Annotated in this window: 42 protein-coding genes and 2 other annotated features (1 of these 44 only partly in view); of the genes, 3 read left to right on the top strand and 39 right to left on the bottom strand. The window is 37.4% G+C overall.

The window, feature by feature from the left end; translation table 11 throughout:
• Nucleotides 1-37: 37 nt before the first annotated feature.
• The 24 genes from pheA to ACM6HU_RS23960 form a co-directional block, all read right to left on the bottom strand.
• On the bottom strand, nucleotides 38-889 hold the full coding sequence (pheA, locus tag ACM6HU_RS24075; RefSeq protein ID WP_016116472.1) for a prephenate dehydratase: 852 nt from the start codon (nucleotides 887-889) through the stop codon (nucleotides 38-40).
• Between the two features lie 96 nt (nucleotides 890-985).
• Complete coding sequence (locus tag ACM6HU_RS24070; RefSeq protein ID WP_016116473.1) at nucleotides 986-2,899, bottom strand: ABC transporter permease; 1,914 nt, start codon at nucleotides 2,897-2,899, stop codon at nucleotides 986-988.
• A gap of 49 nt (nucleotides 2,900-2,948) precedes the next feature.
• Nucleotides 2,949-4,862 carry an ABC transporter permease gene (locus ACM6HU_RS24065; RefSeq protein ID WP_016116474.1) on the bottom strand — a complete coding sequence of 638 codons (1,914 nt, stop codon included), beginning with the start codon at nucleotides 4,860-4,862 and terminating at the stop codon, nucleotides 2,949-2,951.
• On the bottom strand, nucleotides 4,837-5,613 hold the full coding sequence (locus ACM6HU_RS24060) for an ABC transporter ATP-binding protein (RefSeq protein ID WP_016116475.1): 777 nt from the start codon (nucleotides 5,611-5,613) through the stop codon (nucleotides 4,837-4,839). Before ACM6HU_RS24060 ends, ACM6HU_RS24065 begins: the two co-directional genes overlap by 26 nt.
• Nucleotides 5,614-5,707: 94 nt before the next feature.
• Nucleotides 5,708-6,790 carry a HAMP domain-containing histidine kinase gene (locus tag ACM6HU_RS24055; protein ID WP_016116476.1) on the bottom strand — a complete coding sequence of 361 codons (1,083 nt, stop codon included), beginning with the start codon at nucleotides 6,788-6,790 and terminating at the stop codon, nucleotides 5,708-5,710.
• Complete coding sequence (locus ACM6HU_RS24050; RefSeq protein ID WP_275857698.1) at nucleotides 6,780-7,487, bottom strand: response regulator transcription factor; 708 nt, start codon at nucleotides 7,485-7,487, stop codon at nucleotides 6,780-6,782. The genes ACM6HU_RS24055 and ACM6HU_RS24050 overlap by 11 nt, the downstream gene beginning before the upstream one ends.
• Before the next feature lie 509 nt (nucleotides 7,488-7,996).
• Nucleotides 7,997-9,283, bottom strand: coding sequence for a GTPase ObgE (obgE, locus tag ACM6HU_RS24045; RefSeq protein ID WP_003200852.1), 1,287 nt, complete (start codon nucleotides 9,281-9,283; stop codon nucleotides 7,997-7,999).
• Nucleotides 9,283-9,831, bottom strand: a complete 549-nt coding sequence (locus ACM6HU_RS24040) for a sporulation initiation phosphotransferase B (RefSeq protein WP_016116478.1) — start codon at nucleotides 9,829-9,831, stop codon at nucleotides 9,283-9,285. The genes obgE and ACM6HU_RS24040 overlap by 1 nt, the downstream gene beginning before the upstream one ends.
• Before the next feature lie 64 nt (nucleotides 9,832-9,895).
• A complete protein-coding gene (gene rpmA / locus ACM6HU_RS24035) occupies nucleotides 9,896-10,186 on the bottom strand; it encodes a 50S ribosomal protein L27 (RefSeq protein ID WP_000944957.1) in 291 nt (96 codons plus the stop codon).
• Between the two features lie 3 nt (nucleotides 10,187-10,189).
• Entirely contained in the window at nucleotides 10,190-10,534 is a 345-nt protein-coding gene (locus ACM6HU_RS24030) for a ribosomal-processing cysteine protease Prp (protein ID WP_016116479.1), read from the bottom strand.
• Between the two features lie 11 nt (nucleotides 10,535-10,545).
• Nucleotides 10,546-10,854 (bottom strand): 50S ribosomal protein L21, encoded by a 309-nt coding sequence (rplU, locus tag ACM6HU_RS24025; protein ID WP_003200848.1) that lies wholly within the window; start codon nucleotides 10,852-10,854, stop codon nucleotides 10,546-10,548.
• 14 nt (nucleotides 10,855-10,868) lie between these two features.
• Nucleotides 10,869-10,946: a sequence feature (ribosomal protein L21 leader region), on the bottom strand.
• Nucleotides 10,947-11,019: 73 nt separating this feature from the next.
• Nucleotides 11,020-12,411, bottom strand: coding sequence for an Rne/Rng family ribonuclease (locus ACM6HU_RS24020; protein WP_016116480.1), 1,392 nt, complete (start codon nucleotides 12,409-12,411; stop codon nucleotides 11,020-11,022).
• Nucleotides 12,412-12,478: 67 nt separating this feature from the next.
• Nucleotides 12,479-13,339, bottom strand: coding sequence for a M50 family metallopeptidase (locus tag ACM6HU_RS24015; protein ID WP_016116481.1), 861 nt, complete (start codon nucleotides 13,337-13,339; stop codon nucleotides 12,479-12,481).
• On the bottom strand, nucleotides 13,332-14,075 hold the full coding sequence (locus ACM6HU_RS24010) for a M23 family metallopeptidase (RefSeq protein WP_016116482.1): 744 nt from the start codon (nucleotides 14,073-14,075) through the stop codon (nucleotides 13,332-13,334). The genes ACM6HU_RS24015 and ACM6HU_RS24010 overlap by 8 nt, the downstream gene beginning before the upstream one ends.
• A 211-nt stretch (nucleotides 14,076-14,286) precedes the next feature.
• Entirely contained in the window at nucleotides 14,287-15,090 is an 804-nt protein-coding gene (gene minD, locus ACM6HU_RS24005) for a septum site-determining protein MinD (protein WP_016116483.1), read from the bottom strand.
• A 2-nt stretch (nucleotides 15,091-15,092) separates the two neighbouring features.
• Complete coding sequence (gene minC / locus ACM6HU_RS24000; RefSeq protein ID WP_003200837.1) at nucleotides 15,093-15,779, bottom strand: septum site-determining protein MinC; 687 nt, start codon at nucleotides 15,777-15,779, stop codon at nucleotides 15,093-15,095.
• Nucleotides 15,780-15,814: 35 nt separating this feature from the next.
• On the bottom strand, nucleotides 15,815-16,357 hold the full coding sequence (mreD, locus tag ACM6HU_RS23995; protein WP_003200835.1) for a rod shape-determining protein MreD: 543 nt from the start codon (nucleotides 16,355-16,357) through the stop codon (nucleotides 15,815-15,817).
• Nucleotides 16,358-16,369: 12 nt separating this feature from the next.
• Nucleotides 16,370-17,224, bottom strand: coding sequence for a rod shape-determining protein MreC (gene mreC / locus ACM6HU_RS23990; protein ID WP_016116484.1), 855 nt, complete (start codon nucleotides 17,222-17,224; stop codon nucleotides 16,370-16,372).
• 41 nt (nucleotides 17,225-17,265) lie between these two features.
• Nucleotides 17,266-18,282, bottom strand: coding sequence for a cell shape-determining protein MreB (mreB, locus tag ACM6HU_RS23985; protein ID WP_003200832.1), 1,017 nt, complete (start codon nucleotides 18,280-18,282; stop codon nucleotides 17,266-17,268).
• Nucleotides 18,283-18,441: 159 nt separating this feature from the next.
• Nucleotides 18,442-19,119 carry a RadC family protein gene (gene radC, locus ACM6HU_RS23980; RefSeq protein WP_003200830.1) on the bottom strand — a complete coding sequence of 226 codons (678 nt, stop codon included), beginning with the start codon at nucleotides 19,117-19,119 and terminating at the stop codon, nucleotides 18,442-18,444.
• Nucleotides 19,120-19,166: 47 nt separating this feature from the next.
• Nucleotides 19,167-19,742 (bottom strand): Maf family protein, encoded by a 576-nt coding sequence (locus tag ACM6HU_RS23975; RefSeq protein ID WP_016116485.1) that lies wholly within the window; start codon nucleotides 19,740-19,742, stop codon nucleotides 19,167-19,169.
• 198 nt (nucleotides 19,743-19,940) lie between these two features.
• Nucleotides 19,941-20,900 carry a hypothetical protein gene (locus ACM6HU_RS23970; protein ID WP_016116486.1) on the bottom strand — a complete coding sequence of 320 codons (960 nt, stop codon included), beginning with the start codon at nucleotides 20,898-20,900 and terminating at the stop codon, nucleotides 19,941-19,943.
• 322 nt (nucleotides 20,901-21,222) lie between these two features.
• On the bottom strand, nucleotides 21,223-22,524 hold the full coding sequence (locus ACM6HU_RS23965; protein ID WP_016116487.1) for a bifunctional folylpolyglutamate synthase/dihydrofolate synthase: 1,302 nt from the start codon (nucleotides 22,522-22,524) through the stop codon (nucleotides 21,223-21,225).
• A gap of 115 nt (nucleotides 22,525-22,639) precedes the next feature.
• On the bottom strand, nucleotides 22,640-25,285 hold the full coding sequence (locus ACM6HU_RS23960) for a valine--tRNA ligase (protein WP_016116488.1): 2,646 nt from the start codon (nucleotides 25,283-25,285) through the stop codon (nucleotides 22,640-22,642).
• A gap of 37 nt (nucleotides 25,286-25,322) precedes the next feature.
• Nucleotides 25,323-25,554, bottom strand: a binding site (T-box leader).
• 278 nt (nucleotides 25,555-25,832) lie between these two features.
• On the opposite strand from ACM6HU_RS23960, the gene ACM6HU_RS23955 reads away from it, so the two are divergent.
• Nucleotides 25,833-26,027 carry a hypothetical protein gene (locus ACM6HU_RS23955; RefSeq protein ID WP_018764391.1) on the top strand — a complete coding sequence of 65 codons (195 nt, stop codon included), beginning with the start codon at nucleotides 25,833-25,835 and terminating at the stop codon, nucleotides 26,025-26,027.
• Between the two features lie 27 nt (nucleotides 26,028-26,054).
• Here the strand turns inward: ACM6HU_RS23955 and ysxE are convergent, their stop codons facing one another.
• The 8 genes from ysxE to hemA all read right to left on the bottom strand — a co-directional run bounded on the left by ysxE (nucleotide 26,055) and on the right by hemA (nucleotide 34,576).
• Nucleotides 26,055-27,080, bottom strand: coding sequence for a spore coat protein YsxE (gene ysxE, locus ACM6HU_RS23950; RefSeq protein ID WP_016116489.1), 1,026 nt, complete (start codon nucleotides 27,078-27,080; stop codon nucleotides 26,055-26,057).
• A gap of 78 nt (nucleotides 27,081-27,158) precedes the next feature.
• Nucleotides 27,159-28,190 carry a stage VI sporulation protein D gene (spoVID, locus tag ACM6HU_RS23945; RefSeq protein WP_098116748.1) on the bottom strand — a complete coding sequence of 344 codons (1,032 nt, stop codon included), beginning with the start codon at nucleotides 28,188-28,190 and terminating at the stop codon, nucleotides 27,159-27,161.
• A gap of 182 nt (nucleotides 28,191-28,372) precedes the next feature.
• Nucleotides 28,373-29,662 carry a glutamate-1-semialdehyde 2,1-aminomutase gene (gene hemL / locus ACM6HU_RS23940; protein ID WP_016116491.1) on the bottom strand — a complete coding sequence of 430 codons (1,290 nt, stop codon included), beginning with the start codon at nucleotides 29,660-29,662 and terminating at the stop codon, nucleotides 28,373-28,375.
• Nucleotides 29,662-30,651 (bottom strand): porphobilinogen synthase, encoded by a 990-nt coding sequence (gene hemB / locus ACM6HU_RS23935; protein WP_016116492.1) that lies wholly within the window; start codon nucleotides 30,649-30,651, stop codon nucleotides 29,662-29,664. Before hemB ends, hemL begins: the two co-directional genes overlap by 1 nt.
• Nucleotides 30,652-30,682: 31 nt before the next feature.
• Entirely contained in the window at nucleotides 30,683-31,441 is a 759-nt protein-coding gene (gene hemD / locus ACM6HU_RS23930; protein WP_016116493.1) for a uroporphyrinogen-III synthase, read from the bottom strand.
• Nucleotides 31,442-31,443: 2 nt separating this feature from the next.
• Nucleotides 31,444-32,373 (bottom strand): hydroxymethylbilane synthase, encoded by a 930-nt coding sequence (gene hemC / locus ACM6HU_RS23925; RefSeq protein ID WP_003200809.1) that lies wholly within the window; start codon nucleotides 32,371-32,373, stop codon nucleotides 31,444-31,446.
• Between the two features lie 15 nt (nucleotides 32,374-32,388).
• Entirely contained in the window at nucleotides 32,389-33,222 is an 834-nt protein-coding gene (locus ACM6HU_RS23920; protein WP_016132074.1) for a cytochrome c biogenesis protein, read from the bottom strand.
• A 16-nt stretch (nucleotides 33,223-33,238) separates the two neighbouring features.
• The gene (hemA, locus tag ACM6HU_RS23915) at nucleotides 33,239-34,576 is read right to left on the bottom strand and encodes a glutamyl-tRNA reductase (RefSeq protein ID WP_016116495.1); all 1,338 of its coding nucleotides are present in this window, start codon (nucleotides 34,574-34,576) and stop codon (nucleotides 33,239-33,241) included.
• 623 nt (nucleotides 34,577-35,199) lie between these two features.
• Between hemA and ACM6HU_RS23910 the strand changes: the two genes are divergently transcribed.
• Together ACM6HU_RS23910 and ACM6HU_RS23905 are read left to right on the top strand one after the other, a co-directional pair.
• On the top strand, nucleotides 35,200-35,652 hold the full coding sequence (locus ACM6HU_RS23910; protein WP_016116496.1) for a MarR family winged helix-turn-helix transcriptional regulator: 453 nt from the start codon (nucleotides 35,200-35,202) through the stop codon (nucleotides 35,650-35,652).
• Between the two features lie 2 nt (nucleotides 35,653-35,654).
• Complete coding sequence (locus ACM6HU_RS23905; RefSeq protein WP_016132075.1) at nucleotides 35,655-36,071, top strand: organic hydroperoxide resistance protein; 417 nt, start codon at nucleotides 35,655-35,657, stop codon at nucleotides 36,069-36,071.
• A 174-nt stretch (nucleotides 36,072-36,245) separates the two neighbouring features.
• Here the strand turns inward: ACM6HU_RS23905 and ysxC are convergent, their stop codons facing one another.
• The 7 genes from ysxC to ACM6HU_RS23870 all read right to left on the bottom strand — a co-directional run.
• Nucleotides 36,246-36,842: a ribosome biogenesis GTP-binding protein YsxC gene (gene ysxC / locus ACM6HU_RS23900; RefSeq protein WP_016116498.1), complete on the bottom strand. Its 597-nt coding sequence runs from the start codon at nucleotides 36,840-36,842 to the stop codon at nucleotides 36,246-36,248.
• Nucleotides 36,839-39,169, bottom strand: a complete 2,331-nt coding sequence (gene lon / locus ACM6HU_RS23895; RefSeq protein WP_016116499.1) for an endopeptidase La — start codon at nucleotides 39,167-39,169, stop codon at nucleotides 36,839-36,841. Before lon ends, ysxC begins: the two co-directional genes overlap by 4 nt.
• A gap of 362 nt (nucleotides 39,170-39,531) precedes the next feature.
• Nucleotides 39,532-41,202: an ATP-dependent protease LonB gene (lonB, locus tag ACM6HU_RS23890; RefSeq protein WP_016132077.1), complete on the bottom strand. Its 1,671-nt coding sequence runs from the start codon at nucleotides 41,200-41,202 to the stop codon at nucleotides 39,532-39,534.
• Nucleotides 41,203-41,308: 106 nt separating this feature from the next.
• A complete protein-coding gene (gene clpX, locus ACM6HU_RS23885; protein ID WP_016116501.1) occupies nucleotides 41,309-42,568 on the bottom strand; it encodes an ATP-dependent protease ATP-binding subunit ClpX in 1,260 nt (419 codons plus the stop codon).
• Between the two features lie 269 nt (nucleotides 42,569-42,837).
• Nucleotides 42,838-44,121: a trigger factor gene (gene tig / locus ACM6HU_RS23880; protein ID WP_016116502.1), complete on the bottom strand. Its 1,284-nt coding sequence runs from the start codon at nucleotides 44,119-44,121 to the stop codon at nucleotides 42,838-42,840.
• A 333-nt stretch (nucleotides 44,122-44,454) separates the two neighbouring features.
• Nucleotides 44,455-45,453: a hypothetical protein gene (locus tag ACM6HU_RS23875; RefSeq protein WP_016132078.1), complete on the bottom strand. Its 999-nt coding sequence runs from the start codon at nucleotides 45,451-45,453 to the stop codon at nucleotides 44,455-44,457.
• Nucleotides 45,454-45,651: 198 nt separating this feature from the next.
• Nucleotides 45,652-45,815, bottom strand: partial view of a hypothetical protein gene (locus ACM6HU_RS23870; protein WP_016116504.1) — the 3' portion only. Its footprint extends 85 nt past the window's final position; only the last 164 of its 249 coding nucleotides appear in the window; its start codon lies beyond the right edge, outside the window; the stop codon is at nucleotides 45,652-45,654.

The following is a 45,815-nucleotide window of genomic DNA, read 5'->3' as shown; positions in this document are numbered from 1 at the left end:
TGGGGTTCACTTCATATGCAATGAGGTTTATTTTTGTTTACAACCAATAAGACGAATAACTCCCCAGCACCGTCACAGAAAAACCAAGTGCCTCAAGCTCCATTGTTACTCCTGGCAACAACACATCATCATATGTCTTATCCACATCAATTAAGAAAAAGTAATTACCAAGTCCCGTTTTCATTGGACGAGATTCGATTTTCGATAAATTTAATTTTCTCCATGCGAAAGCTGATAATACTTGATAAAGTGCTCCTGCATAATCAGCAGGTAACGTTATCATAAGTGTCGTTTTCTCCCCGCGGTTCTCACCGTTTTTCGGTAGTAGTGCCCGCTGTTTTTTATGTAACACGAGGAAACGTGTATGGTTATTTTTATGCGTATGAATATTACGCTGCACAATTGCTAAATCATACTTCTCTGCTGCCGCTTCATTTGCAATTGCAGCGATCCTTTCTTCCGGATGTTCTTTCACATATTGCGCCGCTGCACTTGTGGAAGTCATATCCCGAACCGTTACACCTTTTAATTCTTCATTTAAAAACCTATGACATTGCGCAATCGCATGCGGGTGAGAATGAACTGCATATACTTCTTTCCACACCTCTTCATAATCTGGATGCACAAGTAAATGTTGCTGAATAGGCACTGTAATTTCTCCTACAATGAAGAGCGGCTGCTCATGCACAAGGTAATCAACAGTAATATTAACAGAACCTTCAATCGCATTCTCTAACGGTACAACTGCAAAGTCTACATTTCCATTTGCTGCAGCATCCATGCAATCAGGAATCGTGCGATACGGCACATGCTCTGCCTCCGGAAAAAAACGACTCACCGCCATATTTGTAAATGTTGCTTCTGGTCCTAAATAGCCAACTCGAATCATCGTCTTTTCCCCTCTTTTTCGTTTTCTTACTGTTATACCATGAATATTTTTATTTTTCTATGTGAATTTTGAATATTTTAAAAAGACTAGCATTTGCTAGTCTATATGTTTCATATATTCTTTTTGAGCGAAGAAGAAATAGATAGCTGTTGCTACACAATATATACCGATGATCTTTATACTTGTAAATAACACATTCATTTCCATTAAATTACTCAATGCATAGAAAGCAAATATACTATGCACTATACCGACCACAATAGGAATAAAAAATAAACTCCCCATTTGCCGTCTAACAATCCGATTTATTTCCCCTTTCTCCATCCCTATTTTCATTAAAGACTGATACTCTTTACGATCCTGCTCAATATCTGAAAACCATTTAAAATATGTCATACTGCAAGTTGCTAGGAAAAAGAGAATACTAATAAATGATCCGATAAATAATAACACTGCTCCCCCTTCCTTAAATTGGATATATATACTGATCTTATTTCTCATCGAAGAAGAATAATCTGGAGACACTTTTCCCCTTACTTCTAACGCGAATTTTTTTTGCCCCTGCCAATTTGGAATATTATAACCATAATATACATATTTTTCACGATTAGGAATGACACTTTCCCATTGTTTAAACTGTTCATCTCGTACAACTAATAATTGATTATGGTGCCCAGCGCCATCTCCATTAAAAACCATATCTGATTTAGATTCATGCAATTTAATTTGATATGGTACTCCTAACATTTGAAAATAGAATATTTCCTTGTTATACACATCCTGACCATCAAAAGCCATTGGGTTTATAAATGTGCCATAACCTTTTTTATTGTTTACCATGCTTTTTCCTTGCTTCTTTGCTTCTTTGTTATAATCCGTTTGTGAAATAACAGTAATCGGAAACAGACGTCCGTCATGTGTTGTAATAAACTTTCCTGGTAATCCGATAAACTGTACTTTCTCTACATTTTCATAACCATATTTTTCAAATAGTGCTAAGAGCTCATCGGGAGAAATCACCTCATGAGATTCTATTCCTTTTTCTGTATAGGAAATTTCATGAGGAAATGAAAACATAGCGCTTTTGGGAAGGTCAGAAAAATATGCATATGCAGTTCCTGTTGCTGTAATAACTGTTGCTGTCAAAATAGAAATAGAAAATAAAAACTTCGCATGATCTTTCAATTTATGCTCAAGGCTGCGAAGCACAAATAGATTTGGATATGTATAATAGATATTCTTCTGTTTTTGAAGTCCTTTCAAAACAAACAAACTGCCTTGAGTAAATAAAAAATAAGTTCCTATAATTACAGTACTAAGGATTGGATAAAAATAGAGAAATAACTCTCCTAGCGTTACCTTTACCGCAAGGGTATATCCACATAAAAGTAAAATAACCCCTAAACCAAATCGCCATTTCCCAACTTTAAAAACTCTACGTCCTTTCCTCTTATCCAATAATAAATCAACAATTTCTAACCTCCGCACATTCCACAAACCAAATAATGCTAAAGAAAAAAACATAATTGAATATACAACAACGGTAATCAAGAATGGTTTTATTTGAAAGATGAAATAAATCCTATTCTCTAAATCTAAGAGTACACTTAATGTCATTAAAAATAAATTTGAAAATAACATCCCAATCCCAATCCCAATACAAGTTGATACCAAGCCCACTACAGCCTGTTCTAAGAATAGTAGAATTGAGATTCTAGCATTTGTAGATCCCATTAATTTAAGCAATCCTAATTCTTTCTTTCTCGCATCAAGAAAAGTAGCATTAGAACTGAACATATACAGTGCCGAGAACATAAGAATAAGATAACTACACCCTTGTAAACCTGATCGAATTCCAATGTGGACATTACTGTGTGCAACTTCCGGATGATGAACAAAAGATGTATACATATAAAAAACTGCTACAGAAAAAGAGCTACTTAATAGAAGTGCTTTATAACTCCGCCAATTCCCCCTTATATTTTGTATCGCTAGCTGCCTGACATTCATCTGCATTCCCCCTGTAACCTGTTACACACGTAAAAAGCTAGAGGTTTCCCTAGCTTTTTACGTGTTTTAAATATCCTCTTTGTGCAATCATAAAGTAAATTGCCGAAGCTATAATATATGCTCCAATAACAATCGCACCTGATTTCCATAAATCTAAATAAAGCATTTTTCCTAATGTATGAAGAGCAAATCCGCTATGCAATGTACCAATAAGAATTGGAATAAAGAAAATGACTCCCATTTGGCGAATAGCAATTTTATGAATTTCTTTATCTGTCATACCGATTCTCTTTAATGACTTAAATTGAATACGATCTTGTTCTTTATCATTAAACCATTTAAAGTATGTCATGCTGCAAGCAAAGAAGAAAAATAGTACTGCTACAAAGAAACCGATGAACATTGTAATTGCCCCTTGCTCCTTTATTGCTTTATAAGTAAGAACTGAATTATGGAAATTCTGTTGTTGTTCTTGTGCAATTTCTTTTTTCAAGTCTACTACAAGATTCTCTGTTCCTTTCCAGTCTTCAATATAATATCCGTAATATTTTGTCTTTTCTTCATCTGATACAACCTTTGCATATTTCACAAAGTCTTGATCATTAACAATAAGGTACCCTTCATCGTTAAAAACAGACTGTGAAATTGGATCATTTAGCTTAATAGACTGTTTTTGTTCGTTCAGCGTGAACTCAAATGGTTTTGTACGATCTAACTTCACAAAGTCATTCATCATATCAATTAAAACCATCGTTGCGCTTCCTGGTGCATTATGAACTTCCTCTTTCTTTTGCTTACGTGCTTCTGCATTATATTCTTTTTCTGAGATAATACCTAAAGGCATCTCATGATTGCCATTCAACCGCTCTATTTTCTGTGTTGCTGGAAGTTTTACATATGTTACTTTTCGTGCATCTTCAAACCCATGATTTTTCAATAACTCTTGCATTTTCTCTTCACTAATGATGTTATGTGTATTTACTCCCTTCTCCTCATATGAAATAGCATGCGGCGTACTAGCTACTGTTTTATAACTCATATCTTCAAAGAATACATACAGTGTACCAACCGCGGAAGAAACAACAGCTGTAATAATAGATATAACAAAGAGAAAACGAGCATTATCTTTCATTTTATAAATAAGATTACTAAGTACAAACATATTTGGATATGTATAAAAAGATTTTTTTCGTTTTTGTAACACCTTTAATACAACAGTGCTACCTTGCGTAAATAGTAAGTACGTTCCTCCAATTGTCAGTCCTACAATCGGTAAAAATAGCATAATGAAATTCATAAGCGTAACTTGGAAACAAAGTACATACGCGACAATAATACATAATATCCCGACTACACATAGCCATGTAAATGCGAAAGGCTCTACTTTTTGTTTTCTTGCTTCTCTTAATAAGTCAATAATTTGCAAACGACCGACCGCCCAAAGACCGAATAATGATAGGATGAAAAAGAGAACGAAGTATACACTAGCTGTAATCAGAACTGCTTTTCCATTCCATACAAGTGGAAGTGTTTTATCTATACCAAGTAATACACTTAAAGCTTGAAAGAAGAGCTTTGAACAAAGCATACCAAGAGCAATCCCTACTACAATTGCGATTACACCTAAAATCATTTGCTCTAGTATAAGCATACGACCAAGCTGCGCTTTTGTTCCACCTATTAATGTTAATAAACCAAACTCCTTTTTTCTCGCTCGTAAAAACGTTGAGTTAGCATATAAAATAAATAGTGCTGAAAAGATGACAATGATATAGTTCATTGATTCTAGCCCTTTTGTAACCATCGTCTTCATGCTAATGTTTCCGCCCACTACATCTGGATGATAAATGAAGGAAGCGTACATGAAAAATACTAAGATTGATAAACAACTACTAATAAGAAAAGCTTTATAATTACGCCAATTTCCTTTTACATTATTAAGCGCGAGCTGGCGAAAGTTCATGATATTCCCCCCCTAGCATCGCAAGTACGTCTAAAATTTCTTGGAAAAAGGCTTGCTTTGTTTTTCCTTTATGAATTTCTGAGAAAATTTCTCCATCGCGTATAAAGAGAATACGTTCGCAATAACTAGCTGCTACTGGATCATGTGTTACCATGGCAATTGTTACTTTTTTCTGTTCATGTAAATCTTGCAGTGCGCCCATTAAAGATTTCGCAGACTTAGAATCTAAATTCCCAGTTGGCTCATCTGCTAAAATTAATGTCGGTTCATGAATAATTGCTCGTGCAGCTGCCGCACGTTGTTGTTGTCCACCCGATACTTCATATACTTTTTTATTTAAAATCCCTTCGATATTTAAAAACTTCGCAATTTCAAGTACTTTCGTATCAATTTCTTTTACAGGGCGCTTCGCCATAACTAATGGCAAAATAATATTTTCTTTAATCGATAACGTATCAAGTAAGTTAAAGTCTTGGAAGATGAACCCTAAATGTGTACGGCGAAATTCCGCTAGTTTTGCAGCACGCATTTGACTAATCTCTTCACCATTCACATAAACATGGCCTGAAGTTTGCTTATCAATTGTTGCTAATAAATTTAGAAGTGTTGTTTTTCCACTTCCTGAAGGACCCATAATACCTACAAATTCGCCTTCTTCAATTTTAAAATTTATATCGTGTAAAGCAGTCGTTGCCACTGATCCTTTTGATTGATACACTTTCGTTAAACCTTTTACTTCAAGAACACTCATTTCTAAATCCCCCTATGTGCTTTCTTCTTACATTTACTATAAGAAAAATGAGAAAAAGAAACGAGTGATTTTCCTTACAAAACCGTTTGTTATCTTACAATTTTGTCATTTTTCTCATTAATGCATGATATTCTTCATCTTTTGCAAATTGGAATGTAAATGTTGTACTTTCTCCTTCGGTTGATTGCACGTAAATTCCGTGATGAAGATTATCACAAATTTCCTTTGTAATATATAATCCCATTCCTGTTGCTTCTCTTGTTTTTCTTCCATTTGTTCCTGTAAAAAATGGTTCAAAAACTCGTTTGATGTCTTGCTTTGGAATACCGATTCCAGTATCACAAATATGTAATAGAACTGTCTGTTCCTTCTCCTCTATTTGAAACTGAATTTCTTTCTTATCCACTTGCGAGATTTTTGTGTATTTAATTGCATTCATAACAATTTGATTGATTGCAATACTAATCCATTTTCGATCGGAAGCGATCGTACACGTTTCTTCTTCAAACATTACTTTCGGATATACAGAAGATTGAATGAAAGATTTTCGATTTTGGTTAATAACCTCTCGAACAACCTCTAGTACATTTACTACCTCCACTTTGTAATCTTTTGCAAACTGTTCTAACCTTGCCATATGTAACGCTAAATCTAAACCATGTAAAATACGATTATTTTCTTCGCGAATACTTTCAACCGTTTCTCTTGCTTCGCGATGCGCTTTACCAAATTTCTGCAACAGTAATTCAATCACTGAAACTGGTGTTTTCATTTGGTGAATCCATTGGTTCATAAAGATCATTTGCTGTTGATCTTTCGCATGCTGCTGGTGAACCTCATTCATATATTGCTGTCTAAGTAAAATGAATGCTTCTACAATCATTTCTTGTTCAGCCGTATAGGAAGCATCAATTAATAAAGAGTCATGTAACGTATGTCCTCCAGCAATGTATTGTTCGATTCTGTTTAAAAACACGCTGCGTTTTCGATAATCATAAATGAGGTATACGATAAACACGACGGTTGCTAATAAAAGCCCATACAACCACGTACTCCAGTCAAGCGACCGCTTTTCTAAAAGCGCCTGTAATTGTAATACAAGCCCAAATAGGCAAATGCTCACAAAATATGAAACAATTAAAGGAAAACGATCAATGAGGTAACCCTTAAGCTTCATGCCCATCTCCCCACTCTGTAAGAAGTGCGTAACCGTATCCCCGCTTTGTTACGATTGCATTTACAATCCCAAGCTCCTCTAGCTTCTTTCGGACACGCTTTACGTTCACTGTTAATGTATTATCATCAACGAATGCTACTTCATCCCATAATGCCTCTAAGAGTTCCTCACGCGTTACATATTGATTTGCCTGCTTCATTAAGCACTCTAATAAATAAAATTCATTTTTTGTGAGCTCTATTTGTTGCCCTTGCCACTCAACTGTATGTTGTGATGGAAATAGCAGCAATCCACTCACACCAAAGCAATCGCTTTCTGCCGATAAAGCATACTCACCGTATCCACGACGCAAGGCGCTTTTTACTTTCGCCATAACAATATCTAAATGGAATGGCTTTGCAATATAATCGTCACCACCGTTTTCAATTGCCATGACCTGATCCATTTCCCCTGTTCGAGCAGATACAAAAATAATCGGTGCATTAGACACAGTTCGAATTTGACGACACCAGTAAAAACCATCAAAGTACGGCAGGTTAATATCGAGTAAAACAAGATGGGGATTCACCTTCACAAACTCGTCTTTTATATGGCGTAAATCTGTCACTCGAAATGATTGATAGCCATACTTCTCTAAATGTTCTTCTAATATCCCAGCAATCTTTTCGTCATCTTCTACAATTAATATTTTATACATATACTCCCTCTCCCCTTGTTTCTTACTACAGAGTGACTATTTTTTCATTCTTCTGAATTTAAAAATGAATATCTATTTTGATTTTCCAACGTATAAGTCATGGCTATGAAAAACAAAAGATGACCTCTACTTGCTTTCTCCTTTTGTTTTAACTTGGCATGGGGCAGAAAAAGGATCTGACCGCTTCTATGCATTCTCTCCCACCTAAAGATTAGGCTTTCTATCGGTTTTTCAATCTGTATTTCTATCGTTTTGACTTCCAACGTACAAATTGCGGCCTTGAAAACAAGAGGAAATCCCCACTCTTTTTCTCCCTCTGTTCTCCCTCTGTTCTCCCTCTGTTCTCACATGGCATGGGACTCAAAAAGGCACCGACCGTTTCTACGCCCGACCAGATCCTCTCTCCCACCTAAAAATTAAGCTTTCTATCGGTTTTCCAATCTGTATTTCTATAGCTTTATTTACACTCCTTTCTCCATTATAAAAAAGACTGCCGTATTTTGGCAGTCTTAATCGATAAATTCGAATTGATATTCAAGAATTTTTACAATGTCACCATCTTTTGCACCGCGTGCACGAAGAGCTTCATCAATACCCATTCCGCGCATTTGACGAGCGAAACGACGTACAGATTCATCACGTGAGAAGTCTGTCATCTTGAATGTTTTCTCAATATCATAACCAGAAATGACAAATGTACCGTCACTTTCGCGTGTAATTTCAAACTTAGATCCTTCAGATTCAAATTTGTACATTACACTTGCTTCAGATTCGTCTACAACATCATGTACTGGGAATTCTGGTGTTGTTTCCACTAAGTTTGCTACTTCAAATAATAGATCACGAACACCTTGTTTTGTTACGGCAGAGATTGGGAAGATTTGAACTTCGTCTCCTACTTTCTCTTTAAATGCTTGTAAGTTTTCCTCTGCATCTGGCATATCCATTTTGTTTGCAACAACAACTTGTGGACGCTCTGTTAAACGCAGATTGTACTCTTTTAATTCAGCATTGATTGTAACATAATCCTCATATGGATCACGGCCTTCTAAACCAGACATATCAATCACATGCACGATAACACGTGTACGTTCGATATGACGTAAGAATTGGTGTCCAAGTCCAACGCCCGCATGTGCTCCTTCGATTAATCCAGGAAGGTCAGCCATAACGAAGCTGCGGTTATCACCAGTTTCAACAACACCAAGGTTTGGAACGATTGTTGTAAAGTGATATTCTGCAATTTTCGGACGTGCTGATGATACAACGGATAATAATGTTGATTTACCTACGCTTGGGAATCCAACAAGTCCAACATCCGCTAATACTTTTAATTCTAAGATTACATCACGTTCCTGACCTGGTTCCCCGTTCTCAGCGATTTCTGGTGCTGGGTTCGTCGGTGTTGCAAAACGTGAGTTACCACGGCCACCACGACCGCCTCTTGCAATAACAGCTGATTGCTCATGCGTTACTAAATCCGCAAGAATTTGACCAGTTTCTTCATCTTTTACAACTGTTCCTGGTGGAACCTTTACGATTAAATCGTCAGCTTTACGGCCATGTTGCCCTTTGCTCATCCCGTGTTGACCGCGATCAGCTTTGAAATGACGTTGGTAGCGGAAGTCCATTAATGTACGTAAGCCTTCGTCAACAACGAAAACAACATCTGCACCTTTACCTCCATCGCCACCTGCTGGGCCACCCTTTGGAACATACTTCTCACGACGATACGCAACCATTCCGTTTCCACCGTCGCCGCCTTTTACATATATCTTGACCTGATCTACAAACATTATTTCACCACACTTTTTTCGATTGGTTGTAATATAACCGAGATTTCATCATCTCGCACTGTATAAGAAATGAAATACCATTCATTGTTTTGGTTTGTAAGCCACGTTTGTAGTTCTTCTACATTCGTTAGCTTGCCACGAAAATCAAAAAAGAAACGAGCATTCTCCGCGTCACATTCAATTGTGATACAAACATAATTTTCAACATAAACGTCTAAACTATGCTGAAGCATTGAGAAAAATTCATTCGTCCACGTACACACTTCTTCATCGTAATGAGATAAGTTATGTAATTTCCCTAATACTTCGTACTCCAATAAGCACGGCTGCTGTTTCCAATTATATGTTAAAATCCATTCTGAAAATAAAGGCATCGATAGCCCCATCAGATTGGATTCTTGTCTCGCTTCTTGGACAAAACGATCGATGAGCCCATGAATCTCTTCCACTCTTCCAAGGGAGAGGTTTCCTTTAATCATCTGCATACGATTGAGCCAATCATGCCTAGAATGGCGCAACGCATCTATAATTGTCCATTTTTTATTCATCCAGATACCCCTTAATATAGAAAAACTCTAACCTGCACTCAGGTTAGAGTTTTCCGTGAGTTTCTTATGCTTCTTGAGCAACAGGATATACGCTCACTTGTTTGCGGTCACGGCCAAGACGCTCGAAGCGTACTACGCCGTCAACTTTCGCGTATAAAGTGTCATCGCCACCACGACCAACGTTAACACCTGGATAAATTTTTGTACCGCGTTGACGGTAAAGAATTGAACCACCTGAAACCGTTTGACCATCTGCGCGTTTAGCACCAAGACGTTTTGACTGAGAGTCACGACCGTTCTTTGTACTACCTACACCTTTCTTAGATGCGAAAAACTGAAGATCTAATCTTAACATACGTTACACCTCCTGCATTTTTTCTATTAAACGGATATACTTTCCGTAATCAAGTTCAATCGTCTTAAGCGAAACAACTAATCCTTCTAAAAGCGTTTGAGCTTTCTCTGCTGTATGAGCATCTAAATCATTAGGCAACTCATACGTTAAGAATCCACCATTACTTCCGAGTTCAATAGTTGCTTGCACATTACAAAGTACTTCCACTGCATTTATAGATCCAAACACGACCGCAGTTGTTGCAGCACAGACAAGGTCTTGTCCATGTGGCGCATAATCGGCATGTCCAGTCATTTTAAATGATTGGATACTTCCTAATTTCGTGCGACTTATCGTAATTTTAATCATCTTAACCAGAATTAAGCGTTGATTGCTTCAATCACTAGCTTAGTGTAAGGTTGACGATGACCTTGTTTCTTACGATTGTTCTTTTTCGCTTTGTATTTGAAAACGATGATTTTCTTAGCGCGACCTTGTTTTTCAACTTTCGCAGTAACTGTTGCACCTTCTACAACTGGGCTACCAACTTTCACGTTTTCGCCACCAACGAAAAGAACTTTGTCAAAAGTAACAGTTTCACCAGCTTCAGCATCTAATTTTTCAATGTAGATTTCTTGACCAGCTTCAACTTTAATTTGTTTTCCACCTGTTTCGATAATTGCGTACATACTTGCACCTCCTCATAATTACTAAGACTCGCCAAAACGAGGTAGACATAGAATGCCTTTTTGGAACCTGTCTTGCGCGGTTGTAGCATATAGCAGTTTAGGTGCTATAAACTATAACATAAAGATGTTATCACGAAACGTTGACTATTGTCAATAAATGTTCTGCTAACTATTTTTACGTAGCATCATTTCTTGCCTCGTTCCAAATCGAATAATTGCATATTTCTCAGCTTCTTCATCTGTGAAATAAACTTGGAACGGTATATTTTTTTGCAATTCTTTTTGTAAAAATATTTTTTGTACTTCTTTTGAAGCTGCAATTAATACCGCCTCGTCCTCCGAACTACTATATGTAACAAGTTCTCTTTCTAGCTCGTATGCAATTGATTCATGAGACATTACATATCCTGTCGCCTGGCACGCTGAGCAATCGTCTAATAATACATCACGGAGCGAGTGTTTTTTTCGCTTACGTGTCATTTCTAAGATACCGAGCTCTGTAAATCTAAGAACACGTGTATATGTACGATCCCTTTGTAATGAAGAAATGAGTCTCTCTCTTACTTTTTCTTTATTTTCTTGTTTTTCCATATTAATGAAGTCAATTAAAATCATACCACCAATATCACGCAGTCTTAATTGACGAGCAATTTCTTCCGCAGCTATTTCATTCGTCCGTAATACCGTATCTTGCAAATTCTGCTTTCCAGTAAATTTACCGGTGTTCACATCAATTACCGTCATTGTCTCCATTTGCTCAATAATTAAATAAGAACCGTTTGATAACCACACTATTTTTTGCAGTGCTTTTTCAATCTCACGCTCCACACCATAGTGAATGAACATAGAAGTTGTTTCATTGTAAAACGAAACCTTTTCTTTTCCTACTTTATCTTGCAATTCCGGTACTATACTGCGTGTATCTACAATTACTTTTTCAATTGTTTCAATCGGATTTTCTTTAAATACACGATCTAAAAAGGTTGCTGGACGATGGAGTAATAACGGTGCCTTTCCATGCTCTTCTTTTCTTTTTAATTCTTTATACAGATCTTGAAAATATTGCATTTCAATCTGCACTTCATCAATTGCACCTTTGTCACAAGCTGAACGGAAAATATACCCTCCGATTCCCTCTATTTGAATTTCAAGCAACTGTTGCCGTTTTTTATTATTTTTTATTTTCCGGGAAACAGCGCGCATTTCATCATAAGGCATATAAACGACATATTTCCCGGTAAATTCTACATTCGCTGTTAATTTTGGCCCTTTTGTATCAATCGCTTCTTTTACCACTTGCACAAGCAATGCTTGTCCTTCGTGCACTCGATATGATGATGGAACATCATCATATGAAAGATAGGCATGTTTTTCTAAACCGATATTTACAAACGCTGCATTCATCCCAGCAATCGTTCGTACGACACGTCCCACATAAATATGCCCAACAATCTCTTGCTCTTGATTTCGTTGCCATAAAAGCTCAACAATCTTTTGTTTTTCTTCTACAGCAACCCGTTTTTCCGAACCAGTATAGTTGATGTATAACGTCTTCAAAATACTTTCCTCACTTTTTCATTTTCTTTTCCTCTTACAATATAAAAGGTTAGTGTCCTCGTCAACACTAACCGATTAACTCTTCCACAGATGAAGTTGTTCGTTTTTCGGTAAAATAAGCATAAAGCAATTCGTTTTCGTCTAATGTATAATGCTCTTTATATTTACCATGAACGATAATCGAGTGCTTATACCCTCTCCGAAACTTTGTGAAAATCGTGTATAATTGATCCTCAGTTCGCACTTCAATTGGAGCAATCTTTTCAATATCTCGCTTGTTTCCATAATAACGTTCTAGTAAAAAACGCATAAACGCATAGCGCCGTTGCTTCCATTCTTGATATAAAGAAATAGCTAAAAATAGAAGCAGCACCCACATCATAATACTATTACTATTCCAAAACAGTTGCCACCCTAATATTACACTAAAAAAAACACATGATATTTTCATCATTTTCTCATGCGCTTGTAAATAAGGAAATTGATGTGATAAAACATTAAACAATACTTTCCCACCATCTAGTGGCCAAATTGGTAGTAAATTAAACCCTAGAATCATTAAATTGTTCCATACAAAAAAATGATAAAGTTCCTCACTAAACCATCCTGCCCTAGCCAAAACATACGCTAGCCCAATCATCCATACATGTTGAATAGGTCCTGCTATTACAACGATTAATTCTTCCTTTAACGGCTTATTCCCATGTTCCTCAAGCTCCGCCACCCCGCCAAACGGCAAAAGTTGTATTTGCTTGATTCTCCATTTATAATGAGCAGCTGCGAAGGCGTGCCCAAGTTCATGAATCAAAACGATAAAAAATAAAAGTAGTAATTCTTTAAAACGCGCCGTAAAAATCCCAATAGCTATAATTCCCCAAAACAGTGGATGCACTGTAATTTTTGACAATACTTCACTATATTTATTCAAATGAAATCACCTGAATCGGATCGATAAATTTTTCATTCTTTTTAATTGCAAAATAGAACTTGCCATTCTTGTTATCCGCATTGGTCCCAACTGTTCCAACCTTTTGTTTCTTTTCAACATAATCATATAATTTTACAGATGTCTCACCTAAATTTCCATACCATGATTCCGTACCATCTGCATGCTGGATCTCAACTATATTCCCAAACCCCTCTTTCTTACCAGCGAAAATAACAACCCCTTCATTTACCGATTCAACAGTTGCATTCGCAGCTGTTTGTACAAATACACCTTGGCCATCTTTTTGAAAACTTTGCATAACTTTCCCTGAAGCCGGAACTGCATAATCTTTTTGCTGTATGCCTTGCTTCTTTTCATTTGCAGGTAGAAAAGCGAGCGGTTTTCCAAATTGATTTTCGTACCATTTGGATACAGTAGCAAACTGAAATTCCTCTTGCATAACTTGTTTTACAACCGTTCTTGCTCCATCAAAAGAAGCTGGTGCATTTTTAAATAAAATGGCTACCGAGAGAACGAGAATCGCCGCTAATAAAAATTTAAATAAAAATACTTCCTTTCGAAAAAGAGGGTGCACCTCTTTTTCACCTTCTTCAATGAACATCGTTTCTCCATCAAAGTTTCCTTCAGAAAAATACTGTTCTTCCTCGAGCCTCTCTTGTTCTTCTTTTCTCTTTGCAATCCGTTTTTTAATCTCTTCTACACGTCTATTCTTCATCCTGTCCCCTTCCTTTTGCCACCTCTTCTTGCAAGAGAGGCAAGTAAAGTGAAACTATCTTCCCTACTGATTATTTCCCCCGCAAATAGCAGGGGAAATAAAAGTTCTCTATTTTCCAAACTTTATACAGTTTGTACATATGTATGAACCCTAAGAGGAAGATATTCATGAGAATAAAAAAGAAAGCACCTCGCATACATGCGAAGTGCTTTTAACGAATTCCAAAGAAATTTTTCATCTTTGTAAAAACAGATACTTTTTCTTGCCCAAACGCTTGTAAAGGGATAGATTCACCTAGCAAACGTCTTGCAATATTCCGATAAGCTAATGATGCTTTTCCATTCGGCTGCAATGCTACAGGTTCACCTGTATTTGTAGCACGAATAACTTCATCATCATCCTCGACAACTCCGAGCAACTCAATCGAAAGTGTACGTACAATTTCATCTACATCTAGCATATCTTGCTCATGTAGCATATGGCTACGCACACGGTTAATAACAAGTTTTGGTGGTTCGATATCTTCTTTTTCTAAAAGCCCAATAATACGGTCTGCATCACGCATAGAAGATACTTCAGGCGTCGTTACAACAATCGCTTTGTCCGCACCTGCCACCGCGTTTTTGAATCCCTGCTCAATACCAGCAGGACAATCAATTAATATGTAATCATAATCATAATCTTGACGTAATAGTTGTATTAACTCATCCATTTGTTCAGGTGTTACCGCTGACTTATCGCTCGTTTGTGCTGCAGGTAATAAATAAAGTTCATCAAAGCGCTTATCTTTTATAAGAGCCTGAGGTAAACGACAACGACCTTCGACGACATCAACAAGATCAAATACAATACGATTTTCTAGCCCCATTACTACGTCTAAGTTTCTTAGACCAATATCCGTATCAATTAAACATACTTTTTTCCCGGATAATGCTAAGGCTGTACCAATGTTTGCAGACGTTGTAGTCTTTCCTACCCCGCCTTTTCCAGATGTAATTACTATTGCCTCTCCCACAGCTATACAATTCCCCTTTCTAACTTTGTTAAATTAGGTCTAAGATGAGTGAGAAGTTGCAGGCGATCGACAACAATGTGATTGTTCTCATCAATATACGCACATTCCGCCGCCTCTGCTCCGTCTTCTTTCTCTTCCGGAGCCCGCATTGTCACATCACTAATTCGAAGTTGCATTGGATTCATAACAGATGCTGCAATGACAGCATCTGTATCCCCATAATATCCAGCATGCGCAATTCCTCGTAATGATCCAACGACAAAAATATTTCCCCCAGCGATAACCGTTCCGCCTGGATTGACATCTCCAATTAACAATAGATTTCCTTTTACATGCAATACTTGACCTGAGCGAACAATTTTGGAAACAGGGACAATTTCTGTTTCTTCTTTCCACGCTATTGCTTCAGCTTTTGTTATGACATCACTCTCAATGGAATCCACAACAAGATTTTTTTTATTACGAATCAAAGTGCGAATTTCTTCTTGCTGTACATCTGTCAAATAGCGATTGCCGACTTTAACATGTACTTCAATTAATGAACGTCCATCACCATCGTAATAGTGAGTGGAAAGCTTTTCGTCCAGTTCTTGCAGTAATTCAGAGAATGAACAGCAATCATCTAAATGTAATGTCAGTCCATCTTTCGTCCCTTTTATCGTTATATTCTGTTGCTTTTTTTCTTCCACTAAAGTTCACCCCAACGATTCAATTCGACATAAAATTAGAAAATCCTTTTTTCTTTTTCTTCCATCGCTTTTGAAAGACGCACAAGATATCGTCTCAGTGGGAAACAAACTAGTAATAAGAAAATTCCATTTAACAATAAAGTAGCAAGGAGACGATCTGAGAAAAAGATATGCGCCGGTACATGAATACGTCCTAGTAGCGTTAAAAATCCATATACATAATACTCTAATGCTGCAATTCCCGTTAATACGATAAAAGAAACAATAAATAAATTCAATTGCAATACTCTCATCGTACTATACACAAGATACGCCAAAATTGGATAAGCAAATATATATACACCAACAAGTTCTGTATATACAGTATCAAATAAAAAACCAAATAATAGCCCATAGTAAATACCTTGTAAAGGACTAAAATAAACGGTAATAAAACACAGCACAATCATAAAGAAATGCGGAGCTGCAATACTGTCTTTCCAAAACAATGCTGTTGGAACTACAGTAGAAAACATATTTTCGAATAAAAACACAAAAAGAAGCAGCAGAGGAAGAATTGCTCTTTTCAAAATAGCCATATCTTCTCCCCCTTACTGTTCTAACGCTGCTGAGGGCATAACTCTTTTTGTAACCATAATATGGTCTACATCATTTAAATCCGCAGCAGGTTTTACGTAAGCTGTTTGTGTTAATCCATATTCATCTGGTGCAACATCTACAATTTTCCCAATTACTAATCCTTTTGGGAAAATATCACTTAATCCTGATGTTACAACCGTTTGATCTTTTTCTACTTTTACATCAGATGGAATCTTTGTGAAAACAAGAGTTTGTTTTTCCTTGTCGTATCCTTCAATCAATCCAAAAATACGCTCTTGCCCTTCTACTACAGCAGAAATACGATTTGTTCGATTCAGTGAGCTCAATAATTCTACAGTTGATGTAAATTGAGACACACTTTTCACTCGTCCAACTAACCCTTTTGAAGTCATAACAGCCATATCCTTCTGGATTCCTTGCTGTGCACCTCTATCAATTCCGATTAAGTCATACCACTTGTCCGGATTGCGTGCAATCACTGTAGCTTGGATTGGCTTATAGTCACGAAGAGAATCTTTTTTATCAATCGTTTCACGAAGCTTCGCATTATCTTTTTCTAAATCTTTTACTTTCACGGATAATTCCGCATACTTATCTAATTTTTCTTTTAATGTTTTATTTTCTTCATACGTGCGCTTTACATCTTCTACGTTCTCAAAGAATCCGGCAACATAATTCGCTGGCTTTTGGAATACACGTTCTACAACACCGACAGTATCTTTTACAAACTGCTCTGGCCATGTTAGATTTTTTCGTTCTTTCAATGAGATTCCAATCAATGCCACGAGAAGAATAATACTAACTAGCAAAACAATTAATCTTTTGTTTAAGAAAAACTGTGGCACGTTCACACCCTCTTAATTTCATTGATTTTTATTTTGAAATATTATCGAGCAGTTTTGAAAAGGTCGATATTATCTAAAGCTTTACCTGTTCCAATTGCTACACAGTCAAGTGGATTTTCTGCAACAAGAACTGGCATTTTCGTTTCTTCACTAATTACTTTGTCCAAGTTGCGAAGTAATGCACCGCCGCCTGTTAATACAATTCCACGGTCCATAATATCCGCTGCTAATTCAGGTGGCGTTTTTTCTAATGTGTTTTTCACTGATTCTACAATTGCATCTACTGTATCTTTTAACGCATCTGCAATCTCTTCTGGCTTGATTAATACTGTTTTTGGTAAACCACTTACTAAATCACGGCCACGAATTTCCATTGGCTCAATACCTTCTGGCTCGCCTGCAGAACCGATTTCTAATTTTAATGCTTCTGCTGTTCTTTCACCGATCATTAAGTTGTAGCTTTTCTTAATGTATTGAATGATTGAATCGTCCATATCATCACCAGCAACACGAACAGATTGACTTGTTACAATCCCGCCTAAAGAAATGATCGCAACTTCTGTTGTTCCGCCGCCAATATCAACAACCATACTACCAGTTGGTTCCCAAACAGGTAAGTTTGCACCAATTGCTGCTGCAAATGGCTCTTCAATTGGATATGCATCACGCGCACCTGCTTGGCGAGTTGCATCGATTACTGCACGTCTTTCTACAGCAGTAATACCAGATGGCACACATACCATTACATAAGGCTTACGAGAGAAAAATCCATTTGATTTTTGCGCTTGTTGAATATAGTATTTCATCATTGTCGCTGTTGTTTCATAATCAGCGATTACACCATCTTTCATAGGGCGAAGAGCCACTACGTTTCCTGGTGTACGACCAATCATTTGTTTTGCATCGCTACCAACTGCAACGATTTGTTTCGAATCTGTTTGCAATGCTACAACTGAAGGTTCACGTAAAACTACACCTTTTCCTTTCACGTATACAAGCGTGTTTGCTGTTCCTAAATCAATTCCAAGATCACGAGTAAAACCACCAAATCCAAACATATCATCTATCTTCCTTTCTCATTTTCACGGACTCATTTTCTTACTTTATATTTATAATAAAACAGTACGTTTTTATATTTTCTATCTTTTATTGTAAGCGAATGCCTACAAAAAACTCATAAATCACATTATAAAACAAAATAAGTAAAAAGAATAGTCTTAAATATGACCTTTTTCTTTTAAACTCACGAATTTATGGTCGCCTATAATAATGTGATCAAGGACTTCAATCCCAATGATCCTTCCACATTCTACCAATCGTTTTGTCACTTCAATATCTTCCCGACTCGGCGTAGGATCTCCTGAAGGGTGGTTATGCAGACATATAATAGAGGCTGCTGCGCGACGAAAAGCTTCTTTGAAAACCTCGCGAGGATGCACAATTGAGGCATTTAAACTCCCAATAAACACAGTCTGCCGATGCATAACTTGATTTTTCGTATTCAAGTATAAACAGACAAAGTGCTCTTGTTGTAAAAAGCGCATCTCTTCCATCATATAACTAGCGCAATCTTCTGGACTCCGAATACTATATCGATTTTGGTACTCTAAACGCACCATCCTTCTCCCTAGTTCAAAAGCAGCGATTAACTGAGAGGCCTTTGCTATTCCTACACCATGAATACTCGTCATCTCTTCTATTGTAGCATCTTTTAACATTCGTAATCCGTCAAAATGATATAAAATTTGATCCGCTAATGTTAGAACTGATTCTTCTTTAGAACCAGTTCTAAGTAGCACTGCGAGAAGTTCCCGATTCGATAAACTGCTTGCTCCTTCTACTAATAAACGCTCCCGTGGTTGTTCTTCTTTCAAAACATCACGAATACCGTTCATATTTTCACTCCTTTTTCAATTTTCCGCAAAGAAAACCCCATGCAATTTTACGCATGGGATGCATCATTATCGAACTGTTTTAATTCACGAACAAGTCGTGCAATTGGTAATCCCACTACACTGTAGTAATCTCCTTGAATATGTTGAACAAAGATAGAACCTTTTCCTTGAATACCGTAACTTCCAGCCTTATCAAGCGGTTCTTTCGTCGCAATATACGCATCAATCTCTTCTTCTGTTAACTCCCAAAACATAACTTCTGTACGTTCGTAGAAAGTTACTGTTTTTTCTTTTGAAATGAGCGCAACGCCTGTATATACTTCATGTGTTTTTCCTGATAATAGCTGCAGTATTTCTTTCGCTTCCGCTTCATCTTTAGGCTTTCCAAGAATACGCGATTCATATGTAACAATTGTATCTGCACCTAATACCACACTATCTTCGTGATGTTCTACTACAGCAGACGCTTTTTGCAAAGCAAGTGACATCACAATATCGGCGGGCGATGAATACGCACCGATTGTTTCTTCTATTTCACTCACAACAATTTCAAATGGTACACCCGCTAGTTCAAGTAATTCCTTCCGGCGCGGTGACCCAGATGCTAAAATAAGTTTTTTCATATATGCTCCTTTCTTACATAAAGCAGAAAAATATAGCTTGATCGTATCAAACGAATACCTTTCCTACAAATTGCAAAAACATCATTTTCTTTTTAAGAAATGATGTTTTCTCACTATAAGGTGAAAACATTTCTATAGCTATATAATTCAAAAGAAAAGAAAGAAGTATGCATACTTCTTCCCTCTTATTTCATTATCCTACTCTTTTGCTTTTTGCGAAACCACTTTTTCATAAGAAAGCAAACCATCCATGATAACTTGATTCAATTTAGCTACTGCTTCTTTATCAGTCTTTCCCTCTTTTATTGTTTGCACAGCTACTGATGCATACGTATATATTTTTTTTACATCCTCACGCTTAATTGATTTCCCCTCTTTTTCAATTGCCCTCCATTCCTTTTCAATCGCTTCTATTTCTTTTGAATTACTTTTACTTCCAGGTTGTATACTAGTCGAGTATTTTACAAAATGGACGTATAAGGGTTGCAACTTACTTAACAATGGACCAGACTCTTTATCGCTTTTCAGCAATGCCCGATCTGTAATTTCCCATTTCTTTTTCAAAACTGATACGCCATCTTTCTTATATTGTCCGATTAATTTATCTAGCGATTCTTCATCACTAGCAATTCCAACTACAAGTGAATATTTATCATCAGTCGGTTTAATCGCTGCTATGCCCCCATTGTCTTTCCATTCCTGAGTGGCTGCCTGTCCTTTTTCTTCAGAAGAATAGAGACCTCCCTGAACGAAATATAAAGTGATTGGTTCTAAAGCAGCTGCATTCCCCACCTTTTGTTTTTCTTCTTTTTTCTCTCCAGCTGTTACTTCTTTTTGCTCTGCTCCATTATTCTTTTCTCCACTTGTTATCGTAGTTTCCCGAACTGTACCTTGTCCCGTTAACAAGTGAAGCATTCCCATCCCTAACACTGTGCCAATGATAACCGCAGTAGCAACTGTAAAAACAAGCACATTATTCCATTTTTTTCGGTGCTGCCGGATAGATGGTAACTTGTTTTTTTGAAAGGGCACTACATTTTGCGACGTTTCACTATCAACTACCATCCAATCAAATTCTTCCTTTTCTTTCTGCTTTTCTTCATACTTTGCTTCCGTTCCGTTTACTTTAACCGAGATTGTTCGTGATTGCTTGTCCATACCCTCACACCTCACCTCTTATCATTGTCCGCATCATATCATATTCACTTCACAAAAAAACGAGATATCTGTCGGAGGGATTCGTCAAATTTTCCCATATAGTTATCTTATCCCGCATTAATGGGCAGTACTATTCCCTACCTCAAAATTGCGGATAAAAATTATGAAGGTTGCTAGGGGATAAACTGCCCCTAAAAGCCCGATTGGTGAAGGCTAACCATCAGTGGGAAATAAAAAAACCTTCACTGATGGAAATTTCACTTTATATGTATGCATTTGACTTCATTTGTAGAACAAAAAACTAGGGCAGCAAGTTGCTGTCCTAGTTTTTTTCACGAATGTATTTTCGAACTTCTGAAATGAAGTAAAGAGAGCCTGTTATGATGAAAACATCATTTTCTTGGAGGTTGTTCATTTTCGCATCAATAGCTTCTTTCCAATTCTCAAAAACTTGTTTTGTTTCCTTACGCGAGTAGGCTGCAAGCTCCTCAGCAGAAATCGCACGATCAAATGTGAATGTTGTAAAAATCATTTCATCTGCAATTGTTTCTAATTTCCCTACCATATTGTCTAGCTGTTTATCACCTAAAGCGGTAAATAAAACAAGGATGTTTTTATCGTTATAATGAGCCTTTACTGTTTTCACAAGGCTTGCAATTCCTTCTGGATTATGAGCGCCATCTATAATTACGTCCGGATTGCTTTGCAGTCGTTCAAATCGGCCAATCCAATATGCTTCACTTAATCCTACGCCAATATGCTCTTCCTCCATTAAGAATGATAGGTATGTTTTAAGATACATAATCCCCATCAACGCCAATGCCGCATTTCCGACTTGATGACTTCCTTTCATCGAAATCTGAACTTCCTCAAATGAAGCAAACGGGCAAGAAAAATCAAAATGCTCTCCATCTTCATCGGAACGCTGATGAACAGCTGTAAATTGCTTTCCAAACTCATAAAGATTTGCATTCTTTTCCTGAGCAACCTTTTTGATAACCTCAAGTGCTTCTTCATCCTGCACACCAGTAATAACAGGAACTCCTGATTTAATAATTCCTGCTTTTTCATATGCAATTTTAGCTAATGTATTCCCTAAAATATGCATATGATCATGGCCGATATTTGTAATTATTGTAAGAACTGGATGAACTACATTTGTAGAATCAAAACGACCACCAAGTCCTGTTTCAAACAAGACGATGTCACAGAAGTTTATTTTACCAAAATAGCAGATTGCCATTACTGTAATAATTTCAAACTCCGTTGCTTCTCCTAAATCTGTTTCATCTAATTTTTCAACAACCGGTTTTACCATATTTACAAGCTCAGTAATTTCTTTATCTGCAATCGGTGTACCGTTAACACTAATTCGCTCATTAAATGTTTCAATGTATGGAGACGTAAATGTACCAACTTTATATTTTCCCGCCTCTAGCATATAACGCATATATGTTAAAGTTGAACCTTTTCCATTTGTTCCTGCAAGATGAACGCATTTTATGTGACGCTCAGGATTTCCAAGCTCCCCTAGCATCCACTGCATTCTCTCTAATCCTGGTTTAATTCCAAACTTTAATCGGCTATGAATCCAACCTATCGCTTCTTCGTATGTATGTACCACGCTTGCCATTCCCCTTTCAAATCAATAAAAAAGAACTAAAACAAAGAATTATCCTAGCTCTATTATACGCAAATAAAAGAGACTCACCAATATGGCGAGTCTCTTTCGAATGACTTTATTTTTGAAGATCAGCTAGACGTTGACGAACTGCTTCGCGTTTTTCTAGATAATCTTGCTCTTTTGCACGCTCTCCTTCAATAACTGCCGCTGGAGCTTTTGCTACGAAACCTTGGTTTGCAAGTTTCTTCTGTACACGTTCTACTTCTTTATCGAACTTCTCAAGTTCTTTTTCAAGACGCGCTTTCTCTTCATCAAGATTGATAAGATCAGCTAACGGTAAGAATAACTCTGCACCTGATACGATTGCAGTCATCGCTTTTTCTGGCGCTTGTAAATCAGTCTTAATTGTTAATTCACTTGGATTACAGAAACGCTCAATGTAAGAGCTGTTTTTCATAAGCTGTGCTAGTACTGCTTCGTCTTTTGCTTTAATTTGCATTTGAACTTTTTTGCTCATTGGCGTATTTACTTCAGCACGAATGTTTCGAACAGAGCGAATGATATCAACTAGAAGGTGCATTTCTGCTGCCGCTTCTTTATCTTGTAAATCTTCGCGAGCTGCCGGCCATGCTGCTACTGTAATAGATTCACCTTCATGCGGTAAGTGTTGCCAAATCTTCTCTGTTACGAATGGCATGAATGGGTGTAGTAGACGCATCGTTTGGTCTAGTACGTATGCTAGAATTGAACGAGTTGTTTTCTTAGCCACTTCATCTTCACCGTATAATGGAAGTTTCGCCATTTCAATATACCAATCACAGAAATCATCCCAAATGAAGTTGTATAATGAACGGCCAGCTTCACCGAACTCATATTTATCCATGTTACGTGTTACACTTTCAATTGTTTCATTTAAGCGAGTTAAAATCCACTTATCTGCAACTGATTTTTCGCCAGTTAAATCGATATCTTCATATTTCATGTCATCCATGTTCATTAATACGAAACGAGATGCATTCCAAATTTTATTAATGAAGTTCCAAGTAGATTCTACTTTCTCCATGCTGAAGCGTAAATCTTGTCCTGGTGCACTTCCTGTTGATAAGAAGAAGCGCATTGCATCTGCACCGTACTTATCAATAACATCCATTGGGTCAATACCGTTACCAAGAGATTTACTCATTTTACGTCCTTGCTCATCACGAACTAAACCGTGAATTAATACGTCTTTAAATGGGCGCTCTCCTGTAAACTCTAAACCTTGGAAAATCATACGAGATACCCAGAAGAAGATGATATCATAACCCGTTACTAGAGCATCTGTTGAATAGTAACGTTTGAAGTCTTCTGCATCTTCATTCGGCCAACCAAGTGTTGAGAATGGCCATAACGCTGAGCTAAACCATGTATCAAGTACGTCGTTATCTTGATTCCAGTTTTCAATATCTGCTGGTGCTTCCGTACCTACGTATACTTCACCAGTTTCTTTATGATACCAAGCTGGAATGCGGTGTCCCCACCATAATTGACGAGAAATACACCAGTCGTGAATGTTTTCCATCCAGCGTAAGTATGTGTTCTCGAAACGTTCTGGTACGAACGTTACTTTTTCTTCTTCTTTTTGTTGAAGTTCTACTGCCTTTTCTGCAAGTGGTCCCATTTTTACGAACCATTGTGTTGATAAGTAAGGCTCAACAACTGCACCGCTACGCTCACTATGTCCTACCGAATGCATATGAGGCTCGATTTCTACTAATACGCCAGTATCTTGTAAGTCTTTTACTAACTCTTTACGGCATTCGAAACGATCCATACCGTTATACTTACCAGCTTTTTCGTTCATCGTTCCATCTTCGTTCATTACTAAAATACGAGGTAAGTCATGACGGTTACCTACTTCAAAGTCATTCGGATCGTGAGCTGGTGTAATTTTCACAACGCCTGTTCCGAAATCCTTTTCTACGTACTCATCAGCAATAATCGGAATTTCACGGCCTACGATTGGAAGTGTAACTGTTTTTCCGATTAAATGCTTGTAACGATCATCTTCTGGATGAACTGCTACTGCTGTATCGCCAAGCATTGTTTCTGGACGAGTTGTCGCAAGTCGAATGTGACCAGATCCATCTGTTAATGGGTAGTTCATATGGTAGAATGCACCTTGAATCTCTTTATGAATTACTTCAATATCAGAAAGAGCTGTGCGTGTTGCTGGATCCCAGTTAATGATATATTCACCGCGGTAAATTAAACCTTTTTCGTATAATTGAACGAATACTTTATTAACCGCATCAGATAAACCTTCGTCTAATGTAAAGCGCTCACGAGAGTAATCTAATCCTAAACCAACTTTTCCCCATTGCTGACGAATGTGAGAAGCATATTCTTCTTTCCATTCCCATGCTTTCTCAAGGAATTTCTCACGGCCAAGATCGTAACGTGAAATACCTTCTTCACGAAGTTTTCCTTCTACTTTTGCCTGCGTTGCGATACCAGCATGGTCCATTCCTGGAAGCCATAATACATCGTAACCTTGCATACGCTTTGTACGCGTTAAAATATCTTGAAGCGTCGTATCCCAGGCGTGCCCTAAGTGCAGTTTACCTGTTACGTTTGGAGGCGGGATTACAATTGTATACGGCTGCTTTTCCGCATCTCCTTTTGCTTCGAAATATTTGCCGTCTAGCCACCATTTATAAAGACCTTCTTCAACGGACATATGATCATATTTAGTCGGTAAATTCTTTTCCGTATTTGACATTATTTTCCCTCCTTAAAATAAAAAATGCCCCTCATCCAAAAAGGACGAGGGACATCGTGGTACCACCTTTATTTACAAACAAATTCAAAATTTGCTTATACTCTTAATTTGATAACGGACAAATCCGTCTTTTCCTAATGAGAATGACTCCGTTCAGAAAAGATGCTCCAGAGCTACCTTCTAACATGACTATCTAGAGAATCTCACAGCTAATAATTCTCCTCTCTGCAGACGTTTAATGTTATACTCTTCCCCTTCAACGCATTTATATAATTGTTATTTATTATATACAATAGTGTAAAAAACGAAACCATATTCGTCAAGATAAAAATATTTTTCAGCAAGTTTCTACAATTAATAAATTCTATTTTGATAAAAACAACATACAATTACCAATCAGCTTAACTAATTTTTCTGTAATATATACACGGAAAATGAAAGTATGCAGCACAAGCACCTTAGGTACTTACCCCGCATACTGTAATATTACCCTTTCATCTTTTAAGGTTCATGTGCAGCAATAGCCTTTCTATACGGAGGAATGATTATGCGACGATACCGACGCACCTACAATTTCTCGGCCCCTTCATGGGTTAGAAATTTACAAACGATGTTTGCTGATTTTGCAATTCCCCTTACGATTTTCCAAGGGATTCGTACATTACTACTTCCAACTTTCTTAGACTTCATCATCCTTATCATCTTTGTTGTAGCAACGATTCGCTTGCATTTTCAGCCGTAGCCTCAAGGACACTTGAGACTACGGCTGTTACTCATTCCCTTGCTGCGCTGCTTGTAATTGTGAAATAAAATATTCTATATTACTTACAAGCCAATGCGCTTGTTGTAACATTTTCACACCTTGAAGTTCTTGCTTTTCACTACGGCCCTGCTGTTTGCTTGTATAAGATTGGATTTGTCGAATAAATGGGGACGGATATGTTAGATACGCAAACATAAGGAGTTGTTCTTCTTTCGTAAACGGAAAATTCTTTTGATACACCTGATACCATTCAAAGCGATCGCTTCTCGCAATTGGATATGTGTTCAATGAGCGGGAATAAAAGCGAACAAGATCTTGAACTGGTGTTGCAAATTGAGATCTTTCTAAACTAATAAAATAACCGTTCCGTTCGTAATCGAATAAAAAATGATTCATCGATACATTGCCATGGATAAAAGAAACTCGTGTTTTTTCTTTTTCTTTCATCGTTTCATGCCACTCCGAAAGCTGTTTCGTTGCAAATTCACGTGCCCTCATCACATGATGAAAATACGTACAATACTGCAATTCAAACGGCGACATATACCATTTCGCCTCAGACTCTACGAGGAATTGCTCTAAGAATTCTCCATCTTTCTCCCAACGATCAGAGACATTTGTATAATGCTCCTCTAACGCTTCTTCAGTATACGTTTCTTCTTTTACCGTCCTTTGATGAAGCAGCGCTAGCGTCTGAAACATTTTATGATATTGATCATTGTCCTCTCCGTTCCCTTCTGCTCGCTCAAGCCAAGGCATTAAATAATAACTATATGTTTCGTCACTCAAAATATGATTTCCATCTATCGCATGGTAAATCGGTACACAATGTGTAAATCCCTTTTCACGTAAAAATTGAACATGATACATTAAATTATTTCGCTTCAATCGATGGGATGGTAATTTTTTCAATGCATATGGACCTTGATTCGTATAAATTTTTATTACACTCCCGTGCTCTTCCATATGGTGGGCATCCAATTGATACCGCTGTACGATCGGCGCATAACGATCTCGCAATTCTATATCCATACGAATGATCCTTTCTCATTCAAAAACGTAAGATAAACTATAGTAAAAGAAAAGAGATGAGTGGAGAAAATTCTCCACTCACTTTGTCTTCGCTTTTGACACAGGTATATATATAATTTGCCCTGCAGTTAAATACACATCATCTGTTTGATTCACACGATGTAAATGCTGGACAGACGTTTCATATCGATCTGCAACCGATTCAATTGTATCCCCTTCTTGCACAAAATACATACGTAATTTCGTAAATTCTTCTTCCGGCTCTTTCGTAAACAATTTTGTTAAATATAATGCATTTTCATCCCGTTGTGAGTATGCCGTTTCTGCTTCTTCCTGTAATTCCTTTTCCTTCTTTTTCTGAAAATCCTTCCGGCCAAAGAATTCAAACTGTGGTGTAGTTTCTTTTGCTTCCTCTTCTCGTTCTTCCTCTTTATGTTCTTCTAGATCTTCTACCTCTTCTTCTAATTCTTGTTCTTTGCGTTCCTCTAATTGGAAAGGCTCAAATGCATAATCTTCCCATCCGTTTGATTCTGTATGAACTGTTACTTCTTCCACTTCTACCGGCAATGTATCCTCATCCACCGCTTTTATTTCCTCGGTTCTATCAACTTCCACATTCTCTATCTCTTCCTCTTGCACTTCATTCTGTATTCTCTCATCCTCACATAATCCAGATATCGATATATCCGCTAATAGCTGTAAACAACCATTTTCCTTTAATTCATAATCAAATTCCTCAATGGAAACATACAATTCTTCAACTTGTTTCACTCGGTTTCGTGGAATCGAAATTTCTAACGGAAAAGAGTGTACAAGTTCGTTTACACCATCTTCTCGCGTTTCTACATAATCAATGGACTTCGCCGGAGATAAATCTCGTAATGAAAAAGCAGAATCATCTTGTCTTGCAACATATTCTCCCGTTAAATCCAATTGACCTCTCACAATTACTTCGCATTCAAGCTCTTCTATCTCAACGTCTGGATCTAACGAAATTGACAAAAGTTCTTCGACTTCCTGTCCTTTTTGGAACCAAACCGATTCTTTTAATGAAAAACGTAATGAATGATCTGTTGCCACTTCTTTTCCCCCTCCCAAACTGTATGTCATTACAGGTTTATGTGTCTGGGAATCATTTTATGAGTAAAAAATCAAACTGCACATGTGATCTTCCTATTCATTTTTCATATATCGACGCTTTTTAAAATATATCGGCGTTCCGACAATATGCGACATGATCTCTAGTCATTAATAAAAAAGGTTGCCAGGACGATCCCCGGCAACCTTTTTATTTACGCTTTTAATTTCGACATCGCAATTTCTGCCGCTGCAATTGTCGCTTCAATATCTGCATCACTATGTGCTGTTGATAAGAATAATCCTTCAAATTGAGAAGGTGGTAAGAATACACCTTGCTCTACCATTTCACGATAGTAAGCTGCGAAAAACTCTAAGTTAGACGTTTTTGCTGCATCGTAGTTAATAACTGGTTCATTCGTGAAGAATATACCAATCATTGAACCTGCGCGGTTTATATGATGCGGAATACCGTATTTTTCAGCAGCTTTACGCAGGCCATTTTCTAACATTTCAGCTTTACGCTCAAACTCTTGATAACACTCTGGCGTTAATTGTACTAATGTTTCATAACCTGCAGTCATTGCTAAAGGATTACCAGATAATGTACCTGCTTGGTAAATCGGTCCGCTCGGTGCAACTTGGCGCATAATTTCCGCTTTACCACCGTATGCTCCTACTGGTAGGCCGCCACCGATTACTTTTCCTAAACAAGTTAAATCAGGTGTTACACCGTAATAACCTTGTCCACAGTTGTAAGCAACGCGGAATCCTGTCATCACTTCATCAAAAATAAGCAATGCACCACTTTGCTCTGTCACTTCACGAAGTCCTTCTAAAAATCCTTGTTGTGGTGGAACTACTCCCATATTTCCTGCCACTGGCTCTACGATAACACAAGCAATATCGTCACCGAATTGCTCGAACGCATATTTTACGCTCTCCAAATCGTTATACGCTACTGTAATCGTATTTTTCGCTACACCTTCAGGTACACCTGGGCTATCTGGTAAACCAAGCGTCGCAACACCTGAACCTGCTTTAATTAATAGCGAATCACCATGACCATGGTAACAACCAATAAATTTCAAAATTTTATTACGACCTGTATAACCACGCGCTAGACGAAGGGCACTCATCGTCGCTTCTGTTCCTGAATTTACCATACGTACAATTTCAATCGATGGCACACGCTCAATTACAAGCTGCGCTAATTTATTTTCAATCTCTGTTGGCGCACCAAAGCTCGTTCCTTTTTCAGCAACAGCTTTTAATGATTCCACAACACGTTCATTTGCATGTCCGTGAATAAGCGGTCCCCATGATAATACGTAGTCGATATATTCGTTCCCGTCAATATCATACACTTTAGAGCCTTTTCCGCGCTCCATAAAAAGCGGATTCATACCAACGGACTTAAATGCACGAACTGGACTATTTACGCCGCCAGGCATTAAATCTTGCGCTGTTTCAAATGCTTCAATCGATTTATCAAACTTTTTCATTATTGTATCCCTCCTTCTTGTAACCATCGTGCTGCGTCTTTCGCATGATACGTAATAATTAAATCTGCTCCTGCACGTTTCATGCTTAATAGTTTCTCAAGTACAATCTCTTTTTCATTAATCCAACCATTTTGCGCTGCCGCTTTAATCATTGAGTATTCTCCGCTCACATTATAAGCTACGATTGGTAAATTGAAATTGTTTTTCACATCGCGAATGATATCTAAGTAAGAAAGGGCCGGTTTTACAATTAAGAAATCCGCTCCTTCCATTACATCTGATTCAGCCTCACGGAATGCTTCCATACGGTTTGCTGGATCCATTTGATACGTTTTACGATCACCAAATTGCGGTGCACCGTGCGCAGCATCGCGGAATGGACCGTAAAATGCAGACGAGTATTTCACAGCGTATGACATAACCGGTACGTGTGCAAAACCGTTCTCATCTAACGCATGGCGAATCGCCGTTACAAATCCATCCATCATGTTAGATGGTGCGATAATATCTGCTCCTGCTTTTGCTTGGCTCACTGCTGTTTTTGCAAGAACTTCAAGTGATTCATCATTTAAAATGATTCCATCCTCAATAACCCCGCAATGCCCATGGCTTGTATATTGGCATAAACATGTATCCGCCACTACTACTAACTCTGGAAACTGTTCTTTAATTTGTTTGATCGCACGTTGTACAATGCCGTGTTCACAAAATGCAGAAGATCCAACTTCATCTTTTTCAGCAGGCAAACCAAATACGATAACAGAACGAATACCTAAATCTACCACTTCTTGCATTTCAGCTTGCAGAAGATCTAAAGAAATTTGATATACATCCGGCATAGAAGGAACTTCGTTACGAACATTCTCTCCTTCTAATACAAAAATAGGATAAATAAAATCTTCTGTATGTAAAAATGTTTCACGTACAAGCGCACGCATATTTTCGCTTTGTCTTAAACGACGATGACGATTAAATTGTAAAGAATTCATAGATTTCTATCTCCCATTCTTTTTATTTAGACTATGCATTTTGATTATATTTTGAAATGCACTGTATTAACGCTTCTACTGTATATTCTTTTGGAACGATTACATCGGCAAAATAACGCCTTGCCTCTTGCTCTGTTATCGGTCCTATACAAGCAATTGTACATTTTTTTGTCCATTCTCTCCAGTTTGTGCCCTCAAGTAATTTCACAAAGCTTGTAACGGTAGAGGGACTCGTAAATGTAACAACATCTACCTTACCTGACTCTAGAGCTGCGATAAGGTCTGACTGCTTCTCATGATTTGTTTTCGTTTCATACACAACAAATTCTTCTAAAAACACATCAAGATTACGGAGTTTATTTGGAATAATATCTCTAGCTAAATTCCCTTTAGGAAATAAAATGCGTTCTGTCCCGTTTAACTCTCTTACAAATTCTAAAACGAAAGCTTCCGCGACAAAAGTCTTTGGGACAAAATGAACCTCATAACCTCGCTTTTCTAATTCTTGCCCTGTTTTCACCCCTACTGCAGCAATGCGAACAGTAGGGGGTATTCCCTGACACAAACCATCTAAAAAAAAACTCACACCATTTTTACTCGTAAAAATAACCCAGTCATATGTGTGAAGCTGCTGAGATATACCTTGAAATTCCTGCTGGGATACACCTTCTATATGCAAAAGCGGAATTTCCAATGGAATTCCGCCCTGCTTTTTCACCGCTGCACTCATTTGTTTTGCTTGATGCTGGGCACGCGTAATCAGTACTGTTTTGCCAGCAAGAGCATCCATGATTAATGTTGCTCCTTATTCGCAGCAAGAATGAGCTCTTTTGCTCCTTGCTTAATTAAACGATCCGCTGCCTCTAAGCCAACTTGCTCTGGATTCACACCTGTGACAATTTCTTTTAACAAGACTGAACCATCCATAGAACCGACAAGAGCTGTTAATTCAATTTCATCATTCTTCTGAAGCGTTGCATAACCAGCAATCGGTACTTGGCAACCACCTTCAAGTTTATGAAGGAATACTCGTTCAGCCGCTACTGTTCGTTCTGTTACAGCATCATTCATATGTGATAATAATTGCAATAGATCTGCATCATCCTCACGACATTCAATCGCTAAGGCACCTTGTCCTACAGCTGGTACACATAATGTTTCATCTAAGTGTTCTGTAATTACATCATCATCCCAGCCCATTCTCTGCAATCCAGCCGTTGCTAAAATGATTGCATCATAATCTTCTTCTTTTAATTTACGTAATCTCGTATCAATATTTCCACGAATCCACTTCACTTGTAAATCTGGTCTAGCAGCGAGTAACTGCGCACTACGTCGTAAACTACTCGTACCAAGAATTGCACCTTCTGCTAAGTCCTCAAATGATTCCCCGTTTTTTGAGATGAACGCATCACGCGGATCGACACGTTTTGGTATACACCCAATTGTTAATCCATCTGGAAGTACAGCTGGCATATCCTTCATACTATGTACAGCCATATCGATTTCTTTCATAAGTAGTGCGTGTTCAATTTCTTTTACAAACAAGCCTTTCCCACCTACTTTAGAAAGCGTCACATCTAAAATAACATCACCTTTTGTAACAATTTCTTTCACTTCAAATTCATATGGTAAACCAAGCGCTTTTAATTGATCAATAAACCAATTTGTTTGCGTTAATGCTAGCTTACTCTTTCTTGAACCTACAATAATTTTGCGCATAATGTTCTCTCCTCATTATAAATACCAAAAGTGGAAGTTGGATAAACTGCTTAATAGAAAAATATTGATTAACATAACGAGAAAGGCTCCAATGTTCCAGTTTATAATTTTCTTACCTTGCAATATATCTGACCCTCGTAAATATAGACCCATGCAATAGACAATCAAAACAACAAAAGACCCGATTACTTTCGTGTCATACCAATGGAAATTATCTAGTTTTGTATATCCCCATATACATCCAAGCAAAATAGCTAATAGGAAAAACGGAACAGAAAATAAATTTAATCCATATGACATCGACTCAAGCTTCGGTAAGTTTCCTAACCTTCTTAATCTTGCATTCCATTTTTTTTGTTTTAATAATCGATATTGCAACAAGTACATAATGGAAAAAATAAACGATACTGTAAACGTCGCATAGGAAATAATCGCCATTCCTACATGCACGTATACAAGCTCTGAAACTAATTGATGTGCGAGTACAGGCGACATTTTTCCGAGCGGAGTGAAAATAGAAAAAGCGCTTACGCCAAAAGCAATGACATTTGTAAAAAAGACTAAAAAGTCAATGCGCATAAATCGATTGATTACGAGTGACATTGTAATTAATAGCCACACATAAAAATAAATCCCTGACAATAATGTCAAAATCGGATTCGTCTCTGATTCCGTAGCTCGAAGTAACATAAAAATAGACTGTAATACCCATACAATCGCAAGTAACCAAAAAGCAATTCGATTCGCCTTTCGGTTACTTTGGAAATAATCTATAAAATATAAACTAATGCTACAAGCATATAAAATAATTGCGATATGATAAATAATACTATTATTTAAAAAACCCATCCGATCATCCTTCCAGTTATAAAGATGGAACGGATGCTGTCCACACTCGTTTATGCTCTGGTTCTTCAATATGTTCCATGGCCGCTTCTTGCGCTTCTAAATCAAAAATTTTCGCAAATAAAGCGAGCTTTTCCGTAGCTCCCTCTTCGGCCGCTAACTCTTTCGCTACTAAAATTGGATCCTTTAGCAGTTGATTGATAATACTTTTCGTATGCTTACTAATCACTTTTCTTTCACGATCACTAAGCGTTGGAATTTTTCGTTCAAGACTTTGCATCGTATCACTTTGAATCGCTAATGCTTTATCACGTAAAGCTGATATTAAAGGAACAACGCCAAGCGTATTTAACCAAGCTTTAAATATAACGATTTCCTCTTCGATCATAAGCTGAATTTTTTCCGCCTCTTTCAAACGTTCAGCACGATTGGCTTCTACTACACCTTGTAAATCATCAATATCGTACAAGAAAGAACCTTCTAGCTCATCGATTGTCGGATCAATATCACGCGGTACTGCAATATCTACCATAAATAATGGACGACCACAACGTATACGCTCCACTCTTGTCATCATTTCTTTCGTAATCACGTAATCTGAAGCACCAGTTGAACTAATTAAAATATCCGCTTCTAAAAGCGCACACTGTAATTCACTTAACGGTTTTGCATGCCCCATATATTTCTCGGCCATTGTTTCCGCTTTCGTAAACGTACGGTTCATAACGGTCACTTTACGAGCTCCGCTTCCATATAAGTTTTGCAGGGCAAGTTCACCCATCTTTCCAGCGCCAAGAATCAAAACATGACAGTCTGTTAAATCACCGAAAATTTTCTTTCCAAGTTCAACAGCAGCATAACTAACAGACATGGCACTTTCACCAATTGTTGTTTCTGAATGCGCACGCTTTGCTAACGTAATGACTTGTTTGAACAATTCATTAAAAATTGTCCCTGTTGCTTTCACTTTTTGCGCCTCTAAGAAGCTATTTCGAATTTGTCCTAAGATTTGTGTTTCACCCACTACCATAGAATCTAATCCGCACGTTACACGGAATAAATGTTCCACGGCACCATCTTGTTCAAAAATAGACAAATATGGTGAAACCTCTTCTATACCAAGCTGAAACCAATCAGCTAAAAATTTCTTAATGTAATATCGTCCCGTGTGTAATTGATCAACGACAGCATAGATTTCTGTGCGGTTACACGTTGATACAATGACATTTTCTAACACGCTTTTTTGATTTTGTAACGTTGTCATTGCCTGCTCTAACTCCGCTGCCTGAAATGTTAGTTTCTCACGAAATTCTACAGGGGCTGTTCGATAATTTACACCAACAACAAGAATATGCACGCAGCATGTCCCCCTTCAACCGTTTTATCACCTTATCTACTATCATAATACAACTTTCCTGTTATGAATCTGACAATCGTGTGAACATCAACAAATTATTTTTTCTGCTTTTCACACCTAGCAGGAAATACATTACTCATCTGACTATATAAATACAAATTGAAAAACGACATAAAACCTAATCTTTAGGTGGAAGAGCATCCAGCCACGCATAGAAGTGGTCAGACCCTCTTCCTGCCCCATGCCAAGTGAAAACAAAGAGAGAAAATGAGTACATGTCACCTTTTGTTCTTCATAACAGCGACTTATATGTTAGAAAATCAAAATGTATATACACCTTACTTTATAATCATTATAAAATAATAATTCTATTTGTACGTTACCAAAAAAATCTATCAGAATCAAGTGATGGAAACTATTCCATACGAATTGAAATACTCTCTTTCTCTATCTTCTTTCATCATACAGAAAAATATGTATGATTGTTCCAAAATGTAACAACTTCTTTCATGTGACACATTTCTCAAAATTTTTTCGTTGCAATGTATTTGACATCTCATTTCTTTTTCGCTATATTTATTTCACAAAATTTAATTGTGCACAATTTAAAAGGAGGGATGCTCATGAAAGATAATCCTTTGCATCTCGATAATCAGCTTTGCTTTTCTATTTATGCTTGCTCTAGGGAAGTAACACGCTTTTATCGACCCTATCTAGAAGAAATGGGTATTACGTATCCACAGTACATTACATTATTAGTACTTTGGGAGCAAGATGGATTAACTGTAAAAGAAATTGGTGAACGTCTATTTTTAGATTCTGGCACTTTAACCCCTATGTTAAAACGCATGGAAACATTAGGATTAGTTAAACGTGTTCGTTCTAAGGAAGATGAACGCAAGGTGTGCATTGAACTAACAGAACAAGGACACGCTTTAAAAGAAAAAGCATGTTCATTGCCAAAAACCATTGCTACCAATTTAGGGATTACAGAGCAAGAATACCGATCATTATTGGTTCAATTAAATAAATTAATTGAAACCATGAAACCAATTAATGATAGAAAAGGGGAATGAAAATGGAAAAATTATACACAGCAACTGTAACTGCAACAGGTGGAAGAAACGGGAAAGTTGTTTCAGAGGACGGCATTCTAAACCTTGATGTCAAGATGCCAAAAGCATTAGGCGGTATGGGCGGCGAAGCAACGAACCCAGAACAATTATTTGCAGCTGGTTATGCAGCATGCTTTGATAGTGCATTACAACTTGTTATTCGTACAAAACGTGTAAAAGTAGAAAGTACAGAAGTGACAGCTCATGTTTCAATTGGAAAAGATACGGACGGTGGTTTTGGATTATCTGCTGCACTTGATGTACGTGTAGCTGGCGTTTCTCATGCTGAAGCACAAGAGCTTATAGAAGCTGCACATGGCGTATGTCCATATTCAAAAGCGACTAGAGGAAATATTGAAGTTACATTAAACGTACTATAAGCAGATGTTCAAAAAGTCCGGTAAAGATAGCTTTCGCATTTCTTCATTACGTCGCCACTCCGGTACTCATATAGTCCGTATCCTCGTGGCTTCCGCGCCTCGAACTACTCGGCTCTCTTTATCCTCCTTTTTGAACCCGTACTATAAGTAAACAAAAAAACGTGCGACGAATCGTCACACGTTTTTTGTTTTTGTAAACTTATGAATGGCTTTCCACGCTTCTTCTTTTCCAAGCCCTGTTTCCGATGAAAATAGAACAACTTCATCACCTTGTTCAATATCAAGCGTTTCCTTCACAACCTTCAAATGCTTTTGCCATTTCCCTTTCGGAATTTTATCGGCTTTTGTTGCAATGATGATTGTTGGAATTTCATAATGCTTTAAGAAATCATACATCATAACATCATCGTTTGTCGGCGAGTGACGTAGATCCACTACTAATACAGCCGCATCTAATTGCTCACGCGTTGTAAAATAGGTTTCAATCATTCTGCCCCATGCCGCTCGCTCTGTTTTCGATACTTTCGCATATCCATAACCTGGAACATCGACAAAATGCATCATTTCATTAATTAAGAAAAAGTTGAGTGTCTGCGTTTTTCCTGGTTTAGAAGAAATACGAACTAACTTTTTACGATTTAAAATTTTATTAATAAAAGAAGACTTCCCAACATTAGAACGACCTGCTAATGCAATTTCTGGTAAGTCACCATCTGGATACTGTTCTGGTTTAACAGCACTAATGACAATATCTGCTTTTGTTACTTTCATTGTTTCACTCCTACTAATGCGTGCTCCAATACTTCGTCTAAATGAGACACAAGCACAAACGTAAGGTTTTCTTTTACGCTTTCTGGAATATCATCTAAATCTTTTTCATTTTCGGCCGGCAAAATAATTTTTGTTAAGCCTGCGCGATGAGCACTTAATGTTTTTTCTTTTAAACCACCGATTGGTAATACACGACCACGAAGGGTAATTTCACCTGTCATCCCTACTTCTTTACTAACAGGTACACCTGTCAATGCGGAAATAAGCGCCGTTGCCATCGTAATACCAGCTGATGGACCATCCTTTGGCACTGCTCCTTCTGGAACATGAATATGGATGTCATTCTTTTCATGGAAATCTGAATTGATATGAAGTTCTTCTGCACGAGAGCGAATATAACTAAATGCAGCTTGTGCGGATTCTTTCATAACATCTCCAAGTTTCCCTGTTAAAATTAATTTTCCTTTTCCTGGTGATACAGATACTTCAATTGCGAGTGTATCACCACCAGCAGCTGTATACGCTAAACCAGTTGCCATTCCAACTTGATCTTTCGTTTCAGCTTGCCCATAACGGAATATGTGTTTACCAAGTAGGTCTGTAATATTTTTTTCCGTTACAATAATACGTTTACGCTCTTCTGTAACAATGATCTTTGCTGCTTTACGACAAATCTTTGCAATTTGACGTTCTAACGTTCGAACACCAGCCTCACGCGTATAGTAGCGAATAATTTCAAGCAGGGCTTCATCACGAATTTGTAAATTCCCTTTTCGCAAGCCATGTTCTTTTAATTGCTTCGGCAATAAATGTTCACGAGCAATATGTACCTTTTCAATCTCTGTATAACCAGCAATCGAAATAATTTCCATACGATCAAGGAGTGGACCTGGAATGCTTGCAAGCGTATTTGCAGTTGCAACAAACATTACTTTTGATAGGTCGTACGGCTCTTCAATATAATGATCGCTAAAATTATGGTTTTGCTCCGGGTCTAATACTTCTAATAATGCAGCAGACGGATCGCCACGGAAATCATTGGACATCTTATCAATCTCATCTAATAAAAAGACTGGGTTGATTGTTTTTGCCTTCTTCATCCCTTGAATAATACGCCCTGGCATTGCTCCCACATATGTACGACGGTGACCACGAATTTCAGATTCATCACGAACACCACCAAGGGAAACACGGACAAAATTACGATTTAACGATGTGGCAATCGAACGAGCTAAAGATGTTTTCCCAACACCCGGAGGGCCTACTAGACAAAGAATTGGTCCTTTTAAAGAATTTGTTAGCTTTTGTACAGCTAAATATTCCAGTACACGTTCTTTCACTTTCTCAAGACCATAATGATCTCTATTTAAAATTGTTTCAGAATGTGCTAAATCGATCATATCCTCTGTCGCTTCTGTCCACGGAAGTGCTAATAACCAATCCAGATAATTGCGAATGACACCACTCTCTGCAGAACTTACTGGCAACTTTTCATAACGATCTAATTCTTTTAGGGCAGCTTTCTTCGTTTCTTCTGGCATTCCAGCCTCTTCGATTTTTTCGCGAAGTTTCTCTACTTCGCCGCCTTTACCTTCTTTATCACCAAGTTCTGTTTGAATCGCCTTCATTTGTTCACGCAAGAAATATTCTTTTTGTGTACGTTCCATTGAACGTTTCACCTTTTGTCCAATTTTCTTTTCTAAACTAAGTAGTTCCTGTTCATCTTGAATAATAGAAATGAGCGTATGTAATCTTTCTTTCGCTGATCTAATCTCTAAAATTTCTTGCTTTTGTTTTGTTTTAATTGGTAGATGAGAAGAAATTAAATCAGCTAGGCGGCCAGGTTCTTCAACATCTACTACTGTCGCAAACGTTTCATTCGATACCTTTTTCGAAACTTTAATATATTGCTCGAAATGTTCAAGTAACGTGCGCATTAGAGCCTTTTCTTCTAAATCGCCTTCTTCTTCCTCTGTTACTGTTTGAATAGAAACCTGTATTGCATTTTCTTCTTCAATAAATTCTACAATTTCTGCTCTATGTAAACCTTCTACAAGGACACGAAGCGTGCCGTTCGGCAGTTTTAACATCTGCTTTACTTTCGCTACTGTACCCACACTATATATGTCATCTTCTTTTGGATCATCGATATTCATTTCTTTTTGCATCGCTAAAAAGATGATATTTTCATCCATTGCTGCCTGCTCTAGTGCTTGTATTGATTTATCACGTCCTACATCAAGATGCAGAACCATCGTTGGATATACGAGAACGCCTCTTAATGGTAGGAGGGGCACAATTCTTTCGTTCGTATTCATACTAGACATAGCACCTCCATAATAAATTAAACTCCTGTTCAACTATTTTATATTACAATACACTTGGATGCAATTGCAGAGATTCCTTACAATTGCAAATCTCCTACTTTTTCTTTCTCTATAAAGTGAAACTTCCAGCCGTAGGGGCCTTAGTTAACCATCACCAATCGGGCTTTTACAGGTAAGTTGCCCTACCTATTTTCTCCTCTTCTCTCTTAGCTTTGAAGTAGGGGCCTATTGCCCACGAATAGCGGGATAAAAGAAAAAGGGACCTCGCTTAAGCATACAAACTTAAACGAAGTCTGGAAAATATTACATGTTCTATTTCCCATTTACCTAAAAGGAAATCACTTCTTAGAACCCGATTTAATTTACATCGATTGTACATCGCCTTCATCTAGCTCGCGGTGCACATCAATTTCACGATGCAATTTTTCCTGAACGAATGTTAAGGCAAAAACTTCTTTTAATTTTCGAACAGGAATAATCTCGATACCCTTTATCGTATATAAAAATGGCTGCATGTTTTCAGCAGGAATAATAACCTTTTTCGCTCCTGCCTTTTTTGCTGCTTTTACTTTTGCATATACGCCGCCTACTGGTTTTACTTCTCCATGAATGCTTATTTCTCCGGTCATCGCTATTTCGTTATTCACATACACTTGGTGAAGCGCTGAATATACCCCTGTTGCCATTGCAATGCCTGCTGAAGGACCATCAATTGGAATACCACCTGGGAAATTAATATGTATATCATATCCTTCTGGTAACAAGTCTAGGGAGCGGAGCACGGTTAATACATTATCAACGGATCCTTTTGCCATACTTTTACGGCGAATCGATTTTGTTTGACTACCAATACTCTCTTCTTCCACAATTCCTGTAACATTTATCGTACCTTTTTCCGCAGCTGGAATTGCCATTACTTCAATTTCTAATAGCGCCCCTGTATTCGGTCCATATACTGCAAGACCGTTTACAAGACCGATCTTCGGAATTGGATAAATACGCTTTTCATATTTTGGAGTCAGCTGACTAGAATGTACAACCCATTCAATATCCTCATCTTTAATAAAAGAACGTCCCTCATTAATCGCCATTCCTGCAGAAATTTGCACAAGATTAATGGCTTCTCTTCCATTTCTTGCATACATGCCGATCATTTCAACACCTTGTTTTCCTATCTCCATTTTCACTTTTTCAGCTGCATTCTTCGCTACTTTTTGAATTTCTTCTGTATCAAGTTCACGGAAGAAAACTTCTAAACAACGAGAACGAATAGCAGGAGGAATTTCATCTGGAGAACGAGTTGTCGCTCCGACTAAGCGGAAATCTGCTGGTAAGCCTTTTTGAAAAATATCATGTATGTATGTTGGAATCATTGAATTTTCTTCACTGTAGTATGCACTTTCTAAAAATACTTTGCGATCTTCTAATACTTTTAACATTTTATTCATCTGGATTGGATGCAATTCACCAATTTCATCAATAAATAAAATGCCACCATGTGCATCTGTTACAGCACCTTTTTTCGGTTGTGGAATTCCTGCTTGCCCCATTGCACCTGCACCTTGATAAATCGGATCATGTACCGAGCCAATTAAAGGATCAGCAATGCCGCGCTCATCAAAGCGGGCAGTTGTTGCATCTAGTTCAATAAATGTTGCATTCATACGAAATGGTGATTTTTGATTTTTCTTCGCTTCTTCTAACACAAGACGTGCCGCCGCTGTTTTCCCTACCCCAGGAGGTCCATATATAATGACATGCTGCGGGTTCGGTCCACAAAGCGCTGCCTTTAATGATCTAATTCCGTCCTCTTGACCAACAATATCTAAAAAAGATGCAGGACGTACCTTTTCGGCAAGTGGTTCTGTTAAAGAAATCTCGCGCATTTTGCGAAGTTGTTCTAATTCTTTTTTCGATTCTCGATCAATTGAAACTTTTTGTGTTCGCTGGTTTCGGAGCAAATGCCAAAAATACAATCCGACAATTACACCGAAAACAAGTTGAACAAGTAAGAATATGTTTGTCCAGCTCATAATTCATTTCCTCCCGCTATGTTTTACCATTTAGTATTTCCTGGGAGGAATAGTGCTAAACATAATAAGAAACAGCAATTATAAAAATTGCTGTTTCTTTTTTACACTATGCAGATGTTTTTGTATCAAGTACAGTACCGTCTTGTAACACCAATTTTGGCGGTGCATTGTCCGCTACTGTTTCTTTTGAAAGAATACACTTCTCGATATCTTTACGAGATGGAAGCTCAAACATTACATCTAGCATTAAGCCTTCAATAATAGAGCGAAGTCCACGAGCACCTGTTTTACGTTCAATTGCTTTTTTCGCAATTTCAATCAGTGCTCCTTCTTCAAATTCCAGCTCAACATCGTCAAGCTCCAATAATTTTTGGAACTGTTTTACAAGCGCATTTTTCGGTTTTGTTAAAATATCAACAAGAGCATCTTCATCAAGTGGTTCTAGATTCGCAATAACTGGAAGACGACCAATAAACTCTGGAATTAAACCAAATCGTAAAAGGTCTTCTGGTAATACGTGAGATAAAACATGCTTTTCATTCACATCAGCATTTTTCTTCTCTGAACCAAATCCAATTACTTTTTCACCAAGGCGACGTTTAATAATTGGCTCAATGCCATCAAACGCACCACCACAAATGAATAAGATGTTCGTTGTATCAATTTGAATAAACTCTTGATGCGGATGTTTACGACCACCTTGAGGCGGAACGCTTGCTACAGTACCCTCTAAAATTTTCAGAAGGGCCTGCTGTACACCCTCACCAGATACATCACGTGTAATTGATGGATTTTCTGACTTACGCGCCACTTTATCAATCTCATCAATATAAATGATTCCTTTTTCAGCTTTCTCTACATCGTAATCAGCTGCTTGAATAAGTTTTAGTAAGATGTTTTCTACATCTTCCCCTACATATCCAGCTTCTGTTAAAGATGTTGCGTCCGCGATTGCAAATGGAACATTTAAAATACGCGCTAATGTTTGTGCCAATAATGTTTTACCACTACCTGTTGGCCCGATAAGTGCGATATTACTTTTCGCCAATTCTACATCATCAATTTTGCTGTTAGAATTGATGCGTTTGTAATGATTATATACCGCTACCGCTAATGCTTTCTTCGCATTATCTTGTCCGATTACATACTCATCTAAGATTTCACGAATTTCTACCGGTTTCGGTACATCTTTGAATTCTACTTCTTCGTCCTTCGCAAGCTCCTCTTGCACAATCTCTGTACAAAGCTCAATGCACTCATCACAAATGTAAACACCAGGACCAGCAACAAGCTTTCGGACTTGCGTTTGTGTTTTACCACAGAAAGAACATTTTAATTGCCCTTTTTCATCATTAAATTTAAACATATTTTCACACCCCTTACAAAGTGCTAATATCTTGCCTTCGTATGTACACGATAAATGTATCGTATGTAAATACATATTATGTCACTACGTGGCGAGAAATACAAATAATATGACCAGTTATGTACAAATAAAAAAATTTTAAAACTTTTGAAATATGTATATTCGACTTTAGAAGGTTCATTTCCTTCTTCATCGAAAAAATTTATAAATATATTTATATCTATATTTATAAAACAAGGCACGATCCAAAATCGCGCCTTGTTATTTTATTATGCAGCTTTGCTGTTGTCTACTAAGAAGTCTACAGCTTTACGAACTTTAATGTCTTCAGATAAAGCATCTAAGCTTCCAAGAGCTTGTGTGATAGCGTCAACTGGCATATTGTACATTGCAGCCATTTTTTCAACTTCTGCAGTTACTTCTTCTTCAGTAACTTCGATGTTTTCAGCTTCAATGATCGCTTCAAGAACAAGGTTGATTCTTACACGTTTTTGTGCATCTTCTTTCATTTGTTCTTTTAGCTTGTCAGCGTCAGTACCTGTGAATTGGTAGTAAAGCTCAAGGTTCATACCTTGTTGGCTTAAGCGTTGTTCGAATTCACGAATCATACGATCTAACTCAGTTTCGATCATAGCTTCTGGAAGTTCGATTTCAGCGTTAGCAGCAGCTTTTTCTACTACTTCGTCACGAACTTTGTGCTCAGCTTCGTGCTTTTTGCCTTCTTCTAAGTTTGTACGAAGTTTTGCTTTTAACTCTTCAAGAGTTGCAACTTCTTCGTCTGCATCTTTAGCGAACTCGTCATCTAAAGCTGGAAGTTCTTTTGCTTTAATTTCATGAACTGTTACTTTAAATGTTGCTGGTTTACCAGCAAGTTCTTCTGCATGGTACTCTTCCGGGAATGATACTTCAACGTCTTTTGACTCGCCAGCTTTTAGACCAATTAAATGCTCTTCAAAACCTGGGATGAATGTACCAGAACCGATTGCTAGAGAGTAGTTCTCGCCTTTTCCGCCTTCGAATGCTTCGCCATCAACGAAACCTTCAAAGTCGATTACAGCTGTATCGCCATTTTCAGCAGTACCTTCTTCTTTAACAACTAGTTCAGCTTGACGCTCTTGTAAAGATTGTAATTCGTTCTCTACATCTTCGTCAGTTACAGTTGTTTCAACTTTTTCTACTGCTAGTCCTTTGTATTCACCTAATTTAACTTCAGGTTTTACAGTAACTTTTGCAGTGAAGATTAAGTTTTCATTTTTTTCGAACTTCTCGATGTCGATTTCAGGATGAGCAACTGGGAAGATACCAGTTTCATCGATTGCTTCACCGTATGCTTTTGGTAAGATAATATCTAAAGCATCTTGGTATAAAGATTCAACACCAAAGCGTTGTTCGAATAACGGACGAGGCATTTTTCCTTTACGGAAACCAGGTACGTTAATTGTTTTTACTACTTTTTTGAACGCAGCGTCGATAGAGTTGTTTACTTCTTTAGCATCAACTTCGATTGTTAAAACGCCAACGTTACCTTCTAATTTTTCCCATTTTGCAGCCATTTATTCTTTCCCTCCAACTATAATAATGTATGCACATACCTCTACAGATTGAGATTTTCATTATTTCTTTTTTAGAAACAACAAAAGCATGAGAGCCAATTTATTTAAGCTTTCTAATCTTCTAGCAATAAGCCTTAAGACACGCGATTCTCAATCTATTATTTGTCTATAAGACAAACACGGTATATTTTGTTCGAGAATAATATGAAACATATTAAGTAAGAGAATTATACTTCTCTCCTCTTACAAGCAGGCATAATTCAGCCTTTTGCAACCCTTACATTATAACATAGAATATTCTCGTTTCAATAACTGAACGATTCTTTTTCATAATTATACAGGTAAATGCCCTTCTCTCTCCACGCGTAAAAACCATTGATAGGCAATATGAAACTCTTCAACGGTAATATTATACGCCGCCATAAGTTCCTCTTCATCGATGATTAATCCGAAACGCTTTCTCCCGATTCGCTCTAAAACCGCTGCCCATACTTCTACTTTATCCATTAGTAATGGGAACGGGAAAATACTAGCTTGCATTTCTCTCCAGTATGTAATAATCGCCTCAAACATATTTGGATTATCACTTTCTAAACGATTAGATAATATATGTATAACTTTCTTCGAGTACTCATCATTATGATCCAAATGAGCTGGAATAATCATTATTCTTTCGCCAAATTTCTCTACTTCTATTTCTTCTTCCATACGCTTCTCTACCATTTTGTATATAATAGAAGTTTTTAAATATGGATGTCGCGTGCTATCAACGAGAAATTTCCGTAAAGCTGGCAAAGCTTTTTCGAGATTTTTAATTAAAAGAGCATGAATTACCTGTAGCTGCTGCCCAAAATTTTCTACAAATAGACCTTTTGAAAATTCTTCCAGATCAAAATCTGATTCTACTAGCGTCGTTTCCTCACCATTTAGCATATTCTCCGCAAATTGGGCAAGCTGCGCTAACTTTTCTCTTTGCTCTACAGTCAATTCTTTCTTCTGCAAAACCTCTTCAACAGTCTCAATTACACCTACATAATCATTTGTTTGAACTAAAATAGTCACGTATGTTTCAAGAATATCCCCAAACAAGACTGTTCCTGTTTCAAGCAACTTCTCACATCGGTCTTTTGATTCTTCCATTCGCTTTAATTCTAATAAACAAATAACTGAAGCTAATTCTGTTTGCTCTGTTTCTCCATTATACTGGCGTAATATTTCAAAACAGCGCAATGCATCTTCGAACTTCCGCTCCCGCAGCGCCATAAACCCTTGATCAATATAACGCTCTGACAACTGCGGAAACAATACGACCGTATTTTCTTTTTTATCCATACGTCCGCCTCTTTTTTTAGATTTTAAATATCTTCAAAGTAAATATAACAAATGGCTGTTAAGAAAACAACATTCCAAATATATTTATTTGAAATATGAAAATATTCGACTTTTATAATTAAAACGAAAAAATCATATCAGAAAATCCTCTTTATACATATAAAAAATCCTCAGCAAATAACGCAGAGGATTTCCTCATTAATGGGCAGCTTTTATAATTGTAGGATATACGAAAAGAGTAATCATTTGGAGAACAATAATTGTAACAACAACTATGCTAAAAAAGAAGATTGGCTTACTTCGTTTCATCAAAAACATAATAATAAGTATAATGCAGGCAAGTAAACACATAAAAAATAAAC

The organism is Bacillus sp. IT-79MI2, assembly GCF_949768135.1.
Taxonomy (GTDB): domain Bacteria; phylum Bacillota; class Bacilli; order Bacillales; family Bacillaceae_G; genus Bacillus_A; species Bacillus_A pseudomycoides.
Note: the sequence above shows the minus strand (reverse complement) of the source record. Positions and strands in the feature narration are given on the sequence as shown.

Excerpts from the sequence above, each read along its gene's own strand:
- ACM6HU_RS24050 (WP_275857698.1), bottom strand. The coding sequence starts at position 7,487 with ATGTATAAAATATTAATTGTAGAAGATGACGAAAAGATTGCTGGGATA.
- pheA (WP_016116472.1), bottom strand. The coding sequence starts at position 889 with ATGATTCGAGTTGGCTATTTAGGACCAGAAGCAACATTTACAAATATG.
- ACM6HU_RS24030 (WP_016116479.1), bottom strand. The coding sequence starts at position 10,534 with ATGATTAAAATTACGATAAGTCGCACGAAATTAGGAAGTATCCAATCA.
- ACM6HU_RS23960 (WP_016116488.1), bottom strand. The coding sequence starts at position 25,285 with ATGTCAAATACGGAAAAGAATTTACCGACTAAATATGATCATATGTCC.
- spoVID (WP_098116748.1), bottom strand. The coding sequence starts at position 28,190 with ATGACATACAGTTTGGGAGGGGGAAAAGAAGTGGCAACAGATCATTCA.
- ACM6HU_RS23920 (WP_016132074.1), bottom strand. The coding sequence starts at position 33,222 with ATGGGTTTTTTAAATAATAGTATTATTTATCATATCGCAATTATTTTA.
- ACM6HU_RS23910 (WP_016116496.1), top strand. The coding sequence starts at position 35,200 with ATGAAAGATAATCCTTTGCATCTCGATAATCAGCTTTGCTTTTCTATT.
- rplU (WP_003200848.1), bottom strand. The coding sequence starts at position 10,854 with ATGTACGCAATTATCGAAACAGGTGGAAAACAAATTAAAGTTGAAGCT.
- ACM6HU_RS24065 (WP_016116474.1), bottom strand. The coding sequence starts at position 4,862 with ATGAACTTTCGCCAGCTCGCGCTTAATAATGTAAAAGGAAATTGGCGT.
- ACM6HU_RS23905 (WP_016132075.1), top strand. The coding sequence starts at position 35,655 with ATGGAAAAATTATACACAGCAACTGTAACTGCAACAGGTGGAAGAAAC.
- radC (WP_003200830.1), bottom strand. The coding sequence starts at position 19,119 with ATGAACGGTATTCGTGATGTTTTGAAAGAAGAACAACCACGGGAGCGT.
- ACM6HU_RS24055 (WP_016116476.1), bottom strand. The coding sequence starts at position 6,790 with ATGAAGCTTAAGGGTTACCTCATTGATCGTTTTCCTTTAATTGTTTCA.
- ACM6HU_RS23955 (WP_018764391.1), top strand. The coding sequence starts at position 25,833 with ATGCGACGATACCGACGCACCTACAATTTCTCGGCCCCTTCATGGGTT.
- ACM6HU_RS23875 (WP_016132078.1), bottom strand. The coding sequence starts at position 45,453 with ATGGATAAAAAAGAAAATACGGTCGTATTGTTTCCGCAGTTGTCAGAG.
- ACM6HU_RS24040 (WP_016116478.1), bottom strand. The coding sequence starts at position 9,831 with ATGAATAAAAAATGGACAATTATAGATGCGTTGCGCCATTCTAGGCAT.
- ACM6HU_RS23970 (WP_016116486.1), bottom strand. The coding sequence starts at position 20,900 with ATGGACAAGCAATCACGAACAATCTCGGTTAAAGTAAACGGAACGGAA.
- tig (WP_016116502.1), bottom strand. The coding sequence starts at position 44,121 with ATGGCTGCAAAATGGGAAAAATTAGAAGGTAACGTTGGCGTTTTAACA.
- hemL (WP_016116491.1), bottom strand. The coding sequence starts at position 29,662 with ATGAAAAAGTTTGATAAATCGATTGAAGCATTTGAAACAGCGCAAGAT.
- ACM6HU_RS24060 (WP_016116475.1), bottom strand. The coding sequence starts at position 5,613 with ATGAGTGTTCTTGAAGTAAAAGGTTTAACGAAAGTGTATCAATCAAAA.
- hemD (WP_016116493.1), bottom strand. The coding sequence starts at position 31,441 with ATGGATGCTCTTGCTGGCAAAACAGTACTGATTACGCGTGCCCAGCAT.
- lonB (WP_016132077.1), bottom strand. The coding sequence starts at position 41,202 with ATGAGCTGGACAAACATATTCTTACTTGTTCAACTTGTTTTCGGTGTA.
- ACM6HU_RS24010 (WP_016116482.1), bottom strand. The coding sequence starts at position 14,075 with ATGAAGAATAGACGTGTAGAAGAGATTAAAAAACGGATTGCAAAGAGA.
- mreB (WP_003200832.1), bottom strand. The coding sequence starts at position 18,282 with ATGTTTGGATTTGGTGGTTTTACTCGTGATCTTGGAATTGATTTAGGA.
- hemB (WP_016116492.1), bottom strand. The coding sequence starts at position 30,651 with ATGAATTCTTTACAATTTAATCGTCATCGTCGTTTAAGACAAAGCGAA.
- mreD (WP_003200835.1), bottom strand. The coding sequence starts at position 16,357 with ATGGCTATTTTGAAAAGAGCAATTCTTCCTCTGCTGCTTCTTTTTGTG.
- rpmA (WP_000944957.1), bottom strand. The coding sequence starts at position 10,186 with ATGTTAAGATTAGATCTTCAGTTTTTCGCATCTAAGAAAGGTGTAGGT.
- ACM6HU_RS24070 (WP_016116473.1), bottom strand. The coding sequence starts at position 2,899 with ATGAATGTCAGGCAGCTAGCGATACAAAATATAAGGGGGAATTGGCGG.
- clpX (WP_016116501.1), bottom strand. The coding sequence starts at position 42,568 with ATGTTTAAATTTAATGATGAAAAAGGGCAATTAAAATGTTCTTTCTGT.
- obgE (WP_003200852.1), bottom strand. The coding sequence starts at position 9,283 with ATGTTTGTAGATCAGGTCAAGATATATGTAAAAGGCGGCGACGGTGGA.
- hemC (WP_003200809.1), bottom strand. The coding sequence starts at position 32,373 with ATGCGCAAAATTATTGTAGGTTCAAGAAAGAGTAAGCTAGCATTAACG.
- ysxC (WP_016116498.1), bottom strand. The coding sequence starts at position 36,842 with ATGAAAGTAACAAAAGCAGATATTGTCATTAGTGCTGTTAAACCAGAA.
- ACM6HU_RS23975 (WP_016116485.1), bottom strand. The coding sequence starts at position 19,742 with ATGAAAAAACTTATTTTAGCATCTGGGTCACCGCGCCGGAAGGAATTA.
- lon (WP_016116499.1), bottom strand. The coding sequence starts at position 39,169 with ATGTCTAGTATGAATACGAACGAAAGAATTGTGCCCCTCCTACCATTA.
- ysxE (WP_016116489.1), bottom strand. The coding sequence starts at position 27,080 with ATGGATATAGAATTGCGAGATCGTTATGCGCCGATCGTACAGCGGTAT.